General features: G+C 66.4%; 37 protein-coding genes (1 of these 37 cut by a window edge). 16 read left to right on the top strand and 21 right to left on the bottom strand.

Features of this window, described 5'->3' with window-relative positions:
- Positions 1-17, bottom strand: the start of a protein-coding gene (locus tag ACQ5BL_RS26175; protein ID WP_243807574.1) for a bifunctional 3-(3-hydroxy-phenyl)propionate/3-hydroxycinnamic acid hydroxylase. Its footprint begins 1,639 nt before the window's first position; 17 of the gene's 1,656 nt are visible here — the first part of the coding sequence; the start codon lies at positions 15-17; the stop codon falls past the left edge of the window.
- A gap of 228 nt (positions 18-245) precedes the next feature.
- Between ACQ5BL_RS26175 and ACQ5BL_RS26170 the strand changes: the two genes are divergently transcribed.
- From ACQ5BL_RS26170 to ACQ5BL_RS26150, 5 genes are all read left to right on the top strand, one after another.
- Positions 246-3,173: an AAA family ATPase gene (locus tag ACQ5BL_RS26170; RefSeq protein WP_279577315.1), complete on the top strand. Its 2,928-nt coding sequence runs from the start codon at positions 246-248 to the stop codon at positions 3,171-3,173.
- Between the two features lie 127 nt (positions 3,174-3,300).
- On the top strand, positions 3,301-3,516 hold the full coding sequence (locus tag ACQ5BL_RS26165) for a hypothetical protein (RefSeq protein WP_243807573.1): 216 nt from the start codon (positions 3,301-3,303) through the stop codon (positions 3,514-3,516).
- Positions 3,517-3,633: 117 nt separating this feature from the next.
- A complete protein-coding gene (locus ACQ5BL_RS26160) occupies positions 3,634-5,130 on the top strand; it encodes an efflux transporter outer membrane subunit (protein WP_243807572.1) in 1,497 nt (498 codons plus the stop codon).
- A 28-nt stretch (positions 5,131-5,158) separates the two neighbouring features.
- Entirely contained in the window at positions 5,159-6,268 is a 1,110-nt protein-coding gene (locus ACQ5BL_RS26155; protein ID WP_243807571.1) for an efflux RND transporter periplasmic adaptor subunit, read from the top strand.
- Positions 6,265-9,360: an efflux RND transporter permease subunit gene (locus ACQ5BL_RS26150; RefSeq protein ID WP_243807570.1), complete on the top strand. Its 3,096-nt coding sequence runs from the start codon at positions 6,265-6,267 to the stop codon at positions 9,358-9,360. Before ACQ5BL_RS26155 ends, ACQ5BL_RS26150 begins: the two co-directional genes overlap by 4 nt.
- 77 nt (positions 9,361-9,437) lie before the next feature.
- On the opposite strand, the gene ACQ5BL_RS26145 is transcribed toward ACQ5BL_RS26150, so the two are convergent.
- From ACQ5BL_RS26145 to ACQ5BL_RS26125, 5 genes are all read right to left on the bottom strand, one after another.
- Complete coding sequence (locus ACQ5BL_RS26145) at positions 9,438-10,811, bottom strand: LLM class flavin-dependent oxidoreductase (RefSeq protein ID WP_243807569.1); 1,374 nt, start codon at positions 10,809-10,811, stop codon at positions 9,438-9,440.
- 43 nt (positions 10,812-10,854) lie between these two features.
- Positions 10,855-11,694, bottom strand: a complete 840-nt coding sequence (locus tag ACQ5BL_RS26140; RefSeq protein WP_243807568.1) for an amino acid ABC transporter permease — start codon at positions 11,692-11,694, stop codon at positions 10,855-10,857.
- Positions 11,691-12,509, bottom strand: a complete 819-nt coding sequence (locus tag ACQ5BL_RS26135; protein ID WP_243807567.1) for a transporter substrate-binding domain-containing protein — start codon at positions 12,507-12,509, stop codon at positions 11,691-11,693. Before ACQ5BL_RS26135 ends, ACQ5BL_RS26140 begins: the two co-directional genes overlap by 4 nt.
- 265 nt (positions 12,510-12,774) lie before the next feature.
- Positions 12,775-13,383: a glutathione S-transferase gene (locus ACQ5BL_RS26130; RefSeq protein ID WP_243807565.1), complete on the bottom strand. Its 609-nt coding sequence runs from the start codon at positions 13,381-13,383 to the stop codon at positions 12,775-12,777.
- 3 nt (positions 13,384-13,386) lie between these two features.
- Positions 13,387-13,725, bottom strand: coding sequence for a hypothetical protein (locus ACQ5BL_RS26125; protein ID WP_243807563.1), 339 nt, complete (start codon positions 13,723-13,725; stop codon positions 13,387-13,389).
- A gap of 134 nt (positions 13,726-13,859) precedes the next feature.
- Here ACQ5BL_RS26125 and ACQ5BL_RS26120 point away from each other — a divergent pair, with 134 nt between their 5' ends.
- The 4 genes from ACQ5BL_RS26120 to glsB all read left to right on the top strand — a co-directional run bounded on the left by ACQ5BL_RS26120 (position 13,860) and on the right by glsB (position 21,894).
- Positions 13,860-14,777 carry a LysR substrate-binding domain-containing protein gene (locus ACQ5BL_RS26120; RefSeq protein WP_207886202.1) on the top strand — a complete coding sequence of 306 codons (918 nt, stop codon included), beginning with the start codon at positions 13,860-13,862 and terminating at the stop codon, positions 14,775-14,777.
- Between the two features lie 255 nt (positions 14,778-15,032).
- Positions 15,033-18,758: a response regulator gene (locus ACQ5BL_RS26115; protein ID WP_243807560.1), complete on the top strand. Its 3,726-nt coding sequence runs from the start codon at positions 15,033-15,035 to the stop codon at positions 18,756-18,758.
- On the top strand, positions 18,739-20,895 hold the full coding sequence (locus tag ACQ5BL_RS26110; protein ID WP_243807558.1) for a putative bifunctional diguanylate cyclase/phosphodiesterase: 2,157 nt from the start codon (positions 18,739-18,741) through the stop codon (positions 20,893-20,895). Before ACQ5BL_RS26115 ends, ACQ5BL_RS26110 begins: the two co-directional genes overlap by 20 nt.
- A 90-nt stretch (positions 20,896-20,985) precedes the next feature.
- Positions 20,986-21,894, top strand: coding sequence for a glutaminase B (gene glsB, locus ACQ5BL_RS26105; protein ID WP_243807555.1), 909 nt, complete (start codon positions 20,986-20,988; stop codon positions 21,892-21,894).
- A gap of 29 nt (positions 21,895-21,923) precedes the next feature.
- Here glsB and ACQ5BL_RS26100 read toward each other — a convergent pair whose 3' ends face one another.
- Positions 21,924-22,910 carry an NAD(P)H-quinone oxidoreductase gene (locus ACQ5BL_RS26100; protein WP_243807828.1) on the bottom strand — a complete coding sequence of 329 codons (987 nt, stop codon included), beginning with the start codon at positions 22,908-22,910 and terminating at the stop codon, positions 21,924-21,926.
- Positions 22,911-23,053: 143 nt separating this feature from the next.
- Positions 23,054-23,884, bottom strand: coding sequence for an alpha/beta fold hydrolase (locus ACQ5BL_RS26095; protein ID WP_243807553.1), 831 nt, complete (start codon positions 23,882-23,884; stop codon positions 23,054-23,056).
- 342 nt (positions 23,885-24,226) lie between these two features.
- Here ACQ5BL_RS26095 and ACQ5BL_RS26090 point away from each other — a divergent pair, with 342 nt between their 5' ends.
- Positions 24,227-24,691, top strand: a complete 465-nt coding sequence (locus ACQ5BL_RS26090) for a MerR family transcriptional regulator (protein ID WP_243807551.1) — start codon at positions 24,227-24,229, stop codon at positions 24,689-24,691.
- Between the two features lie 42 nt (positions 24,692-24,733).
- Here ACQ5BL_RS26090 and ACQ5BL_RS26085 read toward each other — a convergent pair whose 3' ends face one another.
- Positions 24,734-25,735 (bottom strand): acetoacetate decarboxylase (ADC), encoded by a 1,002-nt coding sequence (locus tag ACQ5BL_RS26085; protein WP_243807550.1) that lies wholly within the window; start codon positions 25,733-25,735, stop codon positions 24,734-24,736.
- Between the two features lie 292 nt (positions 25,736-26,027).
- Between ACQ5BL_RS26085 and ACQ5BL_RS26080 the strand changes: the two genes are divergently transcribed.
- Both ACQ5BL_RS26080 and ACQ5BL_RS26075 read left to right on the top strand, forming a co-directional pair.
- Positions 26,028-26,714, top strand: a complete 687-nt coding sequence (locus ACQ5BL_RS26080; protein WP_243807549.1) for a type 1 glutamine amidotransferase domain-containing protein — start codon at positions 26,028-26,030, stop codon at positions 26,712-26,714.
- A gap of 131 nt (positions 26,715-26,845) precedes the next feature.
- Positions 26,846-28,078, top strand: a complete 1,233-nt coding sequence (locus tag ACQ5BL_RS26075; RefSeq protein WP_243807548.1) for an NADH:flavin oxidoreductase/NADH oxidase family protein — start codon at positions 26,846-26,848, stop codon at positions 28,076-28,078.
- Positions 28,079-28,108: 30 nt separating this feature from the next.
- On the opposite strand, the gene ACQ5BL_RS26070 is transcribed toward ACQ5BL_RS26075, so the two are convergent.
- The 5 genes from ACQ5BL_RS26070 to ACQ5BL_RS26050 are packed head-to-tail and all read right to left on the bottom strand — an operon-like array spanning position 28,109 to position 45,243.
- Positions 28,109-30,208 (bottom strand): HlyD family efflux transporter periplasmic adaptor subunit, encoded by a 2,100-nt coding sequence (locus ACQ5BL_RS26070; RefSeq protein WP_243807547.1) that lies wholly within the window; start codon positions 30,206-30,208, stop codon positions 28,109-28,111.
- 5 nt (positions 30,209-30,213) lie between these two features.
- Entirely contained in the window at positions 30,214-31,554 is a 1,341-nt protein-coding gene (locus ACQ5BL_RS26065) for an efflux RND transporter periplasmic adaptor subunit (protein WP_243807546.1), read from the bottom strand.
- Complete coding sequence (locus ACQ5BL_RS26060) at positions 31,547-32,317, bottom strand: efflux RND transporter periplasmic adaptor subunit (protein ID WP_207886215.1); 771 nt, start codon at positions 32,315-32,317, stop codon at positions 31,547-31,549. Before ACQ5BL_RS26060 ends, ACQ5BL_RS26065 begins: the two co-directional genes overlap by 8 nt.
- The gene (locus ACQ5BL_RS26055; RefSeq protein ID WP_243807545.1) at positions 32,298-33,848 is read right to left on the bottom strand and encodes a TolC family protein; all 1,551 of its coding nucleotides are present in this window, start codon (positions 33,846-33,848) and stop codon (positions 32,298-32,300) included. Before ACQ5BL_RS26055 ends, ACQ5BL_RS26060 begins: the two co-directional genes overlap by 20 nt.
- Positions 33,849-33,900: 52 nt before the next feature.
- Positions 33,901-45,243, bottom strand: coding sequence for a VCBS domain-containing protein (locus tag ACQ5BL_RS26050; protein ID WP_430293337.1), 11,343 nt, complete (start codon positions 45,241-45,243; stop codon positions 33,901-33,903).
- Between the two features lie 291 nt (positions 45,244-45,534).
- Between ACQ5BL_RS26050 and ACQ5BL_RS26045 the strand changes: the two genes are divergently transcribed.
- Positions 45,535-47,178, top strand: coding sequence for a mechanosensitive ion channel family protein (locus tag ACQ5BL_RS26045; protein WP_430293336.1), 1,644 nt, complete (start codon positions 45,535-45,537; stop codon positions 47,176-47,178).
- A gap of 14 nt (positions 47,179-47,192) precedes the next feature.
- Here ACQ5BL_RS26045 and ACQ5BL_RS26040 read toward each other — a convergent pair whose 3' ends face one another.
- Together ACQ5BL_RS26040 and ACQ5BL_RS26035 are read right to left on the bottom strand one after the other, a co-directional pair.
- The gene (locus tag ACQ5BL_RS26040; RefSeq protein ID WP_243807542.1) at positions 47,193-47,483 is read right to left on the bottom strand and encodes a putative quinol monooxygenase; all 291 of its coding nucleotides are present in this window, start codon (positions 47,481-47,483) and stop codon (positions 47,193-47,195) included.
- Between the two features lie 422 nt (positions 47,484-47,905).
- Entirely contained in the window at positions 47,906-49,339 is a 1,434-nt protein-coding gene (locus tag ACQ5BL_RS26035; RefSeq protein WP_207886219.1) for a PLP-dependent aminotransferase family protein, read from the bottom strand.
- A 150-nt stretch (positions 49,340-49,489) separates the two neighbouring features.
- On the opposite strand from ACQ5BL_RS26035, the gene ACQ5BL_RS26030 reads away from it, so the two are divergent.
- Positions 49,490-49,930: a carboxymuconolactone decarboxylase family protein gene (locus tag ACQ5BL_RS26030; RefSeq protein WP_243807541.1), complete on the top strand. Its 441-nt coding sequence runs from the start codon at positions 49,490-49,492 to the stop codon at positions 49,928-49,930.
- Positions 49,931-50,082: 152 nt separating this feature from the next.
- On the opposite strand, the gene ACQ5BL_RS26025 is transcribed toward ACQ5BL_RS26030, so the two are convergent.
- Complete coding sequence (locus ACQ5BL_RS26025) at positions 50,083-51,237, bottom strand: YbfB/YjiJ family MFS transporter (protein WP_243807540.1); 1,155 nt, start codon at positions 51,235-51,237, stop codon at positions 50,083-50,085.
- Positions 51,234-52,106 (bottom strand): LysR substrate-binding domain-containing protein, encoded by an 873-nt coding sequence (locus ACQ5BL_RS26020; protein WP_243807539.1) that lies wholly within the window; start codon positions 52,104-52,106, stop codon positions 51,234-51,236. The genes ACQ5BL_RS26025 and ACQ5BL_RS26020 overlap by 4 nt, the downstream gene beginning before the upstream one ends.
- A 98-nt stretch (positions 52,107-52,204) precedes the next feature.
- Between ACQ5BL_RS26020 and ACQ5BL_RS26015 the strand changes: the two genes are divergently transcribed.
- A complete protein-coding gene (locus ACQ5BL_RS26015) occupies positions 52,205-53,257 on the top strand; it encodes an NAD(P)H-dependent flavin oxidoreductase (protein WP_243807538.1) in 1,053 nt (350 codons plus the stop codon).
- Between the two features lie 100 nt (positions 53,258-53,357).
- Here the strand turns inward: ACQ5BL_RS26015 and ACQ5BL_RS26010 are convergent, their stop codons facing one another.
- On the bottom strand, positions 53,358-54,251 hold the full coding sequence (locus ACQ5BL_RS26010) for a DMT family transporter (protein WP_430293334.1): 894 nt from the start codon (positions 54,249-54,251) through the stop codon (positions 53,358-53,360).
- Between the two features lie 94 nt (positions 54,252-54,345).
- Between ACQ5BL_RS26010 and ACQ5BL_RS26005 the strand changes: the two genes are divergently transcribed.
- The gene (locus ACQ5BL_RS26005; protein WP_243807536.1) at positions 54,346-55,143 is read left to right on the top strand and encodes an AraC family transcriptional regulator; all 798 of its coding nucleotides are present in this window, start codon (positions 54,346-54,348) and stop codon (positions 55,141-55,143) included.
- Positions 55,144-55,325: 182 nt separating this feature from the next.
- On the opposite strand, the gene lysA is transcribed toward ACQ5BL_RS26005, so the two are convergent.
- Together lysA and ACQ5BL_RS25995 are read right to left on the bottom strand one after the other, a co-directional pair.
- A complete protein-coding gene (gene lysA / locus ACQ5BL_RS26000; RefSeq protein ID WP_243807534.1) occupies positions 55,326-56,570 on the bottom strand; it encodes a diaminopimelate decarboxylase in 1,245 nt (414 codons plus the stop codon).
- A gap of 79 nt (positions 56,571-56,649) precedes the next feature.
- Complete coding sequence (locus ACQ5BL_RS25995) at positions 56,650-57,585, bottom strand: LysR family transcriptional regulator (protein ID WP_430293333.1); 936 nt, start codon at positions 57,583-57,585, stop codon at positions 56,650-56,652.
- Between the last annotated feature and the right edge of the window lie 86 nt (positions 57,586-57,671).

Genomic DNA, 57,671 nt, shown 5'->3' with positions numbered 1-57,671 from the left:
GGTTTCTTGTTGTTCATACCGAGCCCTTGTTGTGATTGAGGTCGTGAGACACGAAGGTCCCATCGTCAGGCGTGACTCAGGTTAATTAAAAATGAGACTAGTATCAATATTGGATTTTGTGTCAGTATTTCATGGCTGCAGGATTCACCTGCGCGATGCGCTCCGGCATGCGACAAGCTCCGGCACAACCGTTGTCCGGGGCCCGCCGAGACGGCTGCTGGTCCCCGGTTCGTGACGGGGCATCGATGGGTATTCTTCCGAGCCAACAGGTACCGAACGTGGCGCGTTTGCAGGCCAGTCCAGACCCTCTGCGGATCCGTTTCGCCGATTTCGAGCTCGACGAGGCCAATGCCTGCCTGATGCGGCATGGCGAGGCCGTGGCGCTCACGCCAACGCCTTTCGCGCTGCTCTGCGCACTGGCGCGCGAGCCGGGCAGGTTGTGGCGAAAGGACGCCTTGCTGGATGCGGTCTGGGGCCACCGGTTCGTCAGCGAGTCGGTGCTCAAGACGGCTATCAGCGAACTGCGCCTGGCCCTGGGCGACAACCCGAGACAGCCGAGCATCATCGAGACCGTGTCGCGCCATGGTTACCGCTTCATTGCCCATACCTCACCGGCGCATCCGAGTGGAAGCGTCGCGGCGCCGGATGCGGGCGGCTCCCCGGCGCCGCCGTTCGTCGGGAGGGCCGCCGCGCTGTCCAGGCTGGATGGGGCCTGGCAACGTGTGCAGGGTGGGCAGCGGGCGCTGGTCTGGCTGGCGGGGGAGCCCGGGATGGGGAAGACAACACTCATCGACCAGTTCGTCAGCGGGCTGGAAGGCGTTGCCTGCGCACGCGGTCATTGCGTCGAGCACTTCGGAACTGCTGAACCCTACCTGCCGGTTCTCGAGGCGCTCTCGCAATTGTGCCGTGCCGATCCGCAGCTGCCGGAACTGCTCCGTAGCGTTGCGCCGACCTGGCTGATGCAGTTTCCCTGGCTGTGCAGCGTAATGGAGCGGGAAGCGTTGCGGAGGGAAATGGTGGGCGTCGGACCGGAGCGCATGCTGCGCGAAATGGGCGAGTTGCTGGAGCGCTACACCGAGCAGCGACCGTTGCTGCTGGTGACCGAGGACCTGCACTGGAGCGATCGATCCACCGTCCAGCTGATCGCCTACCTCGCGCGCCGTCGCGGGCGTATCCGCATGATGTGGCTGGCGAGCTTCCGGGTGGCGGAGGTGGTCGCGCTCGATCACCCGCTGGGCGCCTTGCGCCATGAGCTTCGCTTGCAGCGGCTGTGCGACGAGATAATGCTCGATCCCTTCTCCGAGACCGAAGTCGCCGACTACGTGGCGCTGTCTTCGCCGGCGCTCGCCCGCGACGAATCCTTCGTTCGGGCCTTGCACCAGCGTACCGACGGCGTACCCCTGTTCGTGTCGTCGATCATCGACGAAGTGATCGACCCGACACGCGAAACCCGTGACGCCACGGCCGCCCTTGCCCAGGTTGGCGTACCACAGGGCCTGCTGGCGATCCTCGACAATTACCTCGCAAGGCTCGACGGCGAACAGCGCGTCCTGCTGACAACCGCTGCGGTATGCGGTGTCGAGTTTCGCCTGGAGACCGTCTCGGAGGTTATCGGACGCGACCTGGCCGAGGTCGCCAATGCCTGCGAGCAGATGGTGCTTGCGCATCTCTGGTTGGCGCATTCGCGCGTTTCTGATGGCGAATACGGCAGCGAATCGCATTACGCCTTCCGCCATGCACTGTTTCGCCGGATGGTGTACGAGCGCACGCCTCATCCGGTCCGGGCGCGTCTTCACCTGCAGGTCGGCGTTGCCCTCGAGCGTGAGCGCTGCGCCGGGGTGCCCGTGCCCGCCGCTGAGCTGGCGATGCATTTCGACCGGGCACGGCAGCCCTTGGCTGCGCTGCGTTATTACGCGGAGGCGATGGAAGCGGCGCTGCTGCACTTCAGCCCGGCGTCGGCGCTTGGCCTGAGCCGGCGCGTCGCGCTCCAGTTGGAGCGTGCACCGGCAGGAGCCGAGCGCGATGCGCTGGCGATCAGCCTGGCCACGCTGGAGGGCGTCGCGGCTTTCCAGATGTTCGGCCTCGACGGGCAGGCGGGAGAGGCTTTCGAACGTGCCTACGGACTGCTGGAAAAGTTGCCGGGACATCCCATGAGCGGACGTCTCCTGCACGGTTATGGCTACCTGCTGAGTCTGCGCGGGGAATACGCCCGAGCACTGGCCGTAGCCCAACGCGCCGAGGCGCTTTCCGCGCTGGCAAACGATCCGCAGCTGATGCTGGCGGCCTGCATCGTGCATAGCGAGGTACTGCATCTCCAGGGCCGTACACAGCCGGCTCGCGATTGGCTTGAGCGCGCGCTCGCCATTGCCGAATCCCTGGATATCGGAGCGGGTGAAGTCGTCGCGGCAGATCCCCAGGTAATGCTGCTGGGCATGCTGGCCATCGAGCTGCTGCGCGGCGGGCTGCTCGAGCAGGCCCGCCACAGCATGCGGCGGGCGCAGGCCCGCGCAGCGATGCTGCGACAGCCAATGGCACAGTTGGTCGCCTGCTGGCATGAGTTGCTGATGGAGGTTCGCCTGGGCAATGCCGAGCGCGTGCGGGAACGGGTGGAAGACCTGCAGGCACTGGTCGACGAACACGCGCTTGCCCTCGGGCGGACGGCCTGCGGTTGGTGGCGTGGCTGGGTGGAGGCACGCCTGGGTTCGCCGCGTGATGGCCATCGGCGCATACGCGAGGCCTTCGAAGCCCATGCCAGTCTTGGCATGCGCGCCGGCTCCAGCGAAGTGCTTGGCTATGCGGCCGAGGCGCTACTGCTGGCGGGCGATATCGAGGGTGCGCAAGGCGAACTGCAGGAAGCGCTGCGGGTGACCGCCGAACTGGGCGAGAGCGTTTATCTGCCGCAACTACTTCTGCTCCGGGCCGCCATCGCCCGGGCGCTGGGGGAGGGCGAAAGCGCCGGCGCTGCGGTGCGCAGTGCCCTTCAGGAGGCGCGCGCGCAGGAAGCGCCCTGGCTCGAACTCCTTGCGCTCGTCGAGCTATGCACCCAATGCGAAGCGACGGACCAGGAGCGCCAGGCGCTGGAGCGGCTCGTCGAGCGGCTTCCCGAAGCAGAGGGCAGCGAGCCGATGAGGCGTGCCAGGGCGCTGCTGCTTCCCCTCGATCGGACCGGCTGATCGGTCGCTGCCTCAGGCTTGCTGCGCGTGCTGGCGAGCATCCTGACCGAAGCCTGACTGTCCGCTTACGACTCCGCGATTCGACCTGTCTAGGCTGCGATCGAACTTTCGATCTTCTGGTCTAGCCATGGTCCTCAACCCCGAATCCAAATACCCGACTCGCCGCGCCTACGTGGTGAAACTGCAGAACGATGCGACGCCGGCCACGCTCGTCGGCCGCGTCGAGAACCTGGTTACCGGGCATCAGCGCGAGTTCGCCTGCGCCGGCGAGCTGCTGCGCGCCATCAGCGCCGACCTGGCCGTCTCGGCAGGCTCGCAGGCAGAAGACTCCGCCGAAGACTGACCTTTGACACCCGGCCGGATGCCCGAGCGTGGCGACCGAATCGCGACCGTTGGCTGACAACTTCGCCGCGTAAAAACCTCACGCTCAGCACTGCCGAATTCCTGCGAGTCCCTATCGATGTTGCGATTTTCACCCCTCTATTCGCCGTTCCGCCGCAGCAGGCCGGTAGCCGGTCTGCGTGGCGAACTCCTGCTCGCCGGTGCGCTTGCCGCGAGCATCGCGCTGGCTTTGACCGGTTGTTCCACGCCGATGCTGAAACCGTCAGAGGAGCTGCCTTCGCGGTTCGCTGCCGCCACGGCCTCCCAGATGGAACCGGAGGCGGCGTGGTGGACGGCTTTCAATGACCCGGTACTCAGCGATCTGGTGCAGCGCGCCATGCGTGAGAACCGCGACGTGAAGATCGCCGCCGAGCGCCTGGGGGCCGCGCGGGCAGGCGAGACGATCAGCCGTTCCTGGCTGTTTCCCAGCGTGGGGTTGTCCGCCGGTGGTTCCGACCGCCGCAGCGGTTACGACTCGGCCACGCGGCAGCTCTATCCCGATACCCGGACCGCCAGTGCGGGCCTGGACGTTTCCTGGGAGCTTGACCTGAGCGGCCGGCTGCGTGCCGGCGCGGCAGCGGCCAAGGCAGACGCCCTGGCCGCCGAATACGGCGAACGTGGCGTGCGTCTGCTGGTGATGAGCGACGTTGCCAGCAATTACTTCACCCTGCGCGGTGCGTTGCTGCAGGCGGAGACGCTGCGTGCCATAGCGGCGGCGCAGGACGAAACGCTACGCCTTGTTTCTGCGCGCAAGCGCGCGGGCCTGGCGTCCGATTTCGACGTCGAGCGTGCGCAGACCGAAGCGGCCTCCGCACGCGCGCAAATCCCGCCGATGGAAACCCTGGCGGCGGTGGCGCGCCATCGCATTGCGGTGCTGATCGGTGATCAGGCCTTCAATGCCGACGCCATCGTGCCATCCCTCAACGAGGCGCTCATACCCCGGCCACAACCCGGACAACCGGCCACGCTCCTGCAGCGTCGACCCGACGTCCTGGCGTTGATGGCGCAGCTGGATGCTGCCAATGCCCGCCGGCAGCAAGCCGCCGCCGAGTGGTTCCCGCGCCTGTTCCTGGGCGCTTCCTTCGGCAGCCAGGAGCTGGCGCTGAACGGGGTCAACCTCGGCACTGCCCGATTCACCAATGTGGCGGGCCTGCTCGCCATGCCGCTGTTCAACGCCGGTCGCACCCGCGCCATCAACGAGGTTGCCGAGAGCGGTCAGCGTGAAGCGCTGCTGCGTACCGAGGACGGAATCGCCCGCGCCCTCGAAGACGTGGAAAACGCACTTGTCGCCCTGGGGCAGGAACACCAGCGCGCAGGCTCGCTGCAGGCCGCATCGGCCACTGCCGAGGCTGCGCTGGGGCATGCCCAGTCGCTCTACAGCCGAGGGCAGATCGACCTGCTGCCGCTGCTGGACGCGCAGCGCGCTCGCCTGACAGCCCGGTTGAACGCCAACGACAGCAGCACGCGCCTGCTGCTCGACAGCGTCCAGCTCTACAAGGCGCTGGGTGGCGGCTGGCAGGTCTTCGAACCGATGGCCCCGTCCGCCGGGGCCGGCAGCGCCCACCCGCTTTCCTGAATACCGACGCCCAGAACGAGGAATCGTCTTGAACAATCCACTAGTCGCAGCCAGCGCGCTGACCGCCGCCGCGCTGCTTTGTGCATGCAGTCCCAGCCAACCGGCTGTGCTGGCACCTCGGCCCGTACGCACCGTCGAACTCCATTACGACAACGCCCGCGAGAGCAATCGCTACGTCGGCACCGTGCAGTCGCGCTATGAGGTGGACCAGGCTTTCCGCGTGGGCGGCAAGGTCGTCCAGCGCAAGGTCGATGTCGGCCAATCCGTGCAGGAAGGCGACGTGCTCGCCGTGCTGGACGACAGCGACTACCGACTGGCCGAAGAGGCATCGCAACGCGCGTGGGAAGCCAGCGTCGCGCAGGCCCGCCAGGCCGACTCCGACCGTCAGCGCCTGAGCGCGCTCAAGGCCGATGGCTCTGTCAGCGCGGCCGACGACGAGCGTGCCCGCACCAGTGCCCGGACCGCGCAGTCGAACGCCGAGGCCGAGGCGCGCCAGCTGGAGCTGGCTCGCAACCGACTCAAGTACACGGTCTTGCGTGCCTCGCGCAGCGGCGTGGTCACGACGGTCCGTTTCGAGGTCGGGCAGGTGGTGGCCGAAGGCACGCCGGTTATCTCCATCGCCGACCCCAGCCTCCCCGAGATCGTGGTGGACGTGCCGGAAGATCGTCTCGTGACCTTCCAGCAGTCGAGCTTCCAGGCGGCGCTGACCAGCTTGCCGGGCAAGACCTTCGCCGTCGCCTTGCGTGAACTGGCGCCGCAGGCCTCGGCGCAGACGCGGACCTACCGCGCGCGGTTGAAGCCCCTGGACATGCAGCAGCTGCCGCTTGGCGCCACCGCGACCCTGGAAGCGGCGCGCGTCATGGCGGGCACCCTGGTGGCGGCCGTGCCGGCGACGGCACTGACGCAAAGCAGCGGGCAGCCGGCGGTGTGGGTGGTCAAGCCGACCGGCGGGGACGCGCTGGGCACGGTCGAGCGGGTTCCCGTGGCGGTGTGGGGCTATCGCAACGAGGAGGTGCTCGTCTCCGGTCCGCCCGCGGGTGAACGGGTCGTGACGGCCGGTGTGCAGAAGATGTCGCCGGGACTCAAGGTGGCGCTGGCCAGCGACGGCGCCGAAGACAAGGCAGTGGTTGCGCGATGAACAAGTTCAATCTCACCGAATGGGCGCTGAACAATCGCGCCATCGTTCTCTTCCTGCTCCTCGTCGTGGCCATTGCCGGCCTGTTCAGCTTCACCAGGCTGGGCCAGCTGGAGGACCCGAACTTCTCTGTCCCGTCCATGACCGCGGGCGTCGTCTGGCCGGGCGCGACCGCCCAGCAGATCCAGGACGAAGTGCTGAATCGCATGGAGAAGAAATTTGAGCAGATCGACCACTTCGAGAAGGTGGTCACCTTCGCCCGCCAGGGCTATGGCGGCATGACGCTGACCGTGCGTGGCGGCACCTCCAGGGCGGACCAGCGCGAGGCCTGGTACCAGGCGCGCAAGAAGCTCAATGACCTGCGCCTGGAACTGCCCGAGGGCGTCATCGGCCCGGTCGTCAACGACGAGTACGGCGACGTGTACGGGCTGATGTATGCGGTCAAGGGCGATGGTTTCGACCAGGGCGAGCTGGCCGATGTGGCCGAAAACATCAAGCGCAGCCTGCTGAAGGTGCCGATGGTCAAGAAGGTCGACCTGATCGGCAAGCAGGCCAAGCGAATCCATGTGGAGTTCTCCCATGCGCGCCTTGCCGCGCTGGGCGTGACGCCGCAGGCCATCGCCGACAGCCTCAGGAGCCAGAATGCCTTGCTCCCGGCGGGCCAGATCGACACCGACGGCGACCGCGTGGTGGTGCGTGTGAGTGGCCAGTTCTCCAGCCTCGAGGACATCCGCAATGTGCCGATCACGGTGGGCGGGCGGACGATCAGGCTGGGCGATTTCACCACCATCAGCCGTGGCTATGAAGACCCGCCCAGCTACACCGTGCGCCACAACGGCCAGCCGGTGCTGATGCTGGGCATCTCGATGAGCGACGACGGCAACATCGTCGAACTGGGCAAGGCGATGGACGTGGCCGTCGCCAGGGTCCAGTCCGAGCTGCCCCACGGCGTCGAGCTCGAGCGCGTGGCGGACCAGCCGACCACGGTCAAGGATGCCATCTGGGACTTCGAGCGCTCGCTGATGGAGGCGCTGATCATCGTCATTGCCGTCAGCTTCGCCAGCCTGGGCTGGCGTACCGGTATCGTGGTCGCCACCTCGGTGCCGCTGGTGCTGGGCGGTGTCGCGTTGCTGATGCTGGCGATGGGCTGGAACCTGGAACGTATCTCCCTCGGCTCGCTGATCATTGCACTGGGGTTGCTGGTGGATGACGCGATCATCGCCATCGAAATGATGGTGGTGAAGATGGAGGCCGGCTGGGACCGGGTGAGGGCAGCGGGCTTCTCCTATCAGTCCACCGCCATGCCACGGCTGACCGGCGCGCTGATCACCGCGGCGGGCTTCATGCCCATCGGCCTGTCTAAGTCGACCACGGGCGAGTATGCCGGCGGCATCTTCTGGATCGTCGGCGCCGCCGTGCTGTTGTCCTGGATCTGCTCGGGCATTTTCACGCCCTACCTCGCGGTGAAGATGCTGCCGCAGGATTTCGCTCACCATCAGCATGCCGGCGATCCCTACGACACGCGGTTCTTCCGCGCGCTGCGCGGCCTGATCGACCTGGCCATCGCGCGGCGCTGGCGGGTCATCGGGGTGACCTTCGGTGCCCTGGCACTGGCGCTGGCGGGCATGAAGTTCGTGCCCCAGCAATTCTTCCCCAGCAGTTCGCGGCCCGAGCTGGTCATCGACCTGCGCATGAAGGAGGGCGCCTCGTTCGCCGCCACGGCCGAGCAGGTGAAGCGCCTGGAGGCGGTGCTGGCCAAGGACGAGGACGTCAACTTCTATACGGCTTACACCGGCGCCGGCGCCCCGCGCTTCTACCTGGCGCTCAATCCCGAGCTGCCCAACCCGGCCTTCGCCCAGTTCGTCGTCATGACGAAGGACCTGCAGGCCCGGGAGCGCGTGCGTTCCCGTCTGCTGAGCCTGGTGGATCAACAATTCCCGCAGGCCTGGGTGCGCGTCACCCGGCTCGAACTGGGCCCGCCGGTGGGCTTCCCGGTGCAGTTCCGCATCGTCGGTGCCGACACCCAGGTGGTGCGCCGCATCGCCGGCGAAGTGCAGAAGGTGGTGGCCTCGAGTCCGAAGGTGCGTGACGTCCAGCTCGACTGGAACGACCCGGTGCGCGCCCTGAAGGTGGTGCTGGATCAGGACAAGGCCCGCGCGCTGGGGCTCACCCCGGCCGATGTGTCGCTGGCGACCCAGACCCTGATGAACGGCGCCACCCTGTCGCACCTGCGCGAGCACGAGGACCTCACCGACATCGTCGCCCGCGCGGTGCCCGAGGAACGCCTCAACCTGGAGACGCTGAAGGACATCAATCTCTATACGCGTAACGGGACGGTCGTACCGTTGTCGGAAGTGGCGCAGATTCGCTACGAACTCGAAGAGCCGGTGCTCTGGCGTCGCAACCGCGACATGGCGATCACCGTGCGCGCCGACGTGAAAGATGGCGAGCAGGGCGTATCGGCAACCCAGGAAATCCGGCCGCTGCTCAAGGACATCGAGGCGAAGCTGCCTTCGGGCTATCGCATCGACGTGGGTGGCGCCGTGGAGGAGAGCGACAAGGCCAACCAGGCGCTACTCGCCGTGGCGCCGCTGATGCTGCTGACCATCCTGATGCTGCTGATGCTGCAATTGAAAAGCTTCTCGCGCATGGCGATGGTGGTTCTCACCGCCCCGCTGGGGCTGATCGGCGTGGTGCCGGCCCTGCTGGCATTCCAGGCGCCGCTGGGCTTCGTCGCGATCCTGGGCATCATCGCCCTGGGCGGCATGATCATGCGCAACGCCGTGATCCTGATCGACCAGGTGCAGATCGAGATCGCCGAAGGCCGTGATCCGTGGAATGCGGTGCTCGATGCAGCGATTCACCGGACCCGCCCGGTGATGCTGACCGCCCTGGCGACTGTCCTGGCGATGATTCCGCTGACGCGCAGCGTGTTCTGGGGCCCGATGGCGATCGCGATCATGGGTGGCCTCACCGTGGCGACGCTGCTGACCATCTTCTTCGTGCCGGCGCTGTACGCCGCGTGGTACAGGGTCCGCCGCGTACCGGTGCCCGGTACCCGGGAGGAGATTGGCGTAACCAGCATTGTGAACTGAAAGCGCAGTATCAGATCGATCTGCCTGCCTGGTGGTCGCGGAGACGAAAGAAGCGCGCCCATTCAGGGCGCGCACTGTCATTCAAAGCGGAAGGAAGCGCCGTAAGCGCTCTGTGGCAGGCGATCGCTGCGATCGGCACGCAGGCGAGAACGGAAAGTCCCGCTTTGCGCAGTGGTGCGATAGAGGCCGCGCTTCTGCAGTTCGGGGATCACCAGTTCGGCGAAGTCATCGAAGGTGCCGGGACTGATCAGCGGATTGAGCATGTAGCCGCTCGTGCCGGAGAGGCGGGCGTGTTCTTCGATGCGGTCGGCCACCTGCTCCGGCGTGCCCACCAGGATCAGGTCGGTGCCACGGGTCACCTGGGCGAAGCGCTTGCGCACATCGCCGGCGGTGAGCGGCTGGCCGCTGCCGTCCGGGCGCATGACATAGGAGGTCAGGCCCTGGGTCTCGGTGGTCAGCGGCTCGTTGTCGGCGTAGCGGTCGAGATCGATGCCGGTGTCCCCGGCATAGCTCACCAACTGCGCCTGCAGGTGATAGTTGCTTTGCAGTTGGTCGTACTTCTTCTGCGCCTCGATGGCCGTGCGGGCGGTGACGATGCGCAGCACCGTGAGCGATTTGATGTCGTCCTGGGTACGGCCACGTGCCTCGGCCTGGGACCAGATGTCTTCCAGGCCGACGCGGATTTCTTCCGGACGCGACTTGGCGATGAAGATCAGTTCGGCATGCTTGGCGGCGAAGGCGCGGCCGCGCTCGGACCAGCCTGCCTGGATCAGCACCGGCGTGCGCTGGGGGGAGGGTGCGCAGAGATGCGCGCCCTGCACCCGGTAGTGCTCGCCGTGGTGCTCGATGGGGCGAACGCGGTCGCCACGGGCATAGGTCTGCCCGCGCTTGTCGGCCACCAGGGCGTCATCCGCCCAGCTGCCTTCCCAGAGCTTGTACACCACATCGAGGAACTCCTCGGCGCGGGCGTAGCGGTCGCCATGGCGGATCATCTCATCGAGTCCGAAGTTGCGCGCCGCGCTGCTCAGGTAGGAGGTGACGACGTTCCAGCCGACGCGGCCGTTGCTCAGGTGGTCGAGGGTGCTCAGGCGCCGGGCGTGGCTGAACGGGTGTTCGTAGGTGGTGCTGATGGTCACGCCGAAGGCCAGGCGTTCGGTAACCGCCGCGAGCGCTGGCAGATGCAGCAGCGGGTCATTGGCCGGTGCCTCGACCGCCCACTTCAGCGCGGCCTCATGGGAGCCGCCATAAACGTCATACAGGCCGAGCACGTCGGCGAAGAACAGCATGTCGAGGTTGGCTTGCTCGGCACTGCGGGCCAGATCGGTCCAGTAGCCGAGGGTGTTGATACGCAGGCGCTCGTCGGCCGGGTGGGTCCAGAGGCTGGGCGCGCCGCCGCAGCCGACGCTGGCTTGTTCATAGAGGGCGAAGAGCAGGGGTTTGGGGTCGGACATCCGGATTTCCTGAAGAATGATGGTCGGAGGCGCGTGCGTGTATTCAGCGGCGAGTGTCGTAGGCCCGGCCGTAATGGCGCTCCAGCCGGGCCTGGATCAGCTCCAGTCCGATGGACATCAGCCAGTAGAGCAGGGCGGCGGCACTGAGCATTTCGATGTAGCGGTAGGAGGCGCGGCCGTAGGACTGGGCGAGGAACATCACCTCCCAGACCCCCATCACCGAGACCAGCGACGAATCCTTGAGCATCGAGATGAACTGGTTGGTGGTCGGCGGAATGATGGTACGCATGGCCTGCGGCAGGACGATGCGCCAGAAGGTCAGGGTGCGGTTCATGCCCAGCGCCGCCGCGGCTTCGCGTTGCCCCTGCGGCACGCCGATGATGCCGGCGCGGAAGATTTCGCTCAGGTAGGCGCCGTAGTTGAGCGACAGCGCCAGGATGCCCGCGCTGATGGCACCCGGAACCACGCCCAGCTGCGGCAGGCCCAGGTAGATCAGCAGGATCTGGATCAGCAGCGGCGTCCCGCGGAAGAAGGACGCGTAGAAACTGGCCACGCCGAAGGCGACGGCGCTGCTCGACATCCGGCCCAACGCCGTTACGAAACCCAGCAGCAACGAGACCCAGATCGAGCAGAAGCTGAGGAACAGCGTCAGCGCCGCCCCCTGCAGGAAGCCGTTGGGCGCGAGGTTGATGCCCACCAGGTTGCGCCACTTGTCGAGGATGATTGCCAGCTTCAGGTCGAAGCTGAGGAAAAACGCCACGCACAGGAGCAGCATGACCGCCCAGGTCAGGTACAGCCGGGTACGGAAGCCGAACAGGCGCTCCAGCAGCGGCTCTGCCGGCGCGTCGCGCAGTCTGGAGGGGGGATTCTGGAACGCGCTCATCGGGTGATGTCTGAACCGATCCATTTATTCGAGATGCGGGCGAGCGTGCCGTCCTGGCGCAGCTGGCCGATGATCTCGGTGATCTTGGCGTTCCACTGCGGGTCGCCTTTCTCGATGGCCACCACGTTGGGCTCGCCATAGAGCGGCTGGCCGACGATCTTGAAGCGTGGGTCCTGGGCGATTCGTTCGCGTGCCGTCACCAGGTTGGTGACCATGGCGTCCAGACGCACGCCGCTACCCAGGGCGAGGTCCTGGAAGGCGACGGTCTCGTTGTCGTAAGGCGCGATCTCGACCTGCTCGAAGGGGTAGCTCAGTGGCTTGTCTTCCGCGCCCTCGATGACCAGGTCCTTGCGCAGGTAACTCTCGTAGGTCGAAGCGCTGATCACGCCGACTTTCTTGCCGTCCAGGTCCTTGGCCGAGGCAATGCGCGAGTCCTTGGCATTGACCACGATCACCGCCGGCGACTCGTAGTACTCCACCGGGAAATCGAAGACCTGGGCGCGCGCCTGGCTGGGGGTCATGGAGCAGACGCAGACGTCGTATCGACCGCTCCAGTGACCGGCGGCGATCACGTCCCAGGACGGCGTTTCCAGGCGCAGCTTGACGCCCAGGCGCTCCGCCACGGCCTTGGCGATGTCGACGTCGAAGCCATCGAGCTGGTTCTGGGCATTGAGGAAGGAAAACGGCGGGTAGTTTTCCATCAGCACGCCCACCAGTTCACCCTGGTGCTGGACTCGATCGAGAGTAGTGCCGGCGAAGGCGGATGCGCAGCTGGCGGCCAGCGCCAGGCCGATAACGGGGAGGGAGAGTTTCAAAACGGGCTCCGGAATGGGCGGGGAATCGATAAAGATTAAAACGACATAAGAAATATTTTTCTAATATCGTTGTGGAATTTATCGCTCCATTCGAGCTATATCGTTTTCGTCATGAACGCGGTGGAGAGCTCAGTTGGCGCGCCCCTGAGAAGGAGGGACCTTTCGCTGGGACACCCCGTGTGCACAAGGTAAAGGCTCGCAAAAGCCTGGCGCTGGCGAGAGGGAAAATCGGCGTGGTCGAGCCCAGCCCGAACCACGCCATTGCTCAGGCAATCGGATAACGCTTGAACAGATCGGTCCGTTCCAGGCGGTCGGCATGGATCTTGATGGCCGGGAAATCGTCGGCCTTGACCACGTCGGGCAGCATCAACTGCATGAATGACCAGGCCACTGCACAAGTGACCTCGGCCTGGTCGGGGCGCTCGCCTTGCGACGGGTGTGCCGCCAGTTGCTTGTCCAACTCGGCGCAAGCCGCCAGCAATTGCCGGGTAACGCGCTCGACCCAGGGCTGATGAAGCTTTTCCGCCGGACGAAGCTTGCGCTCATAGACGATCTGGACGGTTTTCTCGCATGCCGCCAACGCCAGGCCCAACGTACGCAAGGCACTGGCCAATGCCTGCGGTTGGCTTGGCAACAACTTCCTGTCGGGTGTGCTGAGGGCCTCGAAATAATCGATGATCAGCGTCGAGTCCATCAGCACCGAGCCGTCATCGAGCAGCAGGGTCGGGGCCTTGACCACCGGGTTGATTCGGGAAAATTCCTCGAAGGTGCGGAACACCGACAACGGGTCATGTTCGAACTCGATGCCCATAAGGTCCAGGGATATGGCCACCCGGCGAACGTAAGGTGAATCCAGCATGCCAATGAGCTTCATCCATCACTCTCCTTGATTGATATTGATCTCTAATGCGGTAGTCCGGCGCTTGAACACTCGGGGCAAAGGCCAGGGGAGCGGATACGCCTGGCGCTGTTTCTCGGCCTTGGCTGGCGCCAGTTGCAGAACTCCTTCGCCGTCAATCAGCGCCAGCCCGGCTGACAATTTCACGCGCTCGCCGGGGCCGATCGAGAAGTCGACACCGTTGGTGCTGATCCAATGCTGGCCGCTCACCACACGCGTGTAGATGTCGCAGGCAAAACGCACCGAGAGCAATTGCGCCCTGGTCAATGAAACCTGCAGCCACGGGTGATCGTCACCGTCGGGACCTCCCGTGGTCATTTGCCGTGCTCTCCATGCAGCGCCCATGGCAGCCATCCTCTTACCAGTCCAAGACTTTACCGTCCCTTACATTAGTGAGAGCCTTGGCGCTTATATATCGATATTTTTTTCCAAAATTAGTAAGAAATACTTACATGTCGAACATTCCTCCAATCACCTGCCTGCGCAGTTTTGAAGCGGTTGCAAGGCTGGGAAGCGTCACCGCCGCCGCCAGGGAACTGCATGTGACCCATTCGGCCATCAGCCAGCAGATCAAGGTGCTGGAGGAGATGATCGGCGTCATCCTGTTCGTCCGTGAGGGACGGGGGCTGCGGGTGAGCGAGGATGGGCGGCTGTATGCCTTGCAGGTCCGTGAGTCATTGAGCCGAATCGCCGAAGCCACACAGCTGATCAAGACCCAGCCCAAGTCAACGGAACTGGTGGTCGCCGTTCTTCCTTCGTTCGGCTTCAACTGGCTGTTGCCGCGCTTGCCACGCTTCCAGCAATTGCAGCCGCACATCAGCATCCGGCTGCAGGCCAACCTGGCGGTATCGAACCTGAGCCGGGAGTCCGTCGATGTCGGAATCCGCATGGGCAAGGGCGACTGGGATGGGGTGGAAAAACGTCTGTTGTTTCATGACGAGGCGCTGGTGGTTGCCGCTCCTCACTTCAATGGTGGGGAACTGCCGCGGACCCCTGAAGAGATCCTCGGCAGCAGGATCATCTTCAACATGGAGTCATGGCGACCGTGGTGCCAGGCCGCAGGGCTGGATATCGACGTCCCACGCAGCGGCCTGTGCAGCAATGACTCCAACCTGGTACTTCAAGCCGTGCGCCTGGGGCAGGGGATCGCCCTGGAGCGCCGCAGCCTGGTACACGACGCGATCCAGCGAGGGGAGTTGGTACAACTCTCCCCGGTGATTGCGCCCTATCCCTACCCTTACTGGCTGGTACTGCCCAACCGGGAGCGGTCGGAAATCAAGCAACGGCTGTTTTCCAGTTGGCTGACGGATGAGGTCGCTGAATACCTGGGCAAACTGGATCACGGCAGCAAGGAAACGATGAACGCGTGAGCTCGCGTGAGTTCACCCTCACTGTTACGAGGTCACCCTGGTCGAGCAGTTCCTGTTGGAAGGACATAAGAAATTCGGCGCCAGAAGTCTGGCATCGGATGCTCAGTAAGCCCCGCCGCTCGTCGCTCCAATACTGGCTCAACGCCAGTTCCTGCATTCCTGTCTAGACTGCGATGCAGGGCTTATCGTGCCCCGCCTTAGCCGATTTCCCACATACCCAGAGGCGTGGCCGCCAGGGAAAGGACAGGAAACTACATGGACGGACGTCAATTCCCGCCATCGCGCCAGTATCTGCTGCCATTGCTGGTAACCCTCACCCTGATGCTCGTTTTCGGCGGGCTGGTGCTCTGGCAGTGGCTGGATCTGGAAGCGCGCAACCGTACCGAGTACGAGCAGCGCTTCAAGCTCGAGGCCGAGGAAATCGCCCATCGCGTCAGCAACCGGATGCGCTCCTACGAGATGGTGCTGCGCGGTATGTCCGGCCTGATCGTCGGCACTAACGCGGTATCGGCCGAGGAGTGGGCGCGGGCCACCGACCAGTTGCAGTTGCAGGACCGCTACCCGGGCATCCAGGCGCTGGCGTGGGCGCGCTACCTGAAGCGCGAAGAAGTCAACGAGTTCGTCAGCGATAACTGGAATCAGGGCAACCGCGATTTCCGCATCATCCCTCCGGAGCCGCGGGACGAATACATCGTGGTGCAGTACAGCAGTCCCATGGACTGGCGCAACCGCCGCACCCTGGGTTTCGACATGCTGACCGAACCGGTGCGCCGGGCGGCTCTCGACCTCGCCCGGGAAACCGGCGAGGCGAGTCTCACCGGGCCGCTGAAACTCAGGCAGGAAACCGAGCAGCAAGCGCAGAGCGGCGTGCTCCTCTATATGCCGGTGTACCGCCCGGACGCGCCCAGCACCTCAGTCGAAGAGCGCCGCGCCGCACTGTTCGGCATGGTCTGCGGTGCTTTTCGCATAAACGACCTGATGGCCGGCATCCTCGGTGCCCAGAGCAACCTCTACAGCATCGATCTCAGGGATGTCGGCAGCTCCGAGCTGATGCTGCAGGCATCCGACAAAGGTCACCAGCCACGCTTCCACCAGGTCGAGGAGCTGAAGCTGTTCGGCCGTACCTGGGCCCTGGGCGTGGGCAGCACGGCCGAGTACGAGGCCATGCAGAGCAACAACCGCATCACCTTCAGCCTCTGGACCGGCCTGTCTGCTGCGCTGTTGCTGTCCCTGTTGATCGGCAGCTACCTCTACCAGCGAGAACGGAGTCTGCAGCTCAGTTTGTCCGCGACCGCCGAACTGACTGAGCGCGAGGAGCGTTTCCGCCTGCTGCTGCGGCATTTGCCGGTGGCCACGCTGACCTGCGGGGAAAATGGCCGTATCGAGATGGCCAATGCCCGCGCCGGGGAACTGTTCGCCTGCGCGACGGAGAGCCTGGTAGGGCAGAACCTGAGCCGGTTCGTGCCAAGCCTGGTGGACCTGCCGCAACAATTGGCCAGGCAGGCTCCCACTGATCTGACGGAAATCGAGGCCTTGCAGGAGGATGGTGAGCGGGTTGCCGTGGCTTTCAGCCTGAGCACCTTCAAGCACGGCAATGACCAGCGCTACCTGATCAACCTTGTGGACCTGCAGGCGCGCAAGAGCGCCGAGGAGCGCTTCCGCCTGGTGGTCGAAGCCTCGCCCAATGCCATCGTCCTGGTGGATGCCGGTGGCCGGATCGCCATGGTCAATCGCCAGACCGAACAGCTGTTTGGCTATAGCCGTCGCGACCTGCTCGAATCGTCCGTTGAAATACTCCTTCCCGAGGCCCTGCGCGAGGCCCATGTGGGATTGCGCGAAAGCTTCCAGCGCAGTCCCGAGCAGCGGCGCATGGGGAGCAACCGGGAGTTGTTCGGCCTGCACCGGGACGGCCACATGATCCCTCTGGAGGTGGGCCTGTCGCCGATCCGCGCCGGCCGCGAACTGCTTGTGCAGGCCGTGATCATCGACATCAGCGAGCGCAAGGCCGCCGAGCAGCGACTGCGTGACCAGGCCGAGCAACTGATGCTGGCCAACCGCTACAAGTCGGAATTCCTCGCCAACATGTCCCACGAGTTGCGCACGCCACTGAACAGCATCCTGATCCTCAGCGATCAGCTGCGGCAGAACATGGCCGGCAACCTCACCGAGAAGCAGACCCGCCACGCCGATATCGTCCACCGCGCCGGCAGTGACCTGCTGCAGTTGATCAATGACGTGCTCGACCTGGCCAAGGTCGAGGCAGGGCGCATGCAGCTCAAGCTGGAGCCGCTCAATGTGCAGGACATGCTCGCCGAGCTGGACGGCAGCCTGCGGCCCATGGCCGAGATCAAGGGCCTGCGCCTGTCCACCCACATCCAGGCCGGCGTGCCAAGGGTCATCCATAGCGACCGGGTGCGCATGCACCAGATCCTGCGCAACCTGCTGTCCAATGCCCTGAAGTTCACCGAGCACGGCGAGGTGGACCTGTCCGTGGAACTGGACCCGGCGGCGGCGATCGATGAGCGCGAAGTGTTGTGCTTCGTCGTCCGTGATACGGGTGTCGGTATCCCCGAGGACCAGCACGAACGCATCTTCCAGGCCTTCCAGCAAATCGATGGCTCCACCAGCCGGCGCTTCGGCGGCACTGGCCTGGGCCTGGCCATCACCCGCCAGCTGGTGCTTGCCCTGGACGGCACCATCACCCTGGAAAGCGTGCCGGGGCAGGGTTCGCGCTTCATCGTCCGGCTGCCGGTGGCGGTGGCCGCGAGCCAGCCGAAGGAAGATGAACTCCCCGCACAGCCGGTGCGTGGCGGCCAGGGGCCGGCGGTGCTGATCGTCGAAGACGACGTCAACTTCGCCTCGGTGATCGCCGAGGAAGCGCAGTCTCGTGGCTTCTCCAGCGTCCACTGCCGCAGTGGCAAGCAGGCTATCGCGCTGCTGCAGAACGAGCGCTTCGCGGCGGTCATCCTCGACATCCTGCTGCCGGACGTCAGTGGTTGGCAGATTTACCGGCGTTTGCGTAGCCATTCGAACCACCGTACGACCCCGGTGAACATCATTTCCTGCGTGCCCCAGCCCCAGGACTGGAACGAGGACGCTACCCGCTACCTGGTCAAACCCATCGCCCGCGAGGACCTGGAGCAGGTTTTCCAGGGCCTGGAAGGCGGCTGCCCGCCAGCGGAGCGCACGCTGTTGCTGGTGGAGGACGTGGACGTGGAGCGCGAGCACTATCGCGAGCACCTGGAGCAACTGGGCTTCAAGGTGGTGGCCAGTGCCAATGGCGAAGGTGCCCGCAAGGCCTACGCGGAGAACGACTTCTCTGCCCTGGTGATCGACCTCGACCTGCCTGACCAGGATGGTTTCGAGCTGCTCGACAGTCTTCACCGCGAACGCCCGCTGGAGGGCTCACGGGTGGTCATCAACACCGGTGTCGACGTCAACCAGCAGAACCTGCAACACTTGCGCCGCTATTCGGCGGTGGTGGTGCGCAAGGCGGGCGGCGACCTCGAAAACCTCAGTTCGGCGGTCCAGGGATTCCTCGCTGGCCTGCGCGAACCGCAGGCCAGCCAGTGGTCGGACCCGCTGGAAGGCGGCCGTGTGCTGCTGGTAGACGATGATGTGCGCAACATCTACGCCCTCAGTGCGCTGCTGGATGAAACCGGCATGAAGGTCACCGCCGCCCGCGACGGCCTGGAGGCCATCGCCTGCTTCCAGCGCGAACCCTTCGACCTGATCCTGATGGACATGGCCATGCCCAACATGGACGGCTACACCGCCACCCGTGTGCTCAAGCAGGAGCACGGCTGCGGCATCCCGATCATCGCCCTGACCGCCCACGCGATGAAGGGCGACCGGGAGAAATGTATCACCGCCGGCGCCGACGATTACCTGGCCAAGCCGGTGAGTCGCCAGGAGTTGCTGGACATGCTTTACCGCTGGCTGGAACAACCGGGGGCTCGCCATGGCGCACCTGCAGCTTAAGGCGGTCCCTGCGGCCAATACCCTGCTGGTGGTGGATGACCGCCAGGAAAACCTCACCGCCATGGAAGCGTTGCTGGACGACGGTGAATGGCAAGTGCTTACCGTGGATTCCGGCGAGGCGGCATTGAAATGCCTGCTGGAGGAGGAGATCGGCCTGGTGCTGCTGGATGTGCAGATGCCACGCATGGACGGTTTCGAGGTGGCGCGACTGATGCGCAGCAGTCCGTTGACCCGCTATACGCCGATCATCTTCATTTCCGCCATCGCCCATACCCATGAGGCGGTGCTGCACGGCTACTCGTCCGGCGCGGTGGATTTCATCCTCAAGCCCTTCGACCCCGAGGTGCTGCGCCTCAAGATCCAGTCCCTGCTGGCCCATGAACGCAACCGGCGCGACCTGCTGCAACTCAACCAGCAACTGGACAGCGCCCGAGCCTTCAACGCCTCGGTGCTGGAGAACGCCGCCGAAGGCATCCTGGTAGTCGGCGAGGACGGCCTCGTCAGTTTTGCCAACCCGGCCTTTGCGCAGATGGTCCAGGGCTCGGTGGGGGATCTGCAGGGCAAGCCGCTGCTGAACCTGATCGCCCACCCGGAGATGAGCGGCGAGTGGAAGCTGTCGGATTTCTACCGCCACTGGAAGCGCAACGAGACCTACCGCCTGCACGATGCCAGTCTCAAAACCAGGGGCGGCGAGCACCTGCCGGTGGCGCTGTCGTCGTCGCCCCTGCCACGGCTGCAACGCTCCATGGTGGTCATCGCCCTGGACATGTCGGTGGTGCACCAGCTCCACGCGCAACTGGAATCCCAGGCCATCACCGATGCCCTCACCGGGTTGCTCAACCGCCGTGGCTTCCACAAGGCGCTGGAAGCTTCCCTGGCTCGCGTCGAGCGCAATGGCAAGCGCATGGCGGTGCTCTACCTGGATCTGGATGGCTTCAAGCTGATCAACGATTCCCTCGGTCACGAGGCTGGCGACCGTGTGCTGCGGCGGGTAGCGGAACAGCTGAAGAGTTGCCTGCGCCCCTACGACATCCTGGCGCGCATGGGCGGCGACGAGTTCACTGCGCTGCTCGACAGCCTCGATCACCCCGAAGATGCCGCGCGGGTGGCTGAGAAACTGATCGAGATGGTTTCGGTGCGCCATCGCCTCGACGGCATCGATGTCACCATCGGCGCCAGCATCGGCATCGCCAGCTTCCCCGAGTGCGGCCAGACTGTGGACGGCCTGTTGCGCGCGGCGGATATCGCCATGTACGAGGCCAAGCGCGCCGGCCGCCAGCAGTACCGCTTCTACTCGCCGGAAATGAACGGCCGCGCCCGCTCCCGGTTGATGCTGGAAGAGAGCCTGCGCAATGCCATCGAGCAAAACGACTTTCACCTGGTCTACCAGCCCCAGATCCACCTCGAGACCGGCCGCCTGCGCGGCTTCGAGGCTTTGCTGCGCTGGGAACACCGGGTGGCCGGCACGGTGCCGCCCAGCGTGTTCATTCCGCTGCTGGAGGAAACCCGCCTGATCAACCGCCTGGGCGACTGGGTGCTGCGGGAGGGGGCCAGCCAGTGCAGCGCCTGGAGGCAGGGCTTCGGCGACGACCTGGTGGTCAGCCTCAACGTCTGCCCGTTGCAGTTCGGCATGCCGCAACTGGTGGATGACCTGCGGCGGGTGCTGGACGACTTCAGGCTGCGGCCCTCGCAGCTGGAAGTGGAGGTCACCGAAAGCGCACTGATGCAGGACCTGGAACTGACCCGCGAACAGCTCCGGCAACTGCGCGCCCTGGGCGTGCGCATCGCCATCGACGACTTCGGCACCGGCTATTCGTCCCTGGCCTACCTGCGCCACTTCGAGCTGGATACCCTGAAGATCGACCGCCTGTTCATCTCCAACATGCTGGAGTCGCGGCGCGATGCCGCGGTGGTCAGCACCATCATCGACCTCAGCCGCCACCTGGGGTTGGAAGTCATCGCTGAAGGTGTGGAAACCGCTGCCCAGCGCGACTGGCTGCTGGAACATGGCTGCACCTACATGCAGGGTTTCCTGGTGGCGCCGGGGCTGCCCGTGGCCAAGGCCGAGGCCTTTCCTCGTGTAGTGGACTGGCAGGCTTTGCAAGAAGGGACCCTCACTGCCAGCCGCTCGCCCTGAATTGATTGCGGATGTGTGATTTCTCCTGCTCAGCCTGCGTCAAGGATGCTGCCCCGTGCCGTTGTCTGGGGACTGATAACAGGGCCTTCCATGCAAACGCTGTTGAACGAGATTCTCGAAGAAGTACGTCCCTTGATCGGCAAGGGCAAAGTGGCTGACTACATTCCCGCACTGGCTGACGTGCCGGCGCATCAGCTGGGCATCGCCGTCTATGGCAACGATGGCAGCTACTACTGCGCGGGCGACGCATTGGTGCCGTTTTCGGTGCAGAGTATTTCCAAAGTGTTCAGCCTGGTTCAGGCGATTGGCCACTCCGGTGAAGCCATATGGGAGCGACTGGGTCATGAGCCCTCGGGCCAGCCGTTCAACTCGCTGGTGCAGTTGGAGTTCGAGCGCGGGCGCCCGCGCAATCCCTTCATCAATGCGGGTGCGTTGGTGATCTGCGATATCAACCAATCGCGCTTCGCCGCCCCCATCTTGTCGATGCGCGATTTCGTACGGCGCCTATCGGGCAATCCCCACGTATCGATCGATACCCGTGTAGCGGATTCGGAATATCAGTTCCGCGCGCGCAACGCTGCCATGGCTTACCTGATGCAGTCGTTCGGCAACTTCCATAACGAGGTCGAGACGGTGCTGCGCAGTTATTTCAGTTACTGCGCGCTGCAGATGAGTTGCCTCGATCTGGCCCGCGCATTCTGTTTTCTGGCCAACGATGGGTTCTGCAAGCACAGTGGCGAGCAAATCCTGACCCGGCGCCAGACCCAACAGGTGAACTCGATCATGGCCACCAGCGGGCTGTACGACGAAGCCGGGAATTTCGCCTACCGCGTGGGCTTGCCAGGCAAGAGTGGCGTGGGGGGAGGGATTGTGGCAGTCGTGCCGGGGCAGTTCACCGTGTGCGTGTGGTCGCCGGAGTTGAATGCAGCGGGCAATTCCTACGCCGGGATGGCGGCGCTTGAGTTGCTCAGCTCGCGGATTGGCTGGTCGGTGTTCTGATCGGCGGGCTGGCGCGCCAGCCCCGATCATCAGGACTCGCTGAGGAGCACGATCTTGCCGATATGTTTGCCCGAGTCCATCAGCTCATGGGCCGCGCCGGCCTCCGCCAGGCCGAAGGTCTTGAAGATGAGCGGTTTCACCTCGCCATTGCGGACGTGGGGCCAGACCCGGGTCTCAAGTTCGTCGATGATCGCCTTCTTTTCGTCGGCGGTCCGGGAGCGCAGGGTGGAGCCGATATGCGTCAGGCGCTTCACCAGCATCGGGAAGAAATTGACCTGGGTGGCGGGCCCCTTGATGACGCCGATCTGCACGATCCGGCCATTCATGGCCGCGACCTGGAAGTTCCGATCGACGTAATCGCCGCCGATGATGTCGACCACCACGTCGACGCCGCGTCCCTGGGTTTCCCGCATCACTTCGGCGACGAAGTCCTGTTCGGTGTAGTTGATCGGATGGTGAGCGCCCAGGGACCGGCTCGCGGCCTGCTGTTCCTCGTTCTTCACCGTGGTGAATATTGTCGAGGCGCCGAACGCCCGGGCGAGCATGGTGGCGGTTGTGCCGATGCCCGATGCGCCACCGTGGATCAGTACCGATTCGCCGGCCTTGAACTGCCCGCGCTGGAACAGGTTGGCCCAGACGGTCATGAAGGTTTCCGGCAGCGCAGCGGCCTCCACCCGGCTCAAGCCATCGGGAAGGTGGAGGGTGGTGCGTTCGTCCGCCACGGCGTACTGCGCGTAGCCACCGCCGGGTACCAGCGCCATGACCTCGTCGCCCAGGGCGAAACCGCTCACCTGCACTCCGAGGGCTACCACCACGCCGGAAATTTCCAGCCCTGGAATGTCCGAGGCGCCGGGCGGCGGGTCATACAGGCCTTTGCGCTGGAGTACGTCTGGGCCGTTCACGCCGGCCGCGTGCACCTTGATCAGCACCTCCCTTGCGCCTGGGCTGGGGGTAGGCCGGTCGGCGGGAACCAGGACCTCAGGCCCTCCCGGCTGGCTGATTTCGATGGCGGTCATGTGGGTGGGAATAGCATGAGCGTTCATGGTGCGAGTCTCGCGTGGGAGTCGACAGGAGAGGGGCGTTCGGCGGGTACGCAGCGGGGCCGCGAACGGCCGAAGGAGGAAGGGAGCCAGGAGCGAACCCCTGGCTCCCGCGCCTGTCAGCCGCGGATGAAGGCGAGCAGGTCGGCGTTGATGGTATCGGCCTGGGTGGTCGGCATGCCGTGCGGGAAGCCGGAGTAGGTCTTCAGCGTGCCGTTCTGCAGCAGTTTCGCCGAGAGCAGGCCGGAGTTTTCATAGGGGACGATCTGGTCATCGTCGCCATGCATCACCAGCACCGGAATGGCGATGCTCTTCAGGTCCTCGGTGAAGTCCGTCTGCGAGAAGGCGACGATGCCGTCGTAATGCGCCTTGGCACACCCCATCATGCCTTGCCGCCACCAGTTCCAGATGATGCCTTCCGAAGGCTTCGCACCGGGGCGGTTGTAGCCATAGAAGGGGCCCGCCGGGATGTCGTGGTAGAACTGCGCGCGGTTGGCCGCGAGCTGGGCCTGGAGGTCGTCGAAGACGTCCTTGGGCAGGCCGCCGGGATTGCTCGCCGTCTTCACCATCAGCGGAGGGACCGCAGCGATGATGGCGGCCTTGGGCACCGGGTCCTCGCGATGCCGGGCGATGTAGTGGACGACCTCGCCGCCACCCGTGGAGTGGCCGACATGCACCGCCCCCTGGGTGCCGAGGTGCTGCACCACCGCGGCCACGTCATCGGCGTAGTGGTCCATGTCGTGGCCGTCCCAGACCTGGCTGGAACGCCCATGCCCGCGGCGATCGTGGGCGACGACGCGGAAGCCGTTGGCCAGGAAAAACAGCATCTGGGCATCCCAATCGTCGGCACTGAGCGGCCAACCATGGTGGAAGTGGATCACCTGGGCATCACGCGGGCCCCAGTCTTTGTAGAAGATTTCTACGCCGTCCTTTGTAGTGACGTGTCCCATGTTTGCATCTCCTGTGGTGGGTGGAGTTCGGCACCCAGCAATCAGCCTTGCTGGTCATTGCCGCTCGTGATGGGCGTTCATTTCCGTTCTCACCGGACAGGGCGAGGTTCGATTGAGGTGGCGGACCGCCTGGGCCTGGCACGCGCGCTTCGAACAGCTCCGTCCGGCTCCCCCCGGAACGGCTCGCTTACCGGAGCATGGCCGGTCTGCGCTTGGCGGGGGCTCTTCCATGAGCGGCCATGGCGTTGTCGCACGCTGGATGGGGCAACCCATCGCTTGGCCGTCTGTTCACTCTAGGATTAAAGTAAGCTTTAAGGTCAAAGCTTTTTTCGAGGGTACGGCATGAGAATTGGAGAGCTGGCGAAGCGCTGTGGGTTGGCGCCGTCGCGCATTCGCTTCTACGAGGCGAGCGGACTGATCCATTCCGTCGAGCGCAAGGCCAATGGTTACCGGGACTACAGCGAAGACACCGTGTGGATTCTGGAGATCATCACGGGCGCCCAGAGTGCGGGGTTCTCCCTGGAGGAGATCCGTCACCTGCTGCCGGTCAATGCCAATGGCTGGCAGCACGGCGAACTGCTCGCCGGCCTCAAGCGCAAGGTGGTGGAAATCGAGGTGCTGCAGGAACGCCTGAAACAGAGCAGGGCGCAGTTGCTGCTGGTCATCGACGGCATCGAGAGCAAGCCCGAAGGCATGCACTGCGTTGACAACACGCAACGCGTGCTGGAGCGCCTGCGCGAGGAAGCGCGGACACTCGCCAAGCCGCGCAAAGCTGTCGGCGCGGCCCTGGCGGGAGCCGAGGAGTAACCCCCTGGAAAAGCCAGGCCTTGTCGGCCTGGCTCGACGGGGTCAGTTCTTCCCGATCAGCGTGGCAAGCGGCTTGGGGGCGTACAGCGCGCTCTGGAAGTCCGGAACGTATTCATACTTCATCATCTTCCCCAGCTTCAGCGACTTGATGTAGGCCGAGAGGCTGCCATCGCCGAGCGTCAATCGCGCCGAATCGCCACTGGTACTGGAGGCGTGGCTGAGTTGCCGCGAAACCGCATAGCCATAGGTCAGCTCACCGGCCTTGTCGGTATTGGTGAAGCTGTTGGTCACCAGCTCAGCGTCCTTCGAGAGTCCGTCGAGTTTATCGCCGCGGAAGACGACATCCACTTTCCCCGTCTGGCTATCGATGATGTCGTAGGAGACGCTGTGCTCGTCCTCCCTGACGTTTATGCCGGTGAGCCACTTGGGCAGGTTGTAACCCACGACGCCGCGCACCCGGGCCAGCTCGGTGTTCACCGGAAGCTTGAGCACATAGCCCCAGAAATCCTTGGAGATTGACTGGCCGATCAGCGTGATCGGACCGAGGTTGGAGTTGCCGGGCTTGTTGGTGATGATCGAGAGGGCGACCTCGTTGTAGCTGTCATTGTCGCAGTAGTGATAGGAATAGGCGGTAAAGGCCACCAGGCCGCGCCCCGGCCAGATCTGCAGCGGCTGCACCTGCTCCAGCACCTTGGCCGGCATCAGTTCCCTCAGTTTCTCGATATCGGCGGTAAAGACCGCGGTGACCCGGCTGTTCCTGTAGTAGAAGTTCGGCGAATAGGATTCGAAGCCGATGTCCACCTTCGTCTTGGTCAGCCCCTTGAACCAGCTCAGGTCGATATCCGGCGCTTCGCTGGCGATGACCGAGAGCGGAGGGTTCGAACGGTAGCGGTCGTACAGGCCGCCCTTGACCACGGGCACCTCATGAGCGGCGATATCGATGAGGGTACTTTCCGACTTCGTTGGCGGAACTTCGGCCCAGGCGGTGGCCGCAAGGGCATTGACGAACAGTCCGGCTATTGCGGCAACACTTCCGAGTTTCATCTTCAACTGTCTCCAGAGTCATGGGTGGCCTTGGCGGCACGCTTTCAGCGGCTTGCCGGCGGAACCCTAACCTTTAACTAAACTTTAAGGTCAAGACGGCTTTTCGTGTCTGGAGAGTCAGCCCCGAGGGGGCATTTAACCGGGCAGCACGGCGATTTCCGGGGTTCCTGATGATATTTCGTGCGCTTCTCAATAAGCCCTATGAATGTGCGCCATAAGGAACGACGGCATTGACCTTGAAGTTGAGTTCAACCTTAGAGTGAAGGCGGCTGGACAGGAGGACACCCGAAACATGGCCAAGCGCATTCTTCACGTCGTTACCAACGTCGCTCATTACGCCGATCCGTCGAAGCCCACCGGGTTGTGGCTGAGCGAGCTGACCCACGCCTATCACGTCTTTTCCGCCATGGGCTACGAGCAGCACCTGGTGAGCCCCAGGGGCGGGCTGTCGCCCCTGGAGCCGCGCGCCCTGAAATGGCCGCTGCTCGACCGCACGGCCAAGGCCTGGCTGAGCGACGAGGGCAGCATGTCGCGCCTGGCGACCACGGCGCGGCCGGAGGACATCGACTCCGCCGACTTCGACGCCATCTACTTCACCGGTGGGCATGCCGTGATGTGGGACTTTCCCGACGATGCCGGATTGCAGCGGCTCACCCGGGAAATCTACGAGCGCGGCGGGATAGTGTCTTCCGTGTGCCATGGCTACTGCGGGTTGCTGAATACCCGGCTTTCGGACGGCCGCCTGCTGGTCGCCGGCAAGCGACTGACCGGTTATTCCTGGATCGAGGAAGTGCTGGCGGGTGTCGCGAAGCAGGTGCCCTACAACTCAGAGGAAGAAATGAAGCGCCGCGGCGCACGCTACGAGAAGGCCTTGCTGCCGTTCGTATCCAATGTCGTCGTCGATGGTCGGCTGGTCACGGGGCAGAACCCGCAGTCGGCAAAGGCGACGGCGGAGCGGGTGGTCGCGCTGCTGAGCTGAAGGTGTTCGGAGCGCTTGGATGGGAGAGGCGAACGGAGCATTCGACCTCTCTCCCTGCTCCGGAATATTCGCTTGACCTTAAAGTTTGCTTCAAGGTTATGGTGCTGCCATCACCCATCCTGGAGCCCGTGATGAGCGCCTTATCTCCGTTGACCTTGCCCAGTGGGGCAGTGATTCCGAATCGTCTCGCCAAAGCCGCCATGGAAGAAAACATGGCGGACAAGGACCACGCGCCATCGGAGGCGTTGATCCGTCTCTATCGCACCTGGGCCGAGGGAGAAACCGGCCTGATGATCACCGGCAACGTCATGATCGACCACCGCGCCATGACCGGTCCGGGCGGCGTGGTGCTGGAGTCCGAGCGCCATGGCGAACGCTTCCGGGCCTGGGCGGAGGCGGCGCGCTCCCACGGCGGCCATGTGTGGATGCAGATCAACCATCCGGGGCGCCAGATGCCGGCGGCGCTGAAGCAGGACACCATCGCGCCGTCCGAGGTCCCCATGGACCTGGGCAACTTCTCCAAGCAGTTCATTCCACCACGGGCGATGACCGCCGGGGATATCGCGGAGGTCAAGGCGCGCTTCGTCAGGACAGCCGTACTCGCCGAACGCTTCGGCTTCGACGGCGTGCAGATCCATGCGGCGCACGGCTACCTGATCAGCCAGTTCCTGTCGCCGATCACCAACAAGCGCACGGACCAGTGGGGCGGCTCGATCGAGAACCGGGCCCGCCTGCTGGTGGAAGTGGTCAAGGAAGTCCGCGCGGCGGTGAAGTCGCGCTTCGCGGTGGCGGTGAAGATCAACTCGGCCGACTTCCAGCGCGGCGGGTTCAGCACCGACGATGCGAAGCGGGTCATCGAACTGCTCAATCCCCTGGGCGTGGACCTGATCGAACTGTCGGGCGGCAGCTATGAAGCACCGGCCATGCACGGGCAGGCCCGCGACGGCCGCACGCTGGCACGGGAGGCCTACTTCCTGGAGTTCGCCAAGGACATTTCCGGCGTCGCGCAGATGCCGGTGATGGTCACGGGCGGCGTACGCCGGTTGCCGGTGGCCGAGCAGGTGCTGGAGAGCGGCATCGACATGGTGGGAATGGGCACGGCGCTGGCCATCAACCCCAACCTGCCCAGGGAGTGGCGGGCGGGGCTCGCAAGTGCCCCGATGCTCAGGCCAATCACCTGGAAGAACAAGGTGCTCGCATCGATCGGCTACATGGCGATGGTGAAGCACCAACTGCGCCGCCTGAGCCTCGGCAGGGCCGCCAACCCGGATGTCGCGCCCGCGCTGGCGCTGCTGGAGCAGCAACTGGATACGCAGGTGCGGACCTGGCGGTATCGGCGTTGGGTCCGGCGTATCGCCGCCTGACCTTGGCTGCAGCCAGCCCTACATTCGCAACTAGAAGCCGCTCTCGCGCAACGCCACCGCCAGCAGCCGCGTAGCGCCTTCCCCCAGCCAACTGCGCCGTGCTCCGTCGATCTGCAGATGACCACGGGTCTCGTGCAGGTTCGGCGGCGGTGCGTCGAGTTTCACCAGTACATGGAACAGTGCCGGGTTGGGCACCAGTGCTTCGCCCTGGGCATTGACGTTCAGCGGGCCGCCGTAGCGCGAGGCGAGCATCGGTTGCTCCAGCTGGCTGACGCGCGTGGTGCCGATCAGCACCACCTGGCCGTCGATGGGGCTGGGCACGCCTTCGGGGTAGAAGCGCACGCGGCCGCCGTCGGTGAGGCGCTGGACTTCGTCCTGCTTGACGTAGGCGTCCACCAGCCAGGAACTCGGGTCGACCAGCACACCAAGCGGTTCGCGGCTGTTGATCCACTGGCCGGCCTTCCACTCCGGGCTGACGTCCATCCAGCGCCCGGCGAAGGGTGCCTGCAGGGTAAGGCGGGCCATCTCGTTGCGGGCGGCGCGGGCCTGCTGGTATTCCACCCCCAGGCGCTGGCGGGTGACGGCTTCCTCGGAGAGGCCCGCCGGGTCGGCGAGCATGCCCGCCAGGCGGCCTTCGTAGCCACGGATGCTCGCCTCGCTGCCGCGCACCTTGGCGGCGATGTCCGGTTCCTCCATCACCGCCAGGGTCTCGCCCTTGGCCACTTCGCCGCCGGCGCGCACGTCTCGCAGCAGCGCGGGGAAGGGCGCGTAGACGTGCAGCTGCTGCGCCGCGCGGGCCACGCCCATGGCGTGCACCTGGGTGCGCCAGGGGATGGCGAGCAGGAGCAACAGGGCGCCCAGCGCCGCGAGGAACACCAGCTTGCGCCGCGGTTTCACTTCTGCGCGGCGCTGCCACCAGACCTTGAGTTCGCGCCACACGGGCTGAACGATGAACCAGCTGATTTCCACGGCGAACAGGAAGATCCCCAGCAGTTTGAAGAAGAAGTAGTAGACCGCCACGGCGATGCCGAGGAACAGCAGCAGACGGTAGACCCAGGTGCCGAAGGCGAAGGCCACCAGCAGGCGGCGCTTGCCGGCGGGGAAGGGCTCCGGCCAGGGTTCCTCCAGCCCCAGCAGGTTGCGCCGCAGCGTGGTGCGGGCGAGGGCGCCAGCGCGCTCGTGCAGGTTGGGGAAGTCCAGCAGGTCGGAGAAGATGAAGTAACCGTCGAAGCGCATGAAGGGGCTGGCGTTCAGTGCGACGGACAGCGCCCAGCTGGTGGTGGCCAGGTACAGCAAGCCATTGCGCAGCGGCCCCGGATCGGCCAGCGCCCAGCCCAGCGTCGACAGTCCAGCCAGGCCCAGCTCGGTGATGATCCCCGCGCTGGCGATGGCCAGGCGCTGGCGGTTGCTGCGCAGCTTCCAGCTTTCCCCGGTGTCGGTGTAGAGCATCGGCCACATCACCACGAAGGCGACGCCCATGTGCGCGACCTTCAGCCCCAGCCGGGTCGCCACCAGCGCGTGGCCCAGCTCGTGGAGCGTCTTGGCCACCATGAGCGCGGCGGCGAAGCTGAGCAGGCCTTCGAAGGAGAAGGACTCCACCACATCATGGGTGAAGGTGTCCCACTGGTGCGTCACCATCACGATGCCGGCGAGGCTCAGGAGCACCACCAGCGTCGCCACGTAGCGATTGAACAGCCAGTCGAGGCTGCCGGCGATGGCGCGCAGGAAGCGTTGCGGGCGGAGCAGGGGGATGCGGAAGAACAGATAGTGGTGCAGCCACCAGTTCCAGGTGGTCCATTGCTTGCCCTCGCTGCGGGCCTGCAAGCGCGCCAGCGCCTCCGGCCCGGAACGTAGCAGCTGGTGGTGTTCGAGGAACTGGCGGAACCCCAGCACCTGCTCGGCGTCCGGCTTGAGCGCAGTCTGTTCGGCGATCTGCTCGCTGATCTGCCGGGGCGTCTGCTCCCAGCGCAGCAGGCATTCGAACTCCAGCCAGCCGATGCGGTAGAAGCGGTTGAGCACGCTGTCCTGGATCACCCAGACCGGTTCGCCGTCAGGGCCGGGCGCGGCTTCGGACAGGCGCAGGTCATCGCGCAGTGGCGGGGTGGGCAGGTCTTCGACGGCGACATCCATCCCCGTCACCAGCCGGTCCAGGCGCGCAGCGAGGCCAGCGGGCGGCGCAGCAGGTAGTAGCCGAGCACCACGCGCTCGCCGTAGAGCTTGGCGGTGCCGTGCAGACCCAGGCGAGCATGGGGCGGGGCGTTTTCCACGCTGGCCAGCAGGCGGTAGGAGGCCACGCCTTCGTCGCTGGGCTTGGCCTGGTAGCTGGTGTCGAGGATTTCCCCGTGCAGCGGGTCGAGCGGGTAGGCGGTGAGGAACAGCGCCACTTTCGCCCCCGGCTCCAGGGCGATGGCGTCGGCCACCGGCAACTGGATGCGCATGCCCGGCTCGCTCGGGTCGGCCACCTGGAGGATGCGCTCGCCGGTCACCACCGGCTTGCCCAGCCAGTCGTTGGGGTCGCTGTACACGGCGACCCCGGCACGCGGCGAGAGCACACGGGTGCGTGCCAGTTGCGCCTGCACGGCGGCCAGCTCGGCGCGGCGCTGGCGGGCGCGGCCATCGAGCACCGAGAGTTCGCCCTTGCTCTGTGGGTTGTCGAAGGCGCGCTGGCTGGCGGCCAGGAGTTCGGCGTCGGCCACGGCGACTTCCTTGGCCAGCACCTCGGCGCGGCTGCGCAGGGTGGTTTCGTCCAGCACGAACAGCGGCGTGCCGACCTCCACCGGTTGGTTGGGGCGCACCAGCATCCGGGCGATCACCCCGTCGATGGGCGAGCTGATCACCTGGGCGTTGCGCGAGACGACCTCGGCCGGCGCCAGGGCGGTCTGCCGGACCGGGATCAGCAGCAGTGCGGCGAGGGCAATCACCCCGACCAGCACCTGGCGCTTGCTCGGCCGCCAGAAGCGCAGGCGCGGGCGCGGGCCGAAGGCGGCCCAGGCGTGGGCCCAGGTCTGCCAGATGCCTTGCAGCAGCGGTTGCAGGTTGCGCGCGGGCGCTTCGTCGAGGAGGAACAGCACCAAGCCCTGGCGTTGGCCGGCGCGGTCGTGCAGCGGCACGCACCAGAGCCCGGCGGGCCACCATTCGGCCCAGCCTTCGGCGATGTCCGCCGGCGGATCGAGGGTTTCGCGGGCGAGCCAGGCCGGCGTGGCGTCGGGCAGTTGCGTGGCGACCCAGCGGCTGGCGCGCTCCAGCCAGACCAGGTAGGGCGAGTCCTCTGTCGGCTTGGCCAGCCCCGACACGGCCAGCAGCTCGTTGCGCGCATCGTGGCAGGCGAAGACCAGCGCCTGGTGGAAGCGCAGCAGCGGGAACAGGTCGTTGGCGATGCTGAAGGCCAGGGCGTTCAGCGAGTCGGCCGCCAGTGCCCGGTCGCGGACGTTGGCCAGGCTCAGCAGCAGCTGAGGGGGTGGCAGCAGCTCACTCATGGTTTTCGGGGAAGCGTGCGACCCCGCTCATGCCGGCGATCAGTTCGGGGTAGCTGGCGTCCAGCTTGGCCTCCAGCTCCACGGTCTGCGCCACCGCATCGACCCGCGCGTTGATCGCGCTGATCTTCGCCGGGTAGTGCTGGCCGGTTTCATGGATGTCCACCTGCAGCGGCATCCCCGCTTGCAGGCGCGGCAGCAGCGAGGAGGGCACGTTGAGACGGACCTTCAGGGCGCCGTCGCTGACCAGGTCGAACAGCGGCGTGCCGGCGGAAACCGTCTGGTACGGCTTGACGTAGACCTTGGCGATGCGCCCGGCGAAGGGTGCGTCCACCAGGCAGTAGCCGGCCTGGGCGCGGGCCAGGGTGAGGGCGCCGTCGGCCTTTTCCACCTCGGTGCTGGCCAGGGCTACTTCCAGGTCGCCCACGGCGTCGAGCTTGCGCAGGTTGCGCTTGGCGGCGAGGTTGGCGCGGGCCATGTTCAGCTCGGCGGCCGCGACCTTGGCGCGGGCGTTCACTTCCGTGCAGCCCAGTTGGGCGAGCTGCGCGTCCTTGGCGACCTTCTCGCCGAGGCTGGCCTTGAGCGCGCCGAGGGTGCCGTTCATCTGCGCGGAAAGGGTGGTTTCCAGGTCGGAGACCAGCAGCACGCGGATCGCCCCCGGATCGTTGTCCGGGGGCGTTGGCAGGGCATCGTCGGCCCATGCCGGGTGCAGCAGCATCAGGCAGAGCGGGAGGAGCAGGTACGGCTTATTGCACGGGTGCGGCATTGGCGCTTCCTTCTTCAGCACGGGATACGCTGCTGACGAGCAGGTTGGTGCTGGACTGCTGTTCGAGGGTGCGCTGGATTTCCCGCGCCAGGGTCTTCACGTCGTGGCTCTGGACTTCCTTGGGCATCACCTCGAAGCCCACCGAGTTGTACAGCCGCCCCCAGGCCGCCTGGGCGTCGGAGTAGGCGGCTTCGCGCTGGTAACGCGAGAGCAGGTAGCGGCCTTCGGCGCGGATCAGCTCCAGTTCGCTGCCCAGGGCGGCGCCACGGGCGGACTGGGCGTAGTCGAGCAGGCTCTTGTCCACCCGCAGGCTTTCGTCGGCGAATTCTACTTCCTGGCGCGCCAGCTGGTAGCGCAGCAGGCCCACCCGCACCTGGGTGAGGATGGCCATGGACAGCGCGGTGCGGCGCATGTCGTCGGTCTTCTCCTGGCTCTCTTCGGCGGCCTGGATGTCCGGGTACTGCAGCAGGCGCAGCAGGTTCATCGAGACATTGATGCCGGTCTGGTTCCAGTCGTTGTTGTAGAGGTACTTGTTGGAGTCGTACTCGTAGCCGTAGTTGAAGCTGAGGTTCGGCCACAGCTGGGCCTTGGCGATCTTCAGGTCGTTCATGTCGACGCGTTTGCGGTACCACTCCTCCATGATTTCCGGGCGGTGCTCCAGGGACAGGCGCTCCAGCTGGTCGGTGTTGTTGGTCACCAGCGGCAGCGGCTGTTCGCCGATATCGGCCAGGACCATTTTCGTGTTCGGTGGCAGCGACATCAGCGCGGCCAGTTCGGCGCGGGCGAATTCCAGGTCCTGGCGGCGCACGGTGAGCATGTACACCGAGTCGAGCAGGGCGCGCTGGTAGGCGAGGATGTCCTGGCGCGGCAGCAGGCCCTTGCCCTCGGCCTCGCGGGCGGCGGTCAGCGCGCGGTGGGTGCGCATCAGCAGGCCGTCCACTTCCGGCAGCAGGCGCTGGGCGCCCAGGGCTCGCCAGTAAGCGTTGCGCACGTCCTGCAGGACGTTCTGCGCGACCTTCTCGCGGCGCTCCTCGGCCATCAGCATCTGGTCGTTCTTCTGCTGGGTGCGGTAGTAGGCGACGCCGAAGTCCAGAAGGCTCCAGGACAGGCCAAGGCTGTAGAGGGTGCGGTAGCGCTCCTCGGAGGTGGACGGGCGCAGGCTGACCTGGCGGTCCTCGATGCCGATGGAGGTGCCGCCCGAGTCGTTGTTGCGCCCGGCGTAGCCGGCGGAGGCCACCACCCGCGGCAGCATCTCGTGGCTGGTGACGTCGCGCAGGTCGGAGGCCAGCGCGCTTTCCAGCAGCTTCAGGCGATAGTCGAGGTTGTATTTCAACGCGCGCGCCGAGGCCTCGTAGAAGGTGATCGGCCCGTTCACCGGCTCCTGTTCCTTGTACATCCGAGCCTGGTCTTCGATGACCCGCTGGCGCATTTCGTCCTGGGTGTAGGGCTTGGGTTCGAAGTGCGAGCAGGCCGCCAGCAGAACGCTGCTGGCAATCGTGGCGCTCAGGCATTTCAGGGCGTATGCGGGCATGTTCAGTCCTCGCTCCATCCGTAAGGGCTCCATCCGTGATTGTTGCGAAGCATCATGGGTTGCCGCTCCTGCGTTGGGCGGCGTCGCGCAGCTGGGCGCGGAAGCCCCTTGCGGTCTGCGCGGTCTTGTCGGGTTTGGCCACCATGTCGCCGGGCAGTGGCGCCCACAGCGACGGGTCGGGCAGCAGGCCGTCGGCGCTGAGGCTGGTGACGCCGTGGCGGCCCTCCACCCAGCGCTTGTCCAGGTCGCTGGCGCGACGGCTTTCGCCCACCGCGCGGGCGACGAACTGGCCCTTGATCTGGCCGAGCTGGGCACCGAGGGACAGGCTCTGGATTTCCGGGGTGGCGAAGAGGTTGATGTTGCTGCCGTCCGCACCCCAGGCGGACAGCGAGAGGTTGTGGTCGATGCGCTCCACCACCGGCTGCACGAAGATCGCCGGCTCCAGCCCCAGCACCGGGTCGAGCGGGCGGCCGTCCTCGGCGAAGAGGCCGACGTAGGGGCCCGGCGGGATGTAGGGCGTCGAGATGTCCAGGGTGATAGTCAGCAACGCCTGGTCGGTGGCGCCGGCAAGATCGCTGACGGTGTAGGTGAAGTAGTCCTTCAGCACCTGCCCGAGGCCAGCCGCCGCCAGCACCTCGGGATTGCTCAGGTCGATGGTGTAGGTGTAGCTGCCGTCCGCATTGAGCACGAGGGTGCCGTAGCGGCCGGCGATGGGCTGGCCGACGGTGCCTGCGGTGCCGCTTTCGTTCTCCTGGCCGGTGCGGATGCCGCTGACGCTGAGCCGGTCGCCGCCATCCACGTCGCTGTCGTTGGGCAGCACGTTGCCGCTGGTGTGCGGCGCCGGTACCTGGTCGCTGGCGAAGTTGCTGTCGTCGCGTGCCACCGGGTTGTCGTTGGCGCCCTGGATGGTCAGGGTCAGGCGCGCGTCGGAGGTGGCCCCGGCGGTGTCGCGCATGCGGTAGGTGAAGACTTCGGTGAGGGTCTCGCCGGCACTGCGCAGGGCCTGCACGGTGGGGTTGCTGTTGTCCACCAGGTAGCGGTAGCTGCCGTCGGCATTGATCACCAGGGTGCCGTAAAGCCCCTGCAGGCTTTGCCCGGCGTTGGCGCTGCGGCCGTTCTGGGCGCTGAACTGCACCACCTGGCGGGTTTCGCCGTTGGCCACGCTGTCGACGTCGCTGTCGTTGTCCAGCACGTTGCCGCTGGGGTCGACGCCAGGGGTGCCGTTGTTCACGCCGCCGGCTTCCACGGCGGTGGCGGCATCGTCGCGGGCAATCGGCGTGTCGTTGGCGCCGCGGATGACGATGGTCAGGCGGGCGTAGTCCGAGGCGTTGAACTTGTCATGGATGCCATAGGTGAAGACCTCGGTCAGCGTCTGGCCGGAGAGGCGCAGGGCTTCCACGGCGGGAAGGCTGTTGTCGACCTCGTAGCTCCAGCTGCCGTCGGCATTCATCAGCAGGGTGCCGTAGAGGCCGCGCAGCGGGGTGCCGACCACGCCGTTGGCCGGCCCGGAGGCATCGCCCCCGGTGCGGATGTCGAACACGGTGAGCGTGTCGCCTTCCAGGTCGGTGTCGTTGGCCACCACGTTGCCGCTGGGGTTGAACCCCGGCGTTGCGTTGTGCAGGCCGCCGGCCTCGATGGCTTCAGCCGCGTCGGGGTTGGCGTGGGGCGCGTCGTTGCGGCCAAAGACGATGATGTTCAACTGGGCCAGGTCGACCAGGCCGCCGTTGTCGCGTACTTCATAGGTGAAGCGTTCGACCAGCGTCTCCAGCAGGGAAAGCGCCTGCACCGCCGGGTTGTTCGAGTCGACGTTGTAGGTGTAGCTGCCGTCGGAGCCGATGATCAGTTGCCCGTACAGCCCCTGGATGAGGGTGCCGTCGGCGTTGCTGGTGCCCGCAGTCACCGCCTCCAGCGTGCCGCCGGCCGCCTCGGTGCCGACGCGGATGCCGCTGACCACCTTGCCGTCGCCTGCGTCCACGTCGGTGTCGTTGTTCAGCACGTTGCCGCTGGGGTTGTAGCCGGTGCCGCCGTTCTGGGTCTGCGCCAGGGCCAGGGACAGGTCGTCATGAGCAACGGGGGCGTCCCAGGCGCCGAGGACGGTGACGCGCAGCACGCCGATGTCGCTGGCGCCATCGGCGTCGACGACCTGGTAGGAGAAGAACTCCACCAGGCTCTCGCCGGGCTTCAGCGCTTCCACCTCCGGCAGGCGGTTGTTGATGAAGTACTGGAACTGACCGTCCGCCCGGATGTGCAGCACGCCGTAGCGGCCGAGCAGGGTGGTATCGGCGTTGCCGACGGCATTGAAGGTGCCGTTGGACGAGCGGTCGCCGTTGCGGATGCCATTCACCAGGCGGGTTTCGCCGTAGGCATCCACGTCGCGGACATCGGTGAGCGAGTTGCCGGTGGGTGATATGCCGGGGGTGCCGTTGAAGGTACCGCCGGCCTCGGTGGCGAAGACTGCCAGGGCGGGCGCGTGGGGCGCGTCGTTGCGACCGTGGATGCTGATGGTCAGTTGGGCCACCGAGGTGGCGCCGGCCAGGTCGCGGATGCTGTAGGTGAAGGTTTCTTCCAGCCTGTCGTTGTCGTTGCGCAACGCCTCGACCAGCGGGTTGTCGTTGTCCAGGACGTAGCTGAAGGTACCGTCGGCGTTGAGGGTGAGGGTGCCGTAGGTGCCGACGAAGGCGGTACCCAGGGCGCCGTTGTTCAGGCCCTGGCGGACACCGGTCACCACCAGGGTGTCGCCGGCGTCCACGTCGCTGTCGTTGGCCAGGACGTTGCCGCTGGGGTTGAAACCGGGGAGGTTGTTGTCGCGGCCGCCCTTTTCGATGGCGATGACATTGTCGTTTTGCGCCACCGGCGTGTCGTTGGCGCCGTGGATGGTGATGCGCAGGGTGGCCAGATCCTGGGCGCCCGCGGTGTCGATTACCGCGTAGGTGAAGTCGTCCGTCAGCTGGTCGGCAGCACTGCGCAGCGCCTGCACACGCGGGTCGCTGTTGTCCAGCCGGTAGTGGTAGCTGCCGTCGGCATTGAGCGTCAGCCAGCCATAGGTGCCGCGCAGTTCCACGCCCAGGCTGCCGGCGGTGCCGGTGGCGAACTCGCTGCCGGTGCGCACCGAGTCGACGGCCTTGGTTTCGCCGAGGTCGACCGCGTCCACGTCGCTGTCGTTGTCCAGCACGTTGCCGCTGGGGTCGCTGCCGGGCTGGTTGTTGTTGACGCCGCCGGCTTCAACCGACACCGCGCCATCGTCGGTGGCCACCGGGTTGTCGTTGGCGCCGTGGATGACGATGAGGACGAAGGACGGCTCGGAGAGACCGACGGAGGCGTTGTCGTCGGCGAGCACGTAGGTGAAGCCGTCGAACAGGTGGTCGGTGTTCAGGCGCAGGCCATCGACGGTCGGGTCGTTATTGTTCAGCGCGTAGCGGTAGGTGCCGTCGCGGAAGATGGTCAGGGTGCCGTAGGTGCCGTTGACCACCAGCGGCCGGCTCGGATCGACCGGGAAGGTCTGGCCGTTCACCGAATACACGCTGATCAGGTCGCCGTCCGGGTCGGTGGCGTTGAGGGTGATGTCGCCGCTCGGATCACTGCCGCCGGTGTTGTTGCCGATGCCGCCTTTTTCGACGGCGGTGGCCACGACGATCTGCGCCACGGGCGGGTCGTTGACGCCACGGATGGTGATGACCAGTTGCGCGCGATCCTTGAGCCCTTCCTGGTCGACGATCTCGTAGGTGTAGTAGACCACCACCGCCTGGCCGGCCGGCAGGCCCTGGATGGTAGCGTTGTCACTGTTGACGTCGAACCTGAAGGAGCCATCGGCGCCGATGGTCAGGGTGCCGAAGGGATCGGGGTCGGTCACGACGGCGCCATTGATCTCGGCGTAGGAGGCGCTGATGGCCGTACCGTTGCTGGAGGTGGTGCCGGCGCCGACGCCAGCGAGCGGGGTCGACGGGTCCTCGCGCATCGAGCCGATGCCGATCACCGAGAGCTTGGAGCTCGGCCGGTCGATACGGTCGACGTCGGTGTCCACGCCGTTGCCGCCGGGCTGGGTGATCGAGCCGGGGCGGCTGGGGAAGAGGATGACGTTGCCGGTGGGGTTGCTTTCCAGCGTCGGATCGTTGGTGGCCGCGGCCTGGGCCACGGCGCGGTCATCGCTGGCCACCGGGTTGTCGTGGTTGCCGCTGATGGTGATGCGCAGCTCGGCCAGGTCGCTGAGGCCGCCGGCATCGGTCACCCGGTAGGTGAAGTACTCGTTCAGGGTGTCGCCGGGCACCAGCCGCTCGACGGCGGTCTTGGTGTTGTCGACCACATAGCGGTACGAGCCGTCGGAGTTGATGGTCAGGGTGCCGTAGGTGCCGACGATGACCTGCGGTACGCCGCTGACCACGTCGGTGATCGGGCCGGGGACCCGTTCGCGCAGGGTGCGGATGCCGGTGACCGTCTTGGTTTCACCGAACTGATCGACGTCGGTGTCATTGGTCAGCACGTTGCCGACGGCGTCCTGGCCGCCGCTGCTGTTGTTCACGCCGCCGGCCTCGGCGGCGCTGTCGGGATCGTCGACGGCCACTGGGGCGTCGTTGGCGCCGTGGATGGTGATGGTAATGGTGGCGGTGGAGGTGGCACCGGCCAGGTCGGTGATGGTGTAGGTGAAGGTGTCCGTCAGGGTATCGCTGAACTGCCGCAGCGCCTGGACGGCGGCGTCAGTGTTGTCGACGGTGTAGGTCACCGCCCCGGAGCTGTAGATCACCAGCAGGCCATGCCCGCCGGCAATGGCCTGGAACGAGCCGTTCGGCACCAGGAACTGAGTGCCGCCCTGGCGGCCCGCGGTGGCGACCCGGATGACGTCGTTGTTGGTGGCGATGTCGACATCGCTGTCGTTGGCCAGCGCGTTGAACGACGGATTGCTGCCCGGCGTCTGGTTGTTGGTGCCGCCGGCTTCCACCGCATCGGCGGCGTCGTTGCGCGCGATGGGGGCGTCGTTGACCGGGTCGACGATGATCTGCACCTGGTCGACATCGGTCAGCGCATCGGCCGGGTTCTGGCCGGGAATACCGTCGCCGTTGGCGTCGCCGAAATTGCCCTGGTCATTGGTGGTCATGGTCAGGGTTTCGGCGTTGCGGAAGGTGTTGAAGTCCTGGTCGCCCTTGTAATAGACCTGCGACAGCAGCACGTTCAGCTGCGCCAGGGTACCGGTCAGCGTCAGGCTGCGCCCGGCGCCGCCCGGCGGTACGGCATTGGGGCCGGGGGCGGTGGCGGTCTGCCAGAGCACACCTTGCTGGACGCTCAGGGTGACGCTGAGGATGCCGCTGCCGGCATCGGCGTCGGCGACGGCCAGGCCCAGCAGGTGCAGCACGGTGTCTTCGCGGCCATGCTGGCCGGCGAGGGTATTGACCGGCGCTTCGTTGAGGTGCACGTAGCCGGCGTCGGCATTGCGCACGGCGCCTTCGCCCAGCGACAGGGCGACGCTGCCCAGGCCGCTGGCGCTGGTGCCGGTATCGGTGTCGATGCGCACGTTGAAGCGGTTGTCGGCGGCGAGCTGGAAGGACTTGGGCATGACCACCAGGTAGTTGCCGGTCGGCAGCACGGCGAACTTGTACTGGCCGTTGGCGTCGGTGACGGTGTTGAACACGCGGTCATCGGCGGTGCCGAAGCTGTTGTCGGCGCCGGCCCAGGTCAGCTGCACGGCGCGTCCGGCAAAGCCGGGGCCGTCGGGGGTGATGCTGCCGGTGGCCGAGTTGGTGTCGTTCCACAGGGTGCCCTGGACGACGCCCAAGCCCACGCCGTCGCTGAGCACATAGTTGTTCAGCCCGGCTGCGCCGTCCTGGCCGGTGCGTTCGCCGCTGGCGGTGCCGGCGGCGCCGGGCACCGAGCCGCCCCAGCCGCCGGTCTCGAAGCTGGTCGGCAGGCTGGTCCAGGTCAGCACCGCGGAGCTGGCGGCGTTGTCGACCACCACTGCGCTGGGCACGGTGACGCGGTAGATGACCTGCACCTTGTCGCCCACCGCCAGGCGGTCGAAGTCCACCGAGAGGGCGCCGCCGGTGCTGACCCGTATGCCCGCGGGCAGGCTGCCGAGGTTCAGCGCGGTTCCGTTGAGCAGGATGCTCTGCACCTGGTAGTTGCTGCCGCTGGGGAACTGGTCCTGCAGGTGCACGTTGTAGGCGGGGACGCCGCCGTTCTGGGTGAAGTCCACCGACACCGTGGCGGTGGTGGTACTGGGCCCCGGCTGGATGTCGACGACCTGCTTGTGCACGCGGTCGAAGCTGGGCTCCACCACGTGTTCGAGCAGGGTGTTGCTGGTGCCGCGGTCGACGTCCTGGCCGGGCAGGCCGACGTGCTCAATGGCCTTCACACCCAGGGTCGAGCCCGCCTGGTTGCTGGCGACGTTGGTGACCCGCACGTTGAAGTCGAGGACGATGCCCTCGATGTTGCCGTCCACGGTTTCGCGGTTGATCACGTTGCCCAGGTTGAAGGTGACGGTCTGGCTGCCATTGGCGTTGGTGACGATGTTCAGGTGGGTGGCATTGCCGTCGAATATGCCGGTGGGGTTCACGCCGCTGAGGTCGGGCGTGATGTACCCGGCCACCGGGCTGGCTTCGCTGCCGGCCATCCACAGGGTCCCGCCCTTGATCAGGCTGGCGTCGGTGGTCAGGCCGTTGGGATTGTCCGAGACCAGCGCGATGAGGATGTTGTTCAGGTCGGCCGGGAGGAATTGCAGCCCGGCGGCCAGTTCGAGGCGCAGCTGGTAATTGGGGTTGTCGCCGGCCGGCACCAGGACCACCACGCGGTAGCGGATCAGTTCGCCGACGGCCACGTTCTCGTTGATCGCGGAGGTGGTGACGCCGGCGCCGTCGCTGGGCGGCGGGGTATCCGGCAGGCCGCCGACGCGGGAGATCAGGATGCCGTTGGAGACCGGGAAGAGCAGCGCGGAAATCTGCCGGTAGTCGTTGAGCGTGCCGCCGTTGAGCACCCCGTCGGCGCCGGTGCGTTCGCTAGCGTTTGTGCCATCCAGGCTGGTCCATTGCACCCGTGCGTTGTTGGCGAAGGTCGCCTGGCCGGCCGCCGTGGCATTGACCACGCCGGTGAGGCGCAGGGTGATGCTGCCGCCCTTGGCGATGTCGATGTTGGCGCCATTGGCGGTGATCAGCTGGCCGTTCTGGATGACGAAGTCGACGCCGCCGTTGTTGGTGGCGCCGCCCTGGTAGAGCACGCCGGTGAGGGTGATGTTGTCCAGCTCGGTGGGCAGGATGTCCAGCAGGTTGATGTCGAACGCCGCGTAGTCGTTGGCGCCGTTGCCATTGCTGATGGTGACGGTGAAGTCCACCCGGTCGCCCTGGTCGTAGCCGCCGATGCCGGGGGTGGAGGTGATGGCCTGGGTGATCTGCAGGGTCGGCTCGCGGACGATGACCGTCGGTGCTCCGCCACTGCGGTTGACGGTGCGGTCCAGCGGGGTCGTGCCGTTGGGGGTGTCGCCGTCCGGGTCCTGGTAAACCAGCCGGGCGTCGTTCTGCAGCGAGCGGGTCGCCTGGTTGCCGATGACGTTGCTGACCACCAGCTGCACCCGGATGACGAAGCTGCTGTTGCCGGCCTCGTTGTCGACGCCGGCCGTGGAGGCGCTGAAGGCGAAGCGTGCATCGACGCCGTCGGCGCCCAGCGTGCCGCCCACGCCACTCATGCCGCTGATGACGATGCTGCCGAGGAAGTCCCGGCTGAGCGAGCCGCCGCTGCCTGCGGCGGTGAGGATCAACTGGTAGCCCCGGCCACCGTTGAAGCTGGTGTCCAGGCGCAGGCCGGCGGGGATCAGGTCGTCGATCGAGAGGTTGCGCGTGGTGCCCTCGGGCAGGGTGACGACGATGTCGTAGAGCATGCTCTCGCCCACCACCAGGTTGTTGCCGGTGGTGTGGCTGGCGCTGGAGTCGTTGTCGCTCAGGCTGCCGCCGGCGAACACCTTGCGGATTTCCGGGGCGGCCACCTGCTGGCTGGCGATGTCGGTGAGGTCGGTGGGGGTGAAGTCGGTGCCGTTGTTGACGCTGGCGTAGTTGCTCAGGATCGCCGTGCTCTGCAGCGTGCGGCCGGCGGCGATGGCGTTGTTGGCGACGACGTCGTAGGTGATGACGACGATGTTCTGCCCGCTGGTGTCCGCCGTGGTCCCGGCGCGGCCCGGCAGCAGGCTGGCGGTGAAGTTGGCATCGAGGAAGGTGATCTGGCTGCCGGAGACGCTGTAGTCCACGCCTGCGCGCAGCAGGGTGCCGTCGCCCCGGTAGATCTGCAGGTTGGCCGCCGCCAGGCTGCCGCCGACGAAGGCCAGGTCCGGGGGCAGGGTGATGCTGGTGACCACGTCGAAGGCGCCGCCGCCACCGGTGTTCTCGATGGCCGTGGCCAGACGCAGCATGTCGCCGCCGTCGATGCCGGTGATATTGCCGTCGATGGCGGCAAGGTCGGTGACGCTGCCGCCGAAGGGCACACCGCTGGTGCCCGGCTTGTTCCAGGTGCCGGTGGTCCCGGTCACCGTGCCGTTGTAGCTGGAGACCACGCCGTGCTTGATGTTGAGCACGGGCTCGGCGATCGACTGGACCACCGCGACGTCGGACGACACCAGCACGGTCTTGTCGATCGTGGTGGTCTGGCTGGATTGCGCCAGCACGTCCAGCGAGCGCTGGTCGGCGAAAGGCTGGTCGCCCACGCGCAGGGTGAAGGTCAGCTCGATGCGCCCGCCGGTGGTCTGGTTGACCGTGTAGTTGCCGAAGTTGAACACCACCGAGTTGCCGGCGCCGCTGCTGACGGTGATCGCGCGTGCCGGGTCGCTGTTGCCGGCGCCGAGGCTCCACTGGCCGACGCCGTTGCCGACGCTCCAGCCGATACCGCTGACGTTGAGCAGGGGCAAGGGCAGGTAGGCGGTGAGGCTGAAGTTCTCGTAGTCGCCGGTGACCAGGTTATAGGACAGCTGGAAGGTCACCACGTCGCCGGGGCGCAGCTCGCCATCGGCCGGTGGATTGCCGCCATTGACCTTGAGCAGGTTGATGTCGACCTGGCTGGTGGGAATGGTGCTGAGGGTGCTGGAGCCGTCGCTCTGCAGGGCCCCGATGTTGATGGCATCTTCGAGGACGGTGGCGCTCACCGTCGCGTTGTTGCCCAGGCGGTCGCCTTCGTTGATCTCGGTGTGCGGCGGGTGGCTGGTGGTATAGGCCTGGTTGATGATCGCGTTGTAGCTGATGACCGCGGTGGTGGCGGCGGTCTGTACGTCGTCGAAGGCCAGGTCACCGTACAGCGCGCCCAGCCCCAGGTTGTTCACGGCGTTGAGTATCGATGCGCCGATATCGACGGTGAGGGTGGTGGTGCCGTCGGCGTTGGCAACGGCGCTGTAGACCAGGGCGATGGTCTGGGGGACGCCGTTCTGGCTGATGGTCATGGTCGGCGTGCCGACGATGCGCTGGCCATCGGCGAGGGTGTCGGTGACGGTGAACTGGCCTTCGCGCAGGAGGTTCTCGCCGAAGGCGAAGTAGTCCGACAGCGCCACGTTGAGCACATAGCGCAGGGTGTCGCCCGGGCTCAGGCCGGTGCTGCCGATGTCGTTCTGCAGCAGCGCCTGCTTCTGCAGGGTAATGCTCTTGGCCACGAACTGCGCGCCGGTGCCGTCGCCGGTGGCGCTGAAGTCGACATCGGTGGCGGGGGGCGTCACGTCGCGCGGGTCCAGCGGCGTCCACTGCCCGGTGGCGGTGGGCGCGCCGAAGCCGATGGTGACGGGATTGCCCGTGGTGGGGTCGATCACCGGGTCGCCGTCGGCCCCGACTTCCGGCACGTAGAAGTCCACGGTGGAGCTGGTCGGCGCGCTCAGGGTCGCATAGGTGATGCTGTAGGAAACGACGAAGATGTTCGGGTCGGCGATGGCCGCATTGATCAGCGCCGGATTGGTCAGCACCGTGCCGTTGCGCAGGGTCACCGAGGTCAGGGTGCCACCGGCGCCGGGGGTGATGGCGGTGACCCGCACGTCCGCCGGCACGCTCTGGGTGACCACCACGTTGTGCAGCGTCTGGCCGTCGGCCGGGGTGACGGTGACGGTTTGCGTGTGCACGAAGTTGGGACCGGTGGCGGTCTCGCCTTCGGTCATGTTGATGCTCTGGGTGATGTCGAGCAGGGTCGGGTGGATCACCAGGGGGTGAAGGCTGGCCTCCACCAGGCTGGGGTCGACCGTGGGGTTGTTCAGCGAGTCGTTGCCGTATTCGAAGCCGCCACGGGCGTTGATGGTCAGGTCCGGGCTGCCGGTGGTGAGGCTGGTGTCGGCGAGGTTGCTAAGGGTCGCGGTGACCTGCAGGGAAATGACCGGCTGGTCCTGCGAGACGCTGGCGTAGGGCACCTGCAGTACCACGAACTGGTCGCCCGGCTTCATGCCGACGCTGGCGGCGGTGATCACCAGCGCCTTGCCGCTGGCGTCCTTGGCCAGCGGGTGGGTGGCGTTGCCGGCCGCGTCGAAGGTCACTACGTAGGATTTGACCGCATGCCCCAGGTAGCTGGCGCTGACGAAGCGGATGCCGTCGTCGCCGTCCTTGCCGGTGGCGGGCAGGAACAGGTCGATGTAGGGCGCGAAACCGACCTGGCTGGAGGTGTTGCGCAGGTCGACGTTGAAGGTGAACTGATCGCCGAGCAGGACGTCGGGGCTGGGGATGCTGATGCTCACGGTCGGGCTGGCATTGGCCAGCAGGCCCTGGAAGTGGTCGAGGGTCGAGGCGGAGAGGGCGATGTTCTTGTCCAGATCGCCTGCGCGAACTTCCAGGTTCCAGTCGCCGCCGGCAGCGGTGGAACCGGTGGTATTGCTCGACGCGCCGACGTCGGCGCCGGTCCAGCGAGCCAGCTCGTTGACCAGGGTCTGCCCCGCGCTGCCGGCGCCCGTGTCGCAGCCGTAGAGCTGGATGTCCGCGCCGGGGCTGAGCTCGCTGCGCCAGGCGCTCAGGCGTTCGCCGAGCTGGTCGACGGTCTGTGCGGTGAAGGTCTGGCTGCCAAGGGTGAATTGACCCGTGGCGCCATGGGAGAACACCTGGATGGAGTCCACCTTGCCCAGTTGCGCCAGGGCGTTGCTGATGGCGGCAATGGCGTCCTGGCCTGCGTCGACCACCAGCGCGGTGGTGCCGACCGGCAGGTTGGCGGCCAGCTGGTCGCGGTTCTCCAGGCGCGCGTCGATCACCACCAGGTTGCGCGGTGCGCCGGGCGCGGGCGCGGCGGCCTGGGCGCGTGCCTCCACGGCGGTGGCGGGCGGGGTGCTGTCCTTGGCCTCGGTGGGCTGGGAGTCGTGGTGTTGCTGGTCGACTGCCGCTGCGGCGGCGCCGTCGAAGAGAATGCGTTGCTCCAGAGCCAGAGCGTGGGTGTGGGGGCGAAGAAGGAATGCGGCGCGCGCCTTGCCCTGATTATCCATTTCAGTACCCATCGGATCGGTCAATGATCACGGCTTGGAACACAATCTCAAGCACATACGAGGGGCAAGCTTAGCCGCGGATTCTCGATAGCGAATAGGAATATCCGTGTGCATTTCGCGACACGTCTTTGGTTGGTTTCTGACTGTTCAGACAGTGAGTCGAGTTGATTCATAGGCGCTCCAAGCCGCTTCCCAGGCATTTTCCGAATGGCTACGCTTGAGCCTCAGGGAACGGCCAGGCTATTCGCGAACAAAAGGCCGACCGCGGACAGGGCAAGGGGAGAGCGGGGGATGCGTTACGGGATGTTGCTGTGGTGTGCGCTGGTGTTCTGGCCACTGGCGGGTTTTGCCGATCCGGTGGGCAGCGATATTGCCGTGGCGGCACCTGACGCGGCACCTGACGCAGTGCCGGCCGAGCTGCGGATCGAGAACCGCACGGTCATGACCTTCCGGGGCAACCTGCTGGGCGAAACTCCGGAGCTGCGCGTACGCCGGGCCAAGGCGGCCATCGAGGACGCCCTGCAGGGCGCCGGCGAGCTCGCGGTGAGCGTCGACCCGATCCAGAGCAGCTACATCGTGCTGCTGGGATACAGCCGCGCCTTCATCGTCACTCCGCAGGATGTCGACCCGCCGGGCAGCTCGGTGCGCGTCGCGGCGGAGCAGGCGGCCGACAACCTGCGCCGCGTGGTGACCGAGAGCGGTCAGGCGCGCAACCTGCGCTTCCTGCTGATGGCACTGGGCTATTCGGCGCTGGCCACCGTGATCTATTTCCTGCTGCTGCGCGGCGTCAGCCTGGGGCGGCGCCGCTTGTTCGAGCGCATGCCGCGCCTGATGAGCCAGCACAAGCAGTGGTTCAGGATGGGCAACACGACGCTGCTCGACGTGCAGTACCTCTATTACCTGTTCGGCCGGCTGGTCTGGCTGCTCTATTGGGTGGTGGTGTTCCTGTTCAGCTACCAGTGGCTGAGCTTCGTGCTGTCGCAGTTCCCCTACACCCGGCCGTGGGGCGAGAGCCTCAACGTGCACCTGATCGACCTGGCGCGCTACCTGCTCAACGGCGTGCTCGACGCCTTGCCGGGGCTGGCGGTGGCGCTGTGCATCGTGCTGATCGCGCGAGGGGTCAGCAGCTTTTCCCGGCGCCTGCTGCAGCGCCTGGCGCGCCCCGGCACCCTGGGCTGGCTGACCGAGGAGACGCTGCAGCCGACCACCCGGCTGACCTCCCTGGCGATCTGGCTGTTCGCCCTGGTGATGGCCTATCCGTACTTGCCGGGCTCGGGTACGGAGGCCTTCAAGGGCGTCTCGGTGCTGATCGGCCTGATGATCTCCCTCGGCGCCTCCAGCGTGGTCGGCCAGGCCGCCGCCGGACTGATCCTCACCTATTCGCGGACCCTGCGCGCCGGGGAGTTCGTGCGGGTCGGCGAGCATGAGGGCACGGTGACCGAGGTCGGCATGTTCAACACCACCATCCGTACCGGCCTGGGCGAGGTGCTGACGCTGCCCAACTCGATGATCACCGGTTCGGTGACCAAGAACTACTCGCGCATCGTCCAGGGCCAGGGCTATGTGGTGGATACCGTGGTGACCATCGGCTACGACACGCCCTGGCGCCAGGTGGAAGCCATGCTGATCGAGGCGGCGCGGCGCACCGAGGGCATCCTCGACAAGCCGGCGCCCACCGTGTTCCAGACCGCGCTGTCGGACTTCTACCCCGAATACCGCCTGGTGGCCCAGGCCATTCCCAGCGAGCCGCGGCCGCGCGCCGAGCTGCTGAGCGTGCTGCACGCCAATATCCAGGATGTGTTCAACGAGTACGGCGTGCAGATCATGTCGCCGCACTACCTGGGCGATCCGAACCATCCCAAATGGGTACCGAGGGACCAGTGGTACAGCGCCCCGGCTCGCCCGCCGGGCGACGATGTGTCGCGAAATGAATAAGGGCGACCGCTCATTCAATCAATGTTGCGGCTCTCGAACTCAAGGCCCAGCGCCAGATCGCCGCAGCCGAGCCGGCTGAGCCATTGCTGGGCCTTTGCGCCGGACAGGTGCGCTTCCAGCTCGGCTCGGCTCGCCCAGCAGGTCTGCAGCTGCCAATGGGTGGCATCCAGCGGCGTCAACTCGCCGGACTGGCAGCCGGGTTGCAGGCGGACCTGCTCCAGTAGTTCGCCGAGGTAGGCACCCAGCGCGGTGGCCTGGCCGGGGAACGCCTGGACGCGGACGGTGGCAATGGCGGACGGGGACATGGCGGGGCTCCTTTCTGCGGACTGGTCAGGCGCCATTGGGCGCGGGCAGCGGTTGGCCGGTAAAGGCCGGAACCGGCTTTCAAATCTTTCTGTAGGAGCGAGCTTGCTCGCGAACAGGCTCCCGGCACGTGCGGCGTCAAGTGGTTCGCGAGCAAGCTCGCTCCTACAAGGGAGTGCATGCGCCGATTGCAATATTGGAATGTTAGGGGCGCGGCGCTCGCGCTTTAACCGCCAATTTCCGGGAAAAACACCGGGCCAATCCGCCGGAGACGTAGGGCGTATAACGTTCGACGTTATACGCCGCTTGTCCTTGGCAGCAGCGTGCTCCGGGCTCGGCTTGGACGTCGCCGACGGGGTGAGGTGTATCGGCGTACAACCGCGAACGGTTGTACGCCCTACGGGCAGCGCCGGCGCGGTCTGGCTCAACCCAACTGCTGCAACAGGTCGCGCACCTTGTCCAGCGCCGGGTCGATGTCCAGCGTGTCGATGGCGCCAAAGCCCAGCACCAGCCCGTCGCGCGCCGGCTCCCGGTCGTAGAAGGGCGCCAGGCCATAGAGACCGACCTCGACCTTGCGCGCCAGCTCCATCAGCAGCGGCACGTTGGTCGGCTGGCGCAGCAGCGCGGTGAGGTGGAAACCGGCCACCGTGGGCACCGGCTCCAGCCAGGGCGAGAGGTCGCCCTCCAGCCGGGTGAGGATGCGCTCGCGGCGGCCGGCGTAGATGCCGTGGCAGCGGCGGATGTGCTTGAGCAGGTAGCCCTCGGCCATGAACTTGGCCAGCGCCCATTGCGGCAGGGTGGAACTGTGCCAGTCGCACAGCTGGCGGGCGCGGATCACCGCCGGGAACAGCGAGGGCGGCAGGATCAGGTAGCCCAGGCGCAGCTCCGGCAGCAGTACCTTGGAGAAGGTGCCGATATAGGCCACCACGCCGTGGCGGTCGAGGCTCTGCAGGGCGTCGGTGGGGCGCCCTTCGTAGCGGAACTCGCTGTCGTAGTCGTCCTCGATCACCAGTGCGCCCAGCTCCACCGCCCGCGCCAGCAGCGCCTCGCGGCGCGCCGGGCTCATCGGCATGCCCAGCGGGAACTGGTGCGAGGGCGTGGTGTAGATCATCCGCGTGCCGTCGGGAATGCGCTCCACCTGCATGCCTTCGGCGTCCACCGGGACGCTCACCACCTCGGCACCGAGCATGCGGAACAGCAGCCGCGCCGGCGGGTAGCCGGGGTCTTCCATGGCGACCTTCTCGCCAGGGCGCAGCATCACCCGCGCGAGCAGGTCCAGCGCCTGCTGCGCACCGTTGCAGACCATCACGTCGTCCAGCTGGCAGTTCACCCCGCGCGCATAGGCAATGTGCCGGGCAATGCCGTCACGCAGCGGCGCGATGCCTTCGGAGCGGCTGTAATGCCCGCGCGGCGTGTTCATCTGGCGAATCGCGTAATTCACGCAGCGCCGCCATTCCTCCAGGGGAAACTGCAGCTGGGTGGTGGCGCCGCCGATGAAGTCGGCCCTGGCCGTGCCTGCGTGGCCGGGGTGGCTGAGGCGCGGGTCGAGGCTGGCCCAGTGATCGATGTTGGCCTGGCTTGCGAAGCGGAAATTCGCCTGGCGTCGTTCGTTGTGGGGTACCCGCGCATTGACGAAGGTGCCGCTGCCGACCTTGCCCACCAGCACGCCTTCGTAGGTGAGCTGCGCATAGGTGTCGGAAATGGTCTTGCGCGAGATGCCCAGCTGCTCAGCCAGCAGGCGGCTGGGCGGCAGCCGGGTGCCGGCGGCGAGGCGCCCGGAATCGATGGCCTCGCGCAGCTGGCGATAGAGTTGCCCGGCCAGGTCTTTCTGGCCGTGGATGATCAGGTGAAGCTCCAAAGCTGGCTCCGGCAGGCGTGGCAGAGCTGGAAGAGTAGCGCCGGGCGGATTGGCCAGTGAAGTTGCGTGGTGAATTTCCCGCGAATTGGCCACCGCTGCCGCGTCCGGCGCCCCGCACAATGCGATTGTGCCCATCCCGAGGAAAGCACCATGCAGCCGCGCCTGGATTATTACACCGCATCCCCCGAGGCCCTGAAGGCGGTACTGGCCCTGGAGGCGGCGATCTTCGAACTGTCCGTCGAGCGACCCCTGCTGGAGCTGGTGCGCCTGCGCGTCTCGCAGGTGAACAACTGCGCCTTCTGCGCCGACATGCACGCGATGGAAGCCCGGCGCGCCGGGGAGACGGAGCGGCGGCTGTTCGCCGTCAGCGTCTGGCGCGAATCGCCGTTCTTCAGCGAGCGCGAGCGGGCGGCGCTGGACTGGTGCGAGGCGGTGACGCTGCTGTCCGAGTCGAAGGTGCCGGACGCGGTGTTCCAACAGGCGCGGGAGCAGTTCAGCGAACGCGAGCTGGTGGACCTCACGGTGGCGATCGGGGCGATCAATGTGTGGAATCGGCTGGGCGTGTCGTTTCGCCAGTTGCCGCCGGTCTGAGAGCCTTCCCAGAAGGCTCCGGCGCTCCCTACATGCGTAGGAGCGGACTCTGTCCGCGATGGCCCCGGCACAAGGACTGCCTTCGGTTCCGTAGGATGGCGTGGAGCGAAGCGATACCCATCATGGCGGATAACGCTGGCGCGTTATGCGCCCTACAAGGGCTGCGCCACGGCGGACCGCCGCAACGGCAGACAGCACAACGCACCGACCAGCAAGGCCCCGGCGGCGGCGCCCAGTGCCGGGACGAAGCTGCCGGTCAGCCCGCGCAGGCCGCTGGCAACCAGTGGCCCGACGATCTGCCCGACGCCATACAGCGCCGTCATCGCCGCCAGCATGTTGAAGCGCACCTGGCTCGCCGCCGCACGCGCCGCTGGCATGGCGATGGTCACGGTGCCCATGAAGCTGCCGCCCACCAGCACCGCACTGCCCAGATAGAGGAAGGCCGATTCGCCCAGCGCCGGCAGCATCACGCCCAGCGCCTGCACCAGCAGGTTGAGCGCCAGGGCGCGGCGGCTGCCCAGCTTCAGGTTCAGGCGGTGCCAGAGGAAGCACGACGGCGCCGCGCCAAGGCCGAACGCCGCCCAGACCTGCAACGGGTCGATGGCGCCCAGGCTGTTCTTCATCAGCAGCGGCAGGTAGGTGGCGGTGATGATGTAGCCGAACCCTGCCAGACCGTAGACCAGCAGGATGATGGCGGCGGAAAACTGCGGCGCTTGCCCTGTGTGGTGCGCGGCTTGCTGCGGGGAAGATGGGCGCGATTGCCGGAGCGCCGGCGTGGCCAGCAACGACATCGCCAGCCCGGCCAGCGCCAGTACGCACCAGATCGTCGCGCTGCCCAGGCCGAAGGCGTTGCCGGCGGTGATCAGCTCAGCCGAGACCAGGATGCCGATGCCCACGCCGGCGAACATCGTCGGCGCGCCGTGGCTTTCGCCCATGCATTGCAGCAGCCACTGCGCCGCGCCCACCAGCGCCATGGCACTGAGCACGCCGGCCAGCAGGCGCACGCCGATGGTGAACCCGGTCGGCGCCGGAATGGCCATGGCAGCCAGGGCGATCAGCGTACCGGCCAGGGCGATCACACTGATGCGCGCGGCATGGCGTTCATGGCTGCGCGCCAGGAGCAGGGCGCCGAGCAGGTAGCCGGCGTAGTTGGCCGAGGCGGCCAGGGAGCCGCCGGTGACGCTGAGCAGGCCATCGCGCACCATCAGCGGATACAGGCCGGTAAAGGCGAAGCGGCCGAAGCCCATGCCCACGGCGAGGATCAGCGCGGCGGAGAAGGCGGCAGGCAGGCGCCGCGAGGGCTTCACGGACGGGCCTCCAGGGTTTCCCGCCAGCGCTGGAAGGCACCGGTGGCGTAGCCGTCGCGCCAGATCAGCAGGGTGTCGACTTCCATCAGCGGGACGACCTGCAGGTCCGGCATCTCCCGTTGCAGTTCCAGCACCGAACGCGGCAGCACGCCGAAGCAGGAGCCGGCGTTCACGCAGGCCAGGATGCCGTGATAGGAGCCCACTTCCTGCACGGCGAGCGAAGCGCCCTTCAACCAGCGTTCCAGCAGTTGGCGGTAAGTGCAGCCGCGGGCGAAGCCCACCAGGGTGCGGATCTGTACATCCTCGGGGCGGGTGACCAGCGGGTGGTCGCCGGGCAGCACCAGCAGCAACTCCTCGCGGAATACCGGTTCGGCGCACAGGCCGCGCTCCAGCAGCGATTCGAAGCCGGGTTCGGCGTGCAGGATGTCCGGGTGGGAGATCAGCGCGCAGTCCAGCCGGCGGTCCAAGACCTCATTGATCAGTTTCTGGCTGTGCCCGGTAGTGACGTGCAGTTCCACCTCCGGGTAAGCGCGATGAAAGCGCGCGAGGATTTCCGGCAAGCGGCTCGCCGCGGCGGCTTCCATGCTGCCCAGGCGCAGGCTGCCGGTGGCGCTCTGCGGGTGCAGCGACTGGCGTGCCTCGTTGGCGAGGGCCAGCAGCTGTTCGGCATAGCGGAGGAATTCGCGGCCCTGGTCGGTCAGCGTCATGCGTTTGCCGTCACGCAGGAACAGCGCCGCGCCGAGGTCCTCTTCGAGCTGGCGGATGCGCGTGGTGACGTTGGACTGCACCCGTTGCAGGCGAGCGGCGGCACGGGTGACGCTCTGTTCCTCGGCCACGCAGCGGAAGATTTCCAGACTGGAGAGATCCATGATTAATCTTCAATAGAGAACGTGTTGCGGCAAATATTCTCTTCATGAGATGGTAAGTCAAGCGGCGATACCGCCGGATCGACGACGAGGACTCCGTCATGCCCATCACCGAACTGCTCGGCATCCAGCACCCCATCATCCAGGCACCCATGGTCGGCGTGTCCACGCCGGCGCTGGCGGCGGCGGTGTCCAATGCCGGTGGCCTTGGTTCCATCGGCCTTGGCGCGAGCAATGCCACGCAGGCCCGCACGCTGCTGGAGCAGACCCGTGCGCTCACCGACGGGCCGCTGAACCTCAACCTGTTCTGCCATCGCCCGGCGCAGGCGGATGCCGAGCGCGAAGCGGCCTGGCTGGAGCACCTGCGCCCGTTGTTCGCCGAGTTCGATGCGCAGCCGCCAGCGCAGATCACCGAGATCTACCGCAGCTTCCTGGCCGATCCCGAGATGCTGGAATTCCTGATCGAAGCGCGCCCGGCGGTGGTCAGTTTCCACTTCGGCCTGCCGCCGCAGGCGTGGATCGACCGCCTCAAGACCGCCGGCATCCGTCTGCTGGCAACCGCCACCTGCCTGGACGAAGGCCGCGCCATCGAGGCAGCGGGTATCGATGCCATCGTTGCGCAAGGCTACGAAGCCGGCGGCCACCGTGGCGTGTTCGAGCCGGAGAAGGACGCGCGCATCGGCACCTTCGCGCTGGTTCGCACGCTGGTGAAAGGCACCGGCCTGCCGGTCATCGCGGCGGGCGGGATCATGGACGGGCAGGGCATGCGCGCGGTGTTCGAACTGGGCGCGCAGGCGGTGCAGATGGGCACGGCGTTCATCTCCGCCGACGAATCCTCGGCCAATGCCGCATTCAAGGCGGCGCTGCGTGGCGAGCGCGGGGAACGCACCGAGGTGACGGCGGCGATTTCCGGTCGCGCCGCGCGGGGCATGGTGAACCGGCTGTTTACCGACGTCGGGCGCGCGGATGCGCCGGCGCTGCCCGACTATCCCATCACCTACGACGCGGCCAAGGCGCTGACCGCCGCGGCCACCGCCAAGGGCTATACCGACTTCGCCGTGCAGTGGGCCGGGCAGGGTGCGCCCCTGGCGCGGGAGATGCCGGCGGCGGAGCTGCTGGAAACCCTCATGGCCGAGTTCCGCTCGGGTCTGTAGGAGCGAGCTTGCTCGCGAACCACCTGACGCCGGCGCCATCGGGGAGCCTGTTCGCGAGCAAGCTCGCTCCTACAAGAAGTGCCGGCTCCGAGCGCTTGGTTCACTGGGCGCCGACGGCAGCAGCGGGCTTCCCCCGTGGCCGCCAGAGTTCGGCCAGCAGCACGCCCGCCAGGGTCAACGCGCCGCCGACCAGGTGATAGCCGGTCAGCTGTTCGCCCAGTACCACGGCGGCGATGGCGGCGGTCAGCACCGGCAGCAGGTTGAAGAACAGCGACATGCGGCTCGGCCCCATGCGCGCCACGCCTTGCATCCACGCCAGCGCACCGACGATGGAGGCGAACAGGGCGGCATAGAGCACCAGCGGCAGGTTGGCAGCGCTCAGCCCCATGTGTGGCGAGGTCAGGTACAGCGGCAGCAGCGCGAGGATCGCCACCAGCACCTGCAGGTAGAGCATCACCAGCGGCGGCAGGCGCAGGTTCCACTTCTTCAGCAGCACGCCATACACCCCATAGGCGAGGGTGGCGACGATCATCATGCCGTCGCCCAGGTTCACGCCGTGGCTGAGCAACTGGTGCGGGTTGCCCTGGGTAATCACCAGCAGCACGCCGCCCAGCGAGACCACCGCGCCGAGCAGGGCTGCGACACTCATGCGGTGTCCCAGCAGGATCGACGCCAACGCGAGGGACATCAGCGGCATCAGCGAGAGGATGATGCCCATGTTGGTGGCCGAGGTCAGCGCGGCGGCGTAATAGGCCAGGCACTGGTAGACGGCCATGCCGAGCAGGCCGAGGGTGACGATCTTGCCGAGGTTGGCGCGGATCACCGGCCAGTGGGCGAGGGTGGCGCGCAGCAGGAAGGGTGTCAGCAGCAGGCCGGCCAGCAGCCAGCGGAAGAAGCCGATCTCCGCCGGGGCGATCTGCCCCACGGCGAGCTTGTTGACGACGGTGTTGCCGGACCAGATGACCACGGCCAGCAGGGGGAACAGGTAATTCATGGTGAAACGCTTCCGGGGATAACGGTGCGTATTGTCCGTCCGTCCGAATCGAGACGTATAATGAAATCCGGACAATCCACCCCGGCATTCGGACATGACCCGCGCCACCGCACTTTTCCCGCCCGCTTTCGACGCCTTGCCCTCGGACATCTACTTCCGCTACGACGAGTTCGACGCCGGCAGCCACTCGCCCAGCCATCGCCATGCCTGGGGCCAGCTCAACTACGCCTCCCACGGAGTGATGGAGCTGGAGGTGGACGGCCAGCGCTTCCTCTCGCCGCCGCAGTACGCCGTGTGGGTGCCTCCGGGACGGGAGCACAGCTGCTACAACCGCCAGGCCATCGTCTACCGGTCGCTCTATGTGTCCGCCGAGCTGTCGCGCAAGCTGCCGGCCGCACCTTGCACCCTGGCGATCAGCGACATCCTCAAGGCCATCCTTTCCGACTTCGCCGACCGTGAGGTGAACGTTCCGCAAAGCGATGCGGACCGCCGCCTGGCCGACGTGGTGATCGACCAGCTGCAAGCGGCGCAACCCCACGACGACTACCTGCCTTACGCCAGCGGCGGCGCACTGGGCGAAGTGCTGGCCGCACTGCAGGCCGAGCCCGGCGACAACCGCACCCTGGCCCAGTGGGCCGAGCGTGTGCACAGCACCGAGCGCACCCTGGCGCGGGCCTGCCAGCGGGAACTGGGAATGTCGTTCGGGGAATGGCGTCAGCGTTTGCGATTTCTCGCCGCCATCGAGGCGCTGGGATCGGGGGAAGGGGTCCAGCAGATCGCCTTCAACCTGGGCTACAGCAGCCCGTCGGCGTTCATCGCGATGTTCCGCCGGCTCTCCGGCACCACGCCGGAGCAGTACCGCGCCACCTTCCGTGCGCTGGAGCAGGCGTGAGGGGTTTCGTGTAGGAGCGAGCTTGCTCGCGAACCGCCCCCGCTTTGAAGTCACCGGGAAATCCGTTCGCGAGCAAGCTCGCTCCTACAAGGGCCGCATGCGCACAACACGGAGGTCGCAAACGCAGTACCGCCCCCGTAGGAGCGGACTTTGTCCGCGATGCTCTTCAGGCGGCGAGCCGATCAGCCCAGGTTTTCTTCCAGAGCCAGCAGCTCTTCCACGCGCTGGCGGCGGCGGATCAGCTTCGCCTCGGCGCCTTCCAGCAGCACCTCGGCAATCAGCGGCCGGCTGTTGTAGTTCGACGACATGGACGCGCCGTAGGCACCGGTGTCGTGGATCAGCAGCAGATCGCCGACCTGGGCGCGCGGCAGGGCGCGGGGGATGACCACGCCGCCATCGCCCTGGGTGAACACGTCACCGGACTCGCACAGCGGGCCGGCCACCACGGTGTCGATCACCTCGCGGCTGGCCACGTCGCCGGCCAGCACGCTGATGCCGTGGTAGCTGCCGTACATGGACGGGCGCATCAGTTCGTTGAAGCCGGCGTCCACCAGCACGAAGTGGTTGCGGCCGGCATCCTTGGTGGCGCGCACTTCGCTGAGCAGGCAACCGGCCTGGGCGACCAGGTAGCGGCCCGGCTCGATCTCCAGGTGCAGTTCGTGGCCGACCACGGCTTCGGCCGCCTTGCGGGCGTTGTCCCAGAGCTGGAAGTAGTGCGCGGTGTCCACTTCCGGGTCGCCGTCGCGGTAGGGGATGGACAGGCCGCCGCCGGCGGAGATGCCGGACAGGTCATGGCCGGCGTCCTTCACCAGGCGCACCAAGCCGAGCATGGCCTCGCCGACCTGGGCCAGGTGGCCGTAGTCGACGCCCGAGCCGATGTGCATGTGCAGGCCCACCAGGCGCAGGCCGCGCTGGCGGATCACGTCCAGTGCGGCATGCAGGTCGGCGTGCCAGATGCCGTGCTTGGAGTGCTCGCCGCCGGTATTGGTCTTGTTGCTGTGGCCGTGGCCGAAACCGGGGTTGATGCGCAGCCACACCGGGTGGCCGGGGGCGACTTCGCCCAGCTGGCGGAGCATGTCGATGGAGCCGGCGTTCACCGGGATGCCGTGCTCGACCACGGTCTCCAGGGTGGCGCGGTCCAGCAGGTCGGCGGTGAAGACGATCTCGGATTCATCCTCGCGGCACGAGTAGCCGGCGGCCAGCGCGCGCAGCAGCTCGCCCTGGGACACCGCGTCGACCTTCACCCCCTGTTCGCGCATCAGGCGCAGGATGTGCAGGTTGGAGCAGGCCTTCTGGGCGAAGCGGATGATGTCGAAGCTCTTCAGGCGCTCGATCTGGCCGCGGATGGTGGCGGCGTCGTAGACCCACAGCGGGGTGCCGAATTGCAGGGCGAGCTGTTCGGCGCGGGGCAGGGCGAGGAAGGGCATGAATGAGCTCCGAATATAGATGGCGCTAGTCTACCGGCCATTTGCGGAGCTGAATAATGCCGCTTTTTGGTTGATCAATTCAATTTTGATATAGGGTGCAGCCCACGCCGGCCTCACACAGGCGCTGCATCAGCCCCCCGGCTTCTGCCTGAAGCGCCGCCACGAAGCGTTCGCGCAGCGGCGTGGCGGGGCGGTACAGCGGTTTCGCCACGCTCACCTGGAACGGCAGCGAGAACGCCAGCGGGCGCAACTGGATGCCCTGGCCCTGGAACATCAGTGCGGTGATCGGGTTGACCACGGCAAGGCCCAATCCGGCGCGGACCATGCTGCACACCGAGACGGCGCTGTGGGTTTCCACCTGCATCTGCCGCTGCACACCGGCGCCGAGGAATACGGCGTCGATCAGGTGCCGGTAGCGGTCGCTGGTGGCCAGGCTGACGAAGGGCTGGCCGGCGAAGTCCGCCGCTTCCAGGCGCTCTCGGGCCAGCAGCGGATGGCCGTCCGGGAGGATGCACACCTCATCCACCGCCAGCAGCGGCTGCAGCTCGGTGCCGCGCGGGGCGTCGTCGTTCTCGATCAGGCCGATGTCGTGGTGCTGGGCGCTGAGCGCCTCTTCCAGATGCGGTGATTCCAGCGCCGCCACTTCCAGGCTGATGGCCGGGTTTTCCCGGCTGAAGCGCTTGCAGGCTTCCGGCAGCAACGCCTGGGACAGCGCCGGCAGGCAGCCGATGGAGAACTTGCCCTCGGCGAACTGCCCCAGGCTCCCGGCGAAGGCGACGATGCGGTCCAGCCCGGTGAAGGAACGCTCCACCTCCTCGAACAGCATCAACGCCCGCGCCGTCGGCGCCAGCCGCCCGCGCTCGCGCAGGAACAGCTCGAAGCCGACCAGTTGCTCCAGCCTTGCCAGCTCGCGGCTGACGGTGGGCTGGCTGGTATGCAGGAACGCTGCGGCGCGGGTGACGCTGCCGGTGGTCATGACCGCACGGAAGACTTCGATGTGGCGGAGAGTGATCATGCTGGGTCCGATGCTGGAGTGCGGGTCATTGTGTCGTTGTTCGGGTTAGGGCACCAGTGGGGCCAGGCAGCGCGTTCGCGGACGGA

This window comes from Pseudomonas sp. B1-22 (assembly GCF_050474425.1).
Taxonomy (GTDB): domain Bacteria; phylum Pseudomonadota; class Gammaproteobacteria; order Pseudomonadales; family Pseudomonadaceae; genus Pseudomonas.
The sequence above is the reverse complement of the archived record's forward strand: the minus strand, read 5'-3'. Positions and strand labels throughout refer to the sequence as shown.

What these genes read in the sequence shown, in the direction of transcription:
- ACQ5BL_RS26170 (WP_279577315.1), top strand. Translation starts at nt 246, where the DNA reads ATGGGTATTCTTCCGAGCCAACAGGTACCGAACGTGGCGCGTTTGCAG.
- ACQ5BL_RS26165 (WP_243807573.1), top strand. Translation starts at nt 3,301, where the DNA reads ATGGTCCTCAACCCCGAATCCAAATACCCGACTCGCCGCGCCTACGTG.
- ACQ5BL_RS26160 (WP_243807572.1), top strand. Translation starts at nt 3,634, where the DNA reads ATGTTGCGATTTTCACCCCTCTATTCGCCGTTCCGCCGCAGCAGGCCG.
- ACQ5BL_RS26150 (WP_243807570.1), top strand. Translation starts at nt 6,265, where the DNA reads ATGAACAAGTTCAATCTCACCGAATGGGCGCTGAACAATCGCGCCATC.
- ACQ5BL_RS26145 (WP_243807569.1), bottom strand. Translation starts at nt 10,811, where the DNA reads ATGTCCGACCCCAAACCCCTGCTCTTCGCCCTCTATGAACAAGCCAGC.
- ACQ5BL_RS26140 (WP_243807568.1), bottom strand. Translation starts at nt 11,694, where the DNA reads ATGAGCGCGTTCCAGAATCCCCCCTCCAGACTGCGCGACGCGCCGGCA.
- ACQ5BL_RS26130 (WP_243807565.1), bottom strand. Translation starts at nt 13,383, where the DNA reads ATGAAGCTCATTGGCATGCTGGATTCACCTTACGTTCGCCGGGTGGCC.
- ACQ5BL_RS26125 (WP_243807563.1), bottom strand. Translation starts at nt 13,725, where the DNA reads ATGACCACGGGAGGTCCCGACGGTGACGATCACCCGTGGCTGCAGGTT.
- ACQ5BL_RS26120 (WP_207886202.1), top strand. Translation starts at nt 13,860, where the DNA reads ATGTCGAACATTCCTCCAATCACCTGCCTGCGCAGTTTTGAAGCGGTT.
- ACQ5BL_RS26115 (WP_243807560.1), top strand. Translation starts at nt 15,033, where the DNA reads ATGGACGGACGTCAATTCCCGCCATCGCGCCAGTATCTGCTGCCATTG.
- ACQ5BL_RS26110 (WP_243807558.1), top strand. Translation starts at nt 18,739, where the DNA reads ATGGCGCACCTGCAGCTTAAGGCGGTCCCTGCGGCCAATACCCTGCTG.
- glsB (WP_243807555.1), top strand. Translation starts at nt 20,986, where the DNA reads ATGCAAACGCTGTTGAACGAGATTCTCGAAGAAGTACGTCCCTTGATC.
- ACQ5BL_RS26100 (WP_243807828.1), bottom strand. Translation starts at nt 22,910, where the DNA reads ATGACCGCCATCGAAATCAGCCAGCCGGGAGGGCCTGAGGTCCTGGTT.
- ACQ5BL_RS26095 (WP_243807553.1), bottom strand. Translation starts at nt 23,884, where the DNA reads ATGGGACACGTCACTACAAAGGACGGCGTAGAAATCTTCTACAAAGAC.
- ACQ5BL_RS26090 (WP_243807551.1), top strand. Translation starts at nt 24,227, where the DNA reads ATGAGAATTGGAGAGCTGGCGAAGCGCTGTGGGTTGGCGCCGTCGCGC.
- ACQ5BL_RS26085 (WP_243807550.1), bottom strand. Translation starts at nt 25,735, where the DNA reads ATGAAACTCGGAAGTGTTGCCGCAATAGCCGGACTGTTCGTCAATGCC.
- ACQ5BL_RS26080 (WP_243807549.1), top strand. Translation starts at nt 26,028, where the DNA reads ATGGCCAAGCGCATTCTTCACGTCGTTACCAACGTCGCTCATTACGCC.
- ACQ5BL_RS26075 (WP_243807548.1), top strand. Translation starts at nt 26,846, where the DNA reads ATGAGCGCCTTATCTCCGTTGACCTTGCCCAGTGGGGCAGTGATTCCG.
- ACQ5BL_RS26070 (WP_243807547.1), bottom strand. Translation starts at nt 30,208, where the DNA reads ATGGATGTCGCCGTCGAAGACCTGCCCACCCCGCCACTGCGCGATGAC.
- ACQ5BL_RS26065 (WP_243807546.1), bottom strand. Translation starts at nt 31,554, where the DNA reads ATGAGTGAGCTGCTGCCACCCCCTCAGCTGCTGCTGAGCCTGGCCAAC.
- ACQ5BL_RS26060 (WP_207886215.1), bottom strand. Translation starts at nt 32,317, where the DNA reads ATGCCGCACCCGTGCAATAAGCCGTACCTGCTCCTCCCGCTCTGCCTG.
- ACQ5BL_RS26055 (WP_243807545.1), bottom strand. Translation starts at nt 33,848, where the DNA reads ATGCCCGCATACGCCCTGAAATGCCTGAGCGCCACGATTGCCAGCAGC.
- ACQ5BL_RS26050 (WP_430293337.1), bottom strand. Translation starts at nt 45,243, where the DNA reads ATGGATAATCAGGGCAAGGCGCGCGCCGCATTCCTTCTTCGCCCCCAC.
- ACQ5BL_RS26045 (WP_430293336.1), top strand. Translation starts at nt 45,535, where the DNA reads ATGCGTTACGGGATGTTGCTGTGGTGTGCGCTGGTGTTCTGGCCACTG.
- ACQ5BL_RS26040 (WP_243807542.1), bottom strand. Translation starts at nt 47,483, where the DNA reads ATGTCCCCGTCCGCCATTGCCACCGTCCGCGTCCAGGCGTTCCCCGGC.
- ACQ5BL_RS26030 (WP_243807541.1), top strand. Translation starts at nt 49,490, where the DNA reads ATGCAGCCGCGCCTGGATTATTACACCGCATCCCCCGAGGCCCTGAAG.
- ACQ5BL_RS26020 (WP_243807539.1), bottom strand. Translation starts at nt 52,106, where the DNA reads ATGGATCTCTCCAGTCTGGAAATCTTCCGCTGCGTGGCCGAGGAACAG.
- ACQ5BL_RS26015 (WP_243807538.1), top strand. Translation starts at nt 52,205, where the DNA reads ATGCCCATCACCGAACTGCTCGGCATCCAGCACCCCATCATCCAGGCA.
- ACQ5BL_RS26010 (WP_430293334.1), bottom strand. Translation starts at nt 54,251, where the DNA reads ATGAATTACCTGTTCCCCCTGCTGGCCGTGGTCATCTGGTCCGGCAAC.
- ACQ5BL_RS26005 (WP_243807536.1), top strand. Translation starts at nt 54,346, where the DNA reads ATGACCCGCGCCACCGCACTTTTCCCGCCCGCTTTCGACGCCTTGCCC.
- lysA (WP_243807534.1), bottom strand. Translation starts at nt 56,570, where the DNA reads ATGCCCTTCCTCGCCCTGCCCCGCGCCGAACAGCTCGCCCTGCAATTC.
- ACQ5BL_RS25995 (WP_430293333.1), bottom strand. Translation starts at nt 57,585, where the DNA reads ATGATCACTCTCCGCCACATCGAAGTCTTCCGTGCGGTCATGACCACC.